This window comes from Microbacterium sp. NPDC090003, assembly GCF_044748385.1.
In the GTDB taxonomy this organism is placed as follows: domain Bacteria; phylum Actinomycetota; class Actinomycetes; order Actinomycetales; family Microbacteriaceae; genus Microbacterium.
In genome coordinates, this window is record NZ_JBIVFW010000001.1 from 1,866,818 (window position 1) to 1,920,449 (window position 53,632).

59 protein-coding genes (2 of these 59 cut by a window edge) are annotated in these 53,632 nt (G+C 68.7%); 35 read left to right on the top strand and 24 right to left on the bottom strand.

What is annotated here, in order from left to right:
- Positions 1-1,078, top strand: the 3' portion of a protein-coding gene (locus tag ACIPVN_RS08945; RefSeq protein WP_400442179.1) for a glycosyltransferase family 2 protein. It extends 494 nt beyond the left edge of the window; the window shows 1,078 of its 1,572 coding nt (coding positions 495-1,572); its start codon lies beyond the left edge, outside the window; the stop codon is at positions 1,076-1,078.
- A gap of 204 nt (positions 1,079-1,282) precedes the next feature.
- Here ACIPVN_RS08945 and map read toward each other — a convergent pair whose 3' ends face one another.
- Positions 1,283-2,056 carry a type I methionyl aminopeptidase gene (map, locus tag ACIPVN_RS08950; protein WP_400442181.1) on the bottom strand — a complete coding sequence of 258 codons (774 nt, stop codon included), beginning with the start codon at positions 2,054-2,056 and terminating at the stop codon, positions 1,283-1,285.
- Positions 2,057-2,125: 69 nt separating this feature from the next.
- On the opposite strand from map, the gene ACIPVN_RS08955 reads away from it, so the two are divergent.
- Positions 2,126-2,398, top strand: coding sequence for a helix-turn-helix domain-containing protein (locus tag ACIPVN_RS08955; protein ID WP_400443343.1), 273 nt, complete (start codon positions 2,126-2,128; stop codon positions 2,396-2,398).
- A complete protein-coding gene (locus tag ACIPVN_RS08960) occupies positions 2,395-2,622 on the top strand; it encodes a hypothetical protein (RefSeq protein ID WP_400442182.1) in 228 nt (75 codons plus the stop codon). Before ACIPVN_RS08955 ends, ACIPVN_RS08960 begins: the two co-directional genes overlap by 4 nt.
- A gap of 136 nt (positions 2,623-2,758) precedes the next feature.
- On the opposite strand, the gene ACIPVN_RS08965 is transcribed toward ACIPVN_RS08960, so the two are convergent.
- Entirely contained in the window at positions 2,759-3,196 is a 438-nt protein-coding gene (locus tag ACIPVN_RS08965) for a hypothetical protein (protein ID WP_400442184.1), read from the bottom strand.
- A 44-nt stretch (positions 3,197-3,240) separates the two neighbouring features.
- Positions 3,241-3,546, bottom strand: coding sequence for a helix-turn-helix transcriptional regulator (locus ACIPVN_RS08970; RefSeq protein WP_247957421.1), 306 nt, complete (start codon positions 3,544-3,546; stop codon positions 3,241-3,243).
- A gap of 82 nt (positions 3,547-3,628) precedes the next feature.
- On the opposite strand from ACIPVN_RS08970, the gene ACIPVN_RS08975 reads away from it, so the two are divergent.
- The 3 genes from ACIPVN_RS08975 to ACIPVN_RS08985 all read left to right on the top strand — a co-directional run bounded on the left by ACIPVN_RS08975 (position 3,629) and on the right by ACIPVN_RS08985 (position 5,742).
- Positions 3,629-4,879, top strand: coding sequence for an MFS transporter (locus ACIPVN_RS08975; protein ID WP_400442186.1), 1,251 nt, complete (start codon positions 3,629-3,631; stop codon positions 4,877-4,879).
- 165 nt (positions 4,880-5,044) lie between these two features.
- Entirely contained in the window at positions 5,045-5,533 is a 489-nt protein-coding gene (locus ACIPVN_RS08980) for a DUF2975 domain-containing protein (RefSeq protein WP_400442188.1), read from the top strand.
- On the top strand, positions 5,533-5,742 hold the full coding sequence (locus ACIPVN_RS08985) for a helix-turn-helix domain-containing protein (RefSeq protein WP_400442190.1): 210 nt from the start codon (positions 5,533-5,535) through the stop codon (positions 5,740-5,742). Before ACIPVN_RS08980 ends, ACIPVN_RS08985 begins: the two co-directional genes overlap by 1 nt.
- Positions 5,743-5,810: 68 nt before the next feature.
- Here ACIPVN_RS08985 and ACIPVN_RS08990 read toward each other — a convergent pair whose 3' ends face one another.
- Genes ACIPVN_RS08990 through ACIPVN_RS09000 form a run of 3 tightly spaced genes read right to left on the bottom strand, consistent with a single transcriptional unit; the run spans position 5,811 to position 6,944 of the window.
- On the bottom strand, positions 5,811-6,047 hold the full coding sequence (locus ACIPVN_RS08990; protein WP_400442191.1) for a hypothetical protein: 237 nt from the start codon (positions 6,045-6,047) through the stop codon (positions 5,811-5,813).
- Positions 6,040-6,609, bottom strand: a complete 570-nt coding sequence (locus tag ACIPVN_RS08995; protein WP_400442193.1) for a hypothetical protein — start codon at positions 6,607-6,609, stop codon at positions 6,040-6,042. The genes ACIPVN_RS08990 and ACIPVN_RS08995 overlap by 8 nt, the downstream gene beginning before the upstream one ends.
- 11 nt (positions 6,610-6,620) lie before the next feature.
- Positions 6,621-6,944 carry a hypothetical protein gene (locus ACIPVN_RS09000; protein ID WP_400442195.1) on the bottom strand — a complete coding sequence of 108 codons (324 nt, stop codon included), beginning with the start codon at positions 6,942-6,944 and terminating at the stop codon, positions 6,621-6,623.
- Positions 6,945-7,179: 235 nt separating this feature from the next.
- On the opposite strand from ACIPVN_RS09000, the gene ACIPVN_RS09005 reads away from it, so the two are divergent.
- The 9 genes from ACIPVN_RS09005 to ACIPVN_RS09045 all read left to right on the top strand — a co-directional run bounded on the left by ACIPVN_RS09005 (position 7,180) and on the right by ACIPVN_RS09045 (position 16,971).
- Positions 7,180-8,253 (top strand): extracellular solute-binding protein, encoded by a 1,074-nt coding sequence (locus tag ACIPVN_RS09005; protein WP_400442196.1) that lies wholly within the window; start codon positions 7,180-7,182, stop codon positions 8,251-8,253.
- A gap of 39 nt (positions 8,254-8,292) precedes the next feature.
- The gene (locus ACIPVN_RS09010) at positions 8,293-9,309 is read left to right on the top strand and encodes an ABC transporter ATP-binding protein (RefSeq protein ID WP_400442197.1); all 1,017 of its coding nucleotides are present in this window, start codon (positions 8,293-8,295) and stop codon (positions 9,307-9,309) included.
- 1 nt (position 9,310) lies between these two features.
- Positions 9,311-11,170: an ABC transporter permease gene (locus tag ACIPVN_RS09015; protein ID WP_400442199.1), complete on the top strand. Its 1,860-nt coding sequence runs from the start codon at positions 9,311-9,313 to the stop codon at positions 11,168-11,170.
- Entirely contained in the window at positions 11,167-12,312 is a 1,146-nt protein-coding gene (locus ACIPVN_RS09020; RefSeq protein WP_400442201.1) for a LacI family DNA-binding transcriptional regulator, read from the top strand. The genes ACIPVN_RS09015 and ACIPVN_RS09020 overlap by 4 nt, the downstream gene beginning before the upstream one ends.
- 52 nt (positions 12,313-12,364) lie before the next feature.
- On the top strand, positions 12,365-13,282 hold the full coding sequence (locus ACIPVN_RS09025) for a metallophosphoesterase (protein WP_400442202.1): 918 nt from the start codon (positions 12,365-12,367) through the stop codon (positions 13,280-13,282).
- Positions 13,283-13,510: 228 nt separating this feature from the next.
- The gene (locus ACIPVN_RS09030; protein WP_400442204.1) at positions 13,511-14,638 is read left to right on the top strand and encodes a hypothetical protein; all 1,128 of its coding nucleotides are present in this window, start codon (positions 13,511-13,513) and stop codon (positions 14,636-14,638) included.
- Between the two features lie 110 nt (positions 14,639-14,748).
- Positions 14,749-15,696 (top strand): ADP-ribosylglycohydrolase family protein, encoded by a 948-nt coding sequence (locus tag ACIPVN_RS09035; RefSeq protein WP_400442205.1) that lies wholly within the window; start codon positions 14,749-14,751, stop codon positions 15,694-15,696.
- Positions 15,697-15,772: 76 nt separating this feature from the next.
- Positions 15,773-16,741 carry a hypothetical protein gene (locus ACIPVN_RS09040; RefSeq protein ID WP_400442206.1) on the top strand — a complete coding sequence of 323 codons (969 nt, stop codon included), beginning with the start codon at positions 15,773-15,775 and terminating at the stop codon, positions 16,739-16,741.
- Positions 16,738-16,971, top strand: coding sequence for a hypothetical protein (locus ACIPVN_RS09045; RefSeq protein WP_400442208.1), 234 nt, complete (start codon positions 16,738-16,740; stop codon positions 16,969-16,971). Before ACIPVN_RS09040 ends, ACIPVN_RS09045 begins: the two co-directional genes overlap by 4 nt.
- 51 nt (positions 16,972-17,022) lie before the next feature.
- Here the strand turns inward: ACIPVN_RS09045 and ACIPVN_RS09050 are convergent, their stop codons facing one another.
- A complete protein-coding gene (locus ACIPVN_RS09050; protein ID WP_400443344.1) occupies positions 17,023-18,108 on the bottom strand; it encodes a type I restriction endonuclease in 1,086 nt (361 codons plus the stop codon).
- A 947-nt stretch (positions 18,109-19,055) separates the two neighbouring features.
- Between ACIPVN_RS09050 and ACIPVN_RS09055 the strand changes: the two genes are divergently transcribed.
- From ACIPVN_RS09055 to ACIPVN_RS09070, 4 genes are all read left to right on the top strand, one after another.
- On the top strand, positions 19,056-19,394 hold the full coding sequence (locus ACIPVN_RS09055) for a nucleotide pyrophosphohydrolase (protein ID WP_400442210.1): 339 nt from the start codon (positions 19,056-19,058) through the stop codon (positions 19,392-19,394).
- Complete coding sequence (locus tag ACIPVN_RS09060) at positions 19,391-21,133, top strand: DNA/RNA helicase domain-containing protein (protein ID WP_400442211.1); 1,743 nt, start codon at positions 19,391-19,393, stop codon at positions 21,131-21,133. Before ACIPVN_RS09055 ends, ACIPVN_RS09060 begins: the two co-directional genes overlap by 4 nt.
- A 15-nt stretch (positions 21,134-21,148) precedes the next feature.
- Positions 21,149-21,583, top strand: coding sequence for a polynucleotide kinase (locus tag ACIPVN_RS09065; protein ID WP_400442213.1), 435 nt, complete (start codon positions 21,149-21,151; stop codon positions 21,581-21,583).
- Positions 21,584-21,662: 79 nt separating this feature from the next.
- Positions 21,663-22,637, top strand: coding sequence for a hypothetical protein (locus tag ACIPVN_RS09070; RefSeq protein WP_400442215.1), 975 nt, complete (start codon positions 21,663-21,665; stop codon positions 22,635-22,637).
- A 26-nt stretch (positions 22,638-22,663) separates the two neighbouring features.
- Here ACIPVN_RS09070 and ACIPVN_RS09075 read toward each other — a convergent pair whose 3' ends face one another.
- From ACIPVN_RS09075 to ACIPVN_RS09085, 3 genes are all read right to left on the bottom strand, one after another.
- Entirely contained in the window at positions 22,664-22,972 is a 309-nt protein-coding gene (locus ACIPVN_RS09075) for a winged helix-turn-helix transcriptional regulator (RefSeq protein ID WP_400442217.1), read from the bottom strand.
- Positions 22,969-23,373 (bottom strand): VOC family protein, encoded by a 405-nt coding sequence (locus ACIPVN_RS09080; protein ID WP_400442219.1) that lies wholly within the window; start codon positions 23,371-23,373, stop codon positions 22,969-22,971. Before ACIPVN_RS09080 ends, ACIPVN_RS09075 begins: the two co-directional genes overlap by 4 nt.
- A gap of 232 nt (positions 23,374-23,605) precedes the next feature.
- The gene (locus ACIPVN_RS09085) at positions 23,606-24,178 is read right to left on the bottom strand and encodes a TetR/AcrR family transcriptional regulator (protein WP_400442221.1); all 573 of its coding nucleotides are present in this window, start codon (positions 24,176-24,178) and stop codon (positions 23,606-23,608) included.
- 84 nt (positions 24,179-24,262) lie between these two features.
- On the opposite strand from ACIPVN_RS09085, the gene ACIPVN_RS09090 reads away from it, so the two are divergent.
- Positions 24,263-25,255 carry an SDR family NAD(P)-dependent oxidoreductase gene (locus ACIPVN_RS09090; protein WP_400442222.1) on the top strand — a complete coding sequence of 331 codons (993 nt, stop codon included), beginning with the start codon at positions 24,263-24,265 and terminating at the stop codon, positions 25,253-25,255.
- 95 nt (positions 25,256-25,350) lie between these two features.
- On the opposite strand, the gene ACIPVN_RS09095 is transcribed toward ACIPVN_RS09090, so the two are convergent.
- From ACIPVN_RS09095 to ACIPVN_RS09105, 3 genes are all read right to left on the bottom strand, one after another.
- Positions 25,351-25,797 (bottom strand): NUDIX domain-containing protein, encoded by a 447-nt coding sequence (locus ACIPVN_RS09095; protein ID WP_400442224.1) that lies wholly within the window; start codon positions 25,795-25,797, stop codon positions 25,351-25,353.
- Positions 25,794-25,949, bottom strand: a complete 156-nt coding sequence (locus ACIPVN_RS09100; protein WP_400442226.1) for a hypothetical protein — start codon at positions 25,947-25,949, stop codon at positions 25,794-25,796. The genes ACIPVN_RS09095 and ACIPVN_RS09100 overlap by 4 nt, the downstream gene beginning before the upstream one ends.
- A 213-nt stretch (positions 25,950-26,162) precedes the next feature.
- The gene (locus tag ACIPVN_RS09105) at positions 26,163-26,405 is read right to left on the bottom strand and encodes a hypothetical protein (protein ID WP_400442228.1); all 243 of its coding nucleotides are present in this window, start codon (positions 26,403-26,405) and stop codon (positions 26,163-26,165) included.
- Positions 26,406-26,659: 254 nt separating this feature from the next.
- On the opposite strand from ACIPVN_RS09105, the gene ACIPVN_RS09110 reads away from it, so the two are divergent.
- Positions 26,660-29,098: a M1 family aminopeptidase gene (locus ACIPVN_RS09110; protein WP_400442230.1), complete on the top strand. Its 2,439-nt coding sequence runs from the start codon at positions 26,660-26,662 to the stop codon at positions 29,096-29,098.
- A 305-nt stretch (positions 29,099-29,403) separates the two neighbouring features.
- Here the strand turns inward: ACIPVN_RS09110 and ACIPVN_RS09115 are convergent, their stop codons facing one another.
- A complete protein-coding gene (locus tag ACIPVN_RS09115) occupies positions 29,404-30,021 on the bottom strand; it encodes a TetR family transcriptional regulator (RefSeq protein ID WP_400442232.1) in 618 nt (205 codons plus the stop codon).
- 54 nt (positions 30,022-30,075) lie between these two features.
- Between ACIPVN_RS09115 and ACIPVN_RS09120 the strand changes: the two genes are divergently transcribed.
- A complete protein-coding gene (locus tag ACIPVN_RS09120) occupies positions 30,076-30,666 on the top strand; it encodes a biotin transporter BioY (RefSeq protein ID WP_400442234.1) in 591 nt (196 codons plus the stop codon).
- 93 nt (positions 30,667-30,759) lie between these two features.
- Positions 30,760-31,062: a hypothetical protein gene (locus ACIPVN_RS09125; protein ID WP_400442235.1), complete on the top strand. Its 303-nt coding sequence runs from the start codon at positions 30,760-30,762 to the stop codon at positions 31,060-31,062.
- Positions 31,063-31,309: 247 nt separating this feature from the next.
- On the opposite strand, the gene ACIPVN_RS09130 is transcribed toward ACIPVN_RS09125, so the two are convergent.
- The gene (locus ACIPVN_RS09130; RefSeq protein WP_400442237.1) at positions 31,310-31,747 is read right to left on the bottom strand and encodes a VOC family protein; all 438 of its coding nucleotides are present in this window, start codon (positions 31,745-31,747) and stop codon (positions 31,310-31,312) included.
- 99 nt (positions 31,748-31,846) lie between these two features.
- Here ACIPVN_RS09130 and ACIPVN_RS09135 point away from each other — a divergent pair, with 99 nt between their 5' ends.
- The 3 genes from ACIPVN_RS09135 (at position 31,847) to ACIPVN_RS09145 (ending at position 35,594) form a co-directional block, all read left to right on the top strand.
- Positions 31,847-32,803: a helix-turn-helix transcriptional regulator gene (locus ACIPVN_RS09135; RefSeq protein WP_400442239.1), complete on the top strand. Its 957-nt coding sequence runs from the start codon at positions 31,847-31,849 to the stop codon at positions 32,801-32,803.
- A 269-nt stretch (positions 32,804-33,072) separates the two neighbouring features.
- Positions 33,073-35,400 (top strand): phosphoribosylformylglycinamidine synthase subunit PurL, encoded by a 2,328-nt coding sequence (purL, locus tag ACIPVN_RS09140; RefSeq protein ID WP_400442240.1) that lies wholly within the window; start codon positions 33,073-33,075, stop codon positions 35,398-35,400.
- On the top strand, positions 35,400-35,594 hold the full coding sequence (locus tag ACIPVN_RS09145; protein WP_400442242.1) for a hypothetical protein: 195 nt from the start codon (positions 35,400-35,402) through the stop codon (positions 35,592-35,594). The genes purL and ACIPVN_RS09145 overlap by 1 nt, the downstream gene beginning before the upstream one ends.
- Positions 35,595-35,641: 47 nt before the next feature.
- Here the strand turns inward: ACIPVN_RS09145 and ACIPVN_RS09150 are convergent, their stop codons facing one another.
- Positions 35,642-36,211, bottom strand: a complete 570-nt coding sequence (locus tag ACIPVN_RS09150) for a TetR/AcrR family transcriptional regulator (RefSeq protein ID WP_400442244.1) — start codon at positions 36,209-36,211, stop codon at positions 35,642-35,644.
- Between the two features lie 72 nt (positions 36,212-36,283).
- Here ACIPVN_RS09150 and ACIPVN_RS09155 point away from each other — a divergent pair, with 72 nt between their 5' ends.
- The 3 genes from ACIPVN_RS09155 (at position 36,284) to ACIPVN_RS09165 (ending at position 39,788) form a co-directional block, all read left to right on the top strand.
- Positions 36,284-38,845 (top strand): MMPL family transporter, encoded by a 2,562-nt coding sequence (locus ACIPVN_RS09155; RefSeq protein WP_400442245.1) that lies wholly within the window; start codon positions 36,284-36,286, stop codon positions 38,843-38,845.
- A 113-nt stretch (positions 38,846-38,958) separates the two neighbouring features.
- Positions 38,959-39,318: a TraR/DksA family transcriptional regulator gene (locus ACIPVN_RS09160; RefSeq protein ID WP_400442247.1), complete on the top strand. Its 360-nt coding sequence runs from the start codon at positions 38,959-38,961 to the stop codon at positions 39,316-39,318.
- Between the two features lie 32 nt (positions 39,319-39,350).
- Positions 39,351-39,788: a VOC family protein gene (locus ACIPVN_RS09165; RefSeq protein ID WP_400442248.1), complete on the top strand. Its 438-nt coding sequence runs from the start codon at positions 39,351-39,353 to the stop codon at positions 39,786-39,788.
- 171 nt (positions 39,789-39,959) lie between these two features.
- On the opposite strand, the gene ACIPVN_RS09170 is transcribed toward ACIPVN_RS09165, so the two are convergent.
- Complete coding sequence (locus tag ACIPVN_RS09170) at positions 39,960-40,544, bottom strand: TetR family transcriptional regulator (RefSeq protein ID WP_400442249.1); 585 nt, start codon at positions 40,542-40,544, stop codon at positions 39,960-39,962.
- Positions 40,545-40,620: 76 nt separating this feature from the next.
- Positions 40,621-41,454, bottom strand: a complete 834-nt coding sequence (locus ACIPVN_RS09175) for a Gfo/Idh/MocA family oxidoreductase (protein ID WP_400442251.1) — start codon at positions 41,452-41,454, stop codon at positions 40,621-40,623.
- 63 nt (positions 41,455-41,517) lie between these two features.
- Here ACIPVN_RS09175 and ACIPVN_RS09180 point away from each other — a divergent pair, with 63 nt between their 5' ends.
- Positions 41,518-42,345, top strand: a complete 828-nt coding sequence (locus ACIPVN_RS09180; RefSeq protein WP_400442253.1) for a hypothetical protein — start codon at positions 41,518-41,520, stop codon at positions 42,343-42,345.
- Positions 42,342-43,187, top strand: coding sequence for an SMP-30/gluconolactonase/LRE family protein (locus ACIPVN_RS09185; protein WP_400442255.1), 846 nt, complete (start codon positions 42,342-42,344; stop codon positions 43,185-43,187). The genes ACIPVN_RS09180 and ACIPVN_RS09185 overlap by 4 nt, the downstream gene beginning before the upstream one ends.
- A 214-nt stretch (positions 43,188-43,401) precedes the next feature.
- On the opposite strand, the gene ACIPVN_RS09190 is transcribed toward ACIPVN_RS09185, so the two are convergent.
- Both ACIPVN_RS09190 and ACIPVN_RS09195 read right to left on the bottom strand, forming a co-directional pair.
- A complete protein-coding gene (locus ACIPVN_RS09190; protein WP_400442257.1) occupies positions 43,402-44,370 on the bottom strand; it encodes a C-terminal binding protein in 969 nt (322 codons plus the stop codon).
- 78 nt (positions 44,371-44,448) lie between these two features.
- On the bottom strand, positions 44,449-45,333 hold the full coding sequence (locus ACIPVN_RS09195; protein ID WP_400442259.1) for a LysR family transcriptional regulator: 885 nt from the start codon (positions 45,331-45,333) through the stop codon (positions 44,449-44,451).
- A 164-nt stretch (positions 45,334-45,497) separates the two neighbouring features.
- Here ACIPVN_RS09195 and ACIPVN_RS09200 point away from each other — a divergent pair, with 164 nt between their 5' ends.
- From ACIPVN_RS09200 to ACIPVN_RS09215, 4 genes are all read left to right on the top strand, one after another.
- A complete protein-coding gene (locus ACIPVN_RS09200) occupies positions 45,498-46,772 on the top strand; it encodes an MFS transporter (protein WP_400442261.1) in 1,275 nt (424 codons plus the stop codon).
- A 43-nt stretch (positions 46,773-46,815) separates the two neighbouring features.
- Positions 46,816-48,447, top strand: coding sequence for an amidohydrolase (locus tag ACIPVN_RS09205; RefSeq protein ID WP_400442263.1), 1,632 nt, complete (start codon positions 46,816-46,818; stop codon positions 48,445-48,447).
- Between the two features lie 119 nt (positions 48,448-48,566).
- On the top strand, positions 48,567-49,316 hold the full coding sequence (locus ACIPVN_RS09210; protein WP_400442265.1) for an SDR family NAD(P)-dependent oxidoreductase: 750 nt from the start codon (positions 48,567-48,569) through the stop codon (positions 49,314-49,316).
- Positions 49,309-49,665: a nuclear transport factor 2 family protein gene (locus tag ACIPVN_RS09215; RefSeq protein WP_400442267.1), complete on the top strand. Its 357-nt coding sequence runs from the start codon at positions 49,309-49,311 to the stop codon at positions 49,663-49,665. The genes ACIPVN_RS09210 and ACIPVN_RS09215 overlap by 8 nt, the downstream gene beginning before the upstream one ends.
- An 84-nt stretch (positions 49,666-49,749) precedes the next feature.
- Here the strand turns inward: ACIPVN_RS09215 and ACIPVN_RS09220 are convergent, their stop codons facing one another.
- The 4 genes in view from ACIPVN_RS09220 to ACIPVN_RS09235 are tightly spaced (each overlapping or abutting the next) and all read right to left on the bottom strand, a layout consistent with a single transcriptional unit that may run on beyond the window.
- The gene (locus ACIPVN_RS09220) at positions 49,750-50,535 is read right to left on the bottom strand and encodes an SDR family NAD(P)-dependent oxidoreductase (RefSeq protein ID WP_400442268.1); all 786 of its coding nucleotides are present in this window, start codon (positions 50,533-50,535) and stop codon (positions 49,750-49,752) included.
- Positions 50,532-51,617: an enolase C-terminal domain-like protein gene (locus ACIPVN_RS09225; protein WP_400442270.1), complete on the bottom strand. Its 1,086-nt coding sequence runs from the start codon at positions 51,615-51,617 to the stop codon at positions 50,532-50,534. Before ACIPVN_RS09225 ends, ACIPVN_RS09220 begins: the two co-directional genes overlap by 4 nt.
- A complete protein-coding gene (locus ACIPVN_RS09230; protein WP_400442272.1) occupies positions 51,614-52,363 on the bottom strand; it encodes an SDR family NAD(P)-dependent oxidoreductase in 750 nt (249 codons plus the stop codon). Before ACIPVN_RS09230 ends, ACIPVN_RS09225 begins: the two co-directional genes overlap by 4 nt.
- Positions 52,360-53,632, bottom strand: the 3' portion of a protein-coding gene (locus tag ACIPVN_RS09235) for a hypothetical protein (RefSeq protein ID WP_400442273.1). Its footprint extends 179 nt past the window's final position; 1,273 of the gene's 1,452 nt are visible here — the last part of the coding sequence; its start codon lies off the right edge, out of view; its stop codon occupies positions 52,360-52,362. The genes ACIPVN_RS09230 and ACIPVN_RS09235 overlap by 4 nt, the downstream gene beginning before the upstream one ends.

The following is a 53,632-nucleotide window of genomic DNA, read 5'->3' on the forward strand; positions in this document are numbered from 1 at the left end:
GCTCTTCCGCACGGAGTTCTTGCGTGACAACGGCATCCGCTTCCCGGACGGCCGCGTGCGCCTCGAGGACCACCTGTACGTGATGCAGGCCTACTTCGCGGCATCGACCATCTCGATCCTGGCGAGCACTCCCTGTTACGCGTGGGTCAAGCATCCGGGCAGCGCGAGCTCGTCGCGCATCGATCCCGAGACGTACTTCCCGCACCTCGAGAACGTGCTCGACGTCGTCGAAGCCCACACCGAGCCGGGCACCCTGCGCGACCAGCTGCTGCGGCACTGGTTCCGCGGCAAGATCCTCAAGCGCCTGAGCGGCAAGCAGATGCTGCGCTACCCCGCCGAATACCGCAACCGCCTGATCGACGTGGTCACCCCGATCGTCGAGAGGCGGTTCGGCCCCGGCGTCGATGCCGGGCTCGCGTTCCCCCACCGCATCCGCGCGGCCCTGCTACGTGCCGGACTGCGCGACGATCTCGTGCGCTTCGCGGAGTTCGAGACGGAGCTGTCGTGCGAAGCCACCGTCACCTCGGCGAACTGGTCGCGCGGCGGCGGGCTGCACCTGTCGATCGACGTGGGCATCCTGCGTGATGGCCGCGAGGCGCTCGTGTTCGACACCGAGACCGACCGTCTGTCGTCGCTGCCGCTGGAGTCGCTCACCGACCTGCCGCCCGAGGCGCTCGTCGCCGGGCGCGAGCGCACCAACGACCGCATCGAGCTGTTCCTCGTGGGCGACGAGCCGGGTGACGAACGCCGCATCGCCAGCGAGCGGCCCCGCGCCAGGAACGGGATCACCGTCGCGATCGACCCGCTGAAGGTCTTCGCCGACCACGGCCCCTCCTCGACCCTGCGGCTGATGGCGAAGGTACGCCGGGCCGGGTGGACATTCGACGTGCCCGTCACATCGGATGCAGGTTCTCTCATGCGCGCGGGCTCGTCACCGCTGCTGGCCGGCAGCGCCGTGCAGATCACCACGGGATCGAGCGGCGGCGTCGAACTGCAGCGCGAGGGGTCGGGCACCGGGCTGCGCGACCTCGCCGGCCGAACGGCGCGACGCGCGCGGCAGCTGGTTCGGCGCACGTAGGGGGCTCCGCCCCGCGGCATCTCGCAACGGAGGAGATCTCTCGCAACCCAGGAGCGGATGCCGAGAACAGTCCTCCGTATCGCGAGAACTCCTCCGATACAGGTGTCCCGCCTCGCGGAACAGGGTCCTTGAGCCCGTCGCAGGGTCCCGCCCCGCGGAACTGGGTCCCTGAGCCTGTCGAAGGGCCCCGCCCCGCGGCATCCCTTACCGCGTCGGCAGCGTCAGGATCTCCGCGCCATCCTCGGTGATCGCGACCGTGTGCTCGGTGTGGGCGGTGCGGGCACCTGTCGCACTGCGGAGGGTCCAGCCGTCGGCATCCGTCACCAGCTGATCGGTGTCGGCCATGATCCACGGCTCGAGTGCGAGCAGCAGGCCCGGGCGCAGAACGTAGCCGCGGCCGGGGCGACCGTTGTTGGCGACGTGCGGGTCCTGATGCATCGTCGAGCCGATGCCGTGGCCCCCGAACTCCATGTTGATGGGGTACCCCTCGGACTTGAGCACCGTGCCGATCGCGCGCGAGATGTCGCCGATACGCGCCCCGGGGCGGGCGGCGGCGATGCCTGCTGCGAGCGCGCGCCGGGTCGTCTCGATCAGGCGCTCGTCCTCGGGGTCGCGGGCGGTGCCGACGATGAAGCTGATCGCCGCGTCGGCCGCGACCCCGCGCAGCGAGACGGCGAGGTCGAGGGTGAGCAGGTCGCCGTCGACGAGCGTGTAGTCGCGGGGCTTGCCGTGCAGCACGGCGTCGTTCACGGCGGTGCAGATGTAGTGGCCGAAGGGGCCGTCACCGAAGGACGGCGCGTAGTCGACGTAGCAGGATTCGGCGCCGGCATCCTCGATCATCTGCTTCGCCCAGCGGTCGATGTCGAGCAGGTTCGTGCCCACGGATGCCTTCGCCTCGAGCGCGTGCAGGATGTCGCCGACGAGCGCGCCGGTGGCGCGGGCCCGGTCGACCTGGTCGGGCGTGAGGATTTCGATCATGGGGTGCCTTCCGGTGGCGACCAATAACTATCCCGGCAATCCTATCCCGGGATTAGTATTGGCATCATGATGGTCCGGATGCCCCTCACCCCCGCCGAGGTCGAACGAGGTGAGCGCCTCGGCGCCCTCCTGCGCGCCGCGCGGGGCGAGCGATCCATGCTGGGCGTGGCGCTCGACGCCGGAGTGTCGCCCGAGACGCTGCGCAAGATCGAGTCCGGGCGGGTCGCAACGCCCGCCTTCTCGACGATCGCCGCGATCGCCGGAGTGCTGGGCCTGTCGCTCGACGCCGTGTGGGCCGAGATCGGGACGGATGCCGCGGCCACCCGGCCGGTCGCGTCATGACCGATCAGCCCGAGGAACCGCGCGAGCCGTCCGCCCCGCGCCGGGCGACGCCGATGGGCACCACCCTGGGTGGACTGCTCGGCGCAGCCCTGGGCGCACTGCCCGGTGGGCTGCTGTTCGACGACAACGCGTGGCTGGGACTCGGCATCGGAGGGGCGATCGGCGCGTGCATCGGCGCGACGATCATGGGCCCATTCCTCAGCGGGAAACTCGGCGACGACTAGCACGAGCGCGGGCCGCGGCATCCGCTCTTCGCCTGAGGGCGCGCACAACTCCGGAGATCCGTCGCGATCCTCCCCGAAACTGCGCACCCACCCACCCTCGACTGCCGATTCTCCGGAGTGATGAACCGCGCGCCACTCAGCCCGGCAGCTCGACCCCGCGCTCCGCGGCGAGTGTCTGCAGCTTCTCGGCGGCATCCGTCTCGATGCACACCGTCGCTTGCAGACCGAAGCCGTTGTCGCGCAGCAGGTAGTAGCTGGTGATATCGCTGAGCGCGTCGCCATCGGCGTCGACGAAGTCGAAGCGCACGTGAACGAGGGCGAGCTTCTCGGAGACGGCGGTACTGTCGCACACCTCGTGACGCACCGAGGCGAGTCCGAGCTTCTTGTAGAGCGGGAACGACATCGACAGGCCCTGCACCATGGCCTCGCGCGACTCCGCCACCATCGACGCCCGATCGTCGACGATCACCCCCGGTTCTCCCCACAGCTTCGCCCACGCGCCGGCGTCGAGGTTCGTGAGGGTCGCGGCGTAGCGGGTGAAGTAGTCGTCGATCCGATTCGCGCTGATGGCCATGGTTCGAGCCTCGCCGAGGTCGCCGTCGGATGCAATGGGCGGGACTAGGTCGCGAGCACCGAGTCGAGCAGCCCCGGGAACAGCGCATCGAGGTCGTCGCGTCGCAGGGTGAGGCGTCGACGCCGGCCGTCGGGCTCGTTGCGGATGACGCCGGCCTCGCGCAGCACCTTCATGAAGTGCGACTTGGTCGACTTCGGCAGGTTCGGGTCGGTGGCGTGGCAGGCGGCCATGTCGAGCGGGCCGTCGGCGAGTTGGCGCGTGATGGCGAGACGCTCGGGGTCGCTGAGCGCGAAGAGCACGTCGGTCAGCTGGATCTCGGAGCGCTCCGGGTGCGGAAGATCGCCAGGCATGGTTCGAGAATAGTTGAACAATCGGCGGATGGCGAGTACGGTCGGATGGTTCGACAAATCTCGAACGATTGAGGAGAAGCGGATGACCAGCACCGAGTCGATCACCGTGCCGCGGGGTGGGGCCCTTCGACGGACTCAGGGACCCAGCGCGGATCAGGGCGCCGTCGGCATCCGCTCCCGCCTCGGTTTCGCGCTCGCGGTCGTCGCGCAGATCCTGATGATGGCGGGCGCGAGCGCGCCGTCGCCGTTCTACCCGGTGCTCGCGCAGCAGATCGGTTTCGACGCGATCGTGATCAGCGCGGTGTTCGCCGTGTACGCGGTGGCGCTGCTGCTCACGCTTCTCACGGCCGGCTCGCTCTCCGACCACGTCGGTCGGCGGCCGGTGGCGATCGGCGGATTCCTACTGCTCGCCGCCAGCATGGTGCTGTTCTGGCACGCGGATGCCGTCGCCACCCTGTTCCTCGCCCGCATCCTGCAGGGTGCGGCGAGCGGTCTGCTCATCTCCGCACTCTCGGCCACGGTGCTCGACTTCGCCCCCGCCGGGCGCCCGAAGGCCGCGGCCCTCTGGAACTCCCTCAGCCCCGGTATCGGTCTCGCCACCGGCGCCCTCGTCTCGGGGGTGCTGCTCGACGTCACCGGGCAGGCGCTGCTCGACGTGTTCGCCCCGCTCACGGCGGCGTACGTGGTGCTCGCGGCGCTGTTCCTCGCCATCCCCGAGACCGCTCCTCGTCGACCCGGGGTCTGGGCGTCGCTGAGCTTCCGGTTGTCGGTGCCCACCGGCATCCGTTCGGATCTCTGGCGCGGCGCACCCGCGATCATCGCGGGCTGGGCGACCGGTGGCCTGTTCCTGTCGCTCGGCGCGAACATCGTGCGCGGCGAGCTCGGCGGCGAGGCGCACGTCTGGCAGGGGCTCGGGGTCGTGCTGCTGGCGGGGGTCGGGGCCGTGACGGCCTTCGCCCTGCGACGGATGCCGGCGCGCACCACCGTCCTGTTCGGCACGGCGGCCCTGTCCGTCGGCACCGCGCTGTCGCTCGCGGCGCTGTCGGTGGAGTCGTTGGCGTTCTATCTCGTCGCCGCGGGCGTGACGGGCATGGGCTTCGGCACGGCGTTCTCAGGGGTGGTCGCGTCGCTGGCACCGAAGATCCCCGCGACCGAGCGCGCCGACACGTTCGCCGTGATCTACGTGCTGGCGTATCTCGCGTTCGGGGTGCCGGCCGTGGCGGCGGGGCTGCTCGTGGGCGTCGTCGGGCTCGAGGCGGTGTGCTTCGGATACGGGGTCGTGGTGATCGCGCTCGCGGCGGTGGCGTTCGGGTTGCGGGTGCGGCGGAGGTAGGTGGGGGCCCAGGTGCACTGATCGGTGGAAAATGCCGGCTCTGAGGCGTCATAACCGGCATTTCGCATCGATCAGTGCGCGCGAAGGCGGCCAACGCTGGCACCCACTTCCACAATCGAACGATTAACGATAGATTTCTCTTGACATTCGACAAGAGGAGCCGCCGTGAATCGAGCATCCATCCTGACCTTGCAGATCGTGATCGCGGTCGCGCTCGTCGGATCGGTAGTCGTGCAGACGGTCGTCGTGCCGTTGGTGTGGAACGACCTCGAGGGCGCCGAGTCCTGGGGGCGCATCGCGTTGGTCGTGATCGCCGTTCTCGGCGTCGCGACGCTGCAGGTATTCGGGGTGTGCGTGTGGATGCTGCTGACGAAGGTGCGCCAAGGGCTGATCTTCTCGGAGTCATCGTTCCGCTACGTCGACGTGATCATCGGGGCGATCGTCGCCGCAGCCGCGCTTGCCTGGATTCTCGCTGCATTGCTGGCTCCGGGCGAGGTGGCGCCCGGCGTCGTCGCGCTGATCGGAGGGGCGGGGCTCGTCCTGGCCGGCGTGGCTTTGCTCGTCGTCGTGATGAAGGCGCTGCTGCGGCAGGCGATCGCGCGGGATGCCGAGGCGCAGGCGCTGCGTTCGGAACTCGATGACGAGGTGATCTGATGCCCATCGTCGTCGATATCGACGTGATGATGGCCCGTCGCAAGATGGGGGTCGGCGAACTCGCCGAGCGCATCGGGATCACCCCCACGAACCTCGCCGTGCTCAAGAACGGGCGGGCGAAGGCGGTGCGGTTCACCACTCTCGACGCGCTCTGCGAGGTGCTCGAATGCCAGCCGGGTGATCTGCTGCGTTGGGTGCCGGACGAGTGACCGCCGGGCGTGCGCGGATCGGTGCGAAACGCCGGTTCTGAGGCACCATTACCGACATTCGGCACCGATCAGTGCACGCGGCGGCGCTTCTCGCCCTGCGGCACCCATTTCCACCGCAGCGCGGGACCGTCGATCTGCGTGACCGTGAAGCGGCGCGCGCAGGTCGTGCACTCGACGCGGTAGGTCATCGACCAGCCGGGGTCGGACGTCTCGACGATCCGCACCCGCCCCGCGCGCTGCTCGTCGTTCGGGTCGGTGCGCTCGTCGTCGCGGTACGGATCGCAGCACGGATGCCGGTCAGCCATCGGCATCCTCCGGCCAGGTCCAGTCGAGGTCGGCGGCATCCATCTGCTTCGCCATCGTGCGGCGCCTCGAGGCAGCCCGCTTCGTCTCGGAATTGGTCGGCACGGCGAAGCGCCACGCGGCGGGGAAGACGTGCAGGGCGAGGGTCGAGGCATCCGCTGCCTGCGGATCGACCTCGCGCACGATCGTGACGGCGTAGTCGCGCACGCGCCAGACGTAGCGCGGGAACGAGACCAAGTTCTGACGGCCGAGCCGCCGCCCGTACCCGTCGTCGGGGTCGAGCGGCGACTCGGCGTGGAAGTCGTCGCCGCCGAAGAAGTGCACGAAGTCACGCAGCAGGCTCTGCGCGAGCGCGCCCAACTGCGCGTCGGCGTCAGCCGACCCATCGGACCGCGCGAGCGGCACGATCGTGACGTGCTGCTTCTCGATCGCCCACGGCGTCAGCTCGCGCCAGTGCACCTCGACGTCGATGCGGCCGTTCGATCCGCGACGCTCACCCCGCTGGATGCGCTCGACCTCCTGCATGATCGCGAGGCCGTCGGCGACCTGCACGAAGGAGGGCACAGCGGATGCCGTCAGCCGAGGTTCGCCTGGATCTGACCGGCGAGCTTCTCGACGGCCTTCTTGTTCTTCATGCCGTCCATCGCCGCCGGCGGACGGTTGTGGTGCACGTTGAGCCACAGGTGCACGTCGGATCCGGATGCCGCGGGCGTCACCGTCGCGCGGCCGATGAGCTCCCAGTTGAGTAGCGTCTTGCGAGTCTGGAAGTCGATCTGCGTGCCGTCGGGGCTCTGCCCGAGCACCTTCGCCTTGGTGTCGGCGAGGGTCTTCTGCACGGCTGCCGCGGTGATCGCGGCGTCGGCGTTCGAGTGGAACGTGGTGGTGGCTTCGGATGACATTGCTGGTCCCCTCCGGTCGGGATCGTTGGTGTCGGTGGGGCCAGGTTAGCGAAGCACCCGGGGTCGGGCGCAACCGCACCGACCGTTCACGCTCACGGCCCCGTCTGTTCACGAAGTCCACCTATCTTGAGTGCGGACGCGCGACCGCGCTCACGAAAATCCACAATCTTTGTGCGATCACCACAAGAACCAGTAATGTCGAGTCGACACACTCGACGGCGAGAAAGGGACGAACATGGTCGACAGGCAGAAGAGGCGCTGGGCTCTCATCGGAATCACCGCGGCGGCGGCGATCGCCCTCACCGGATGCACGGCCGGGGGAGACGGTTCGTCCGACGGCGGAGAGGGTGGCGGCTCGGGCGACACGCTCATCGTCTACACCAACTCGAACAGCGACGGCCGTGGCGAGTGGATCACCGAGAAGGCCGCCGACGCGGGCATCGACATCGAGATCGTCGGCCTCGGCGGCGCCGACCTCACCAACCGCATCATCGCCGAGAAGAACAACCCCGTCGGCGACGTCGTGTTCGGTCTCAACAACATGTTCTTCGAGCAGCTCAAGGCCGAGGAGGCCATCACGGCCTACGAGCCCTCCTGGGCGGGCGAGGTGCCGGCCGACGCGGGCGACCCCGCCGACGGCGCCTTCTGGCCGCTCGTCGAGCAGGCCATCGTCACCGTGTACGACGAGAATCGCATCTCGGATGCCCCCGCCGACGAAGAGGACCTCTGGAGCGAGGAGTACGCCGGCCGCTACGAGGTCAACCCCGCGCTCGGCCAGGCGACGCCGCAGCTCGTGCTCGCCGGCATCCTGAGCCGCTACCTCGACGAGGACGGCGACCTCGGCGTGAGCGACGAGGGTTGGGAGAAGGTCGAGGCCTACTACGCCAACGGCTCGCCCGCCGTCGAGGGCACCGACCTCTACGCCCGCATCTCGCGCGACGAGATCGACTACGGCGTCATCCCGTCGAGTGGCATCGCCGCGCGCGACGAGGAGTACGGCACGGCCACCGGCATGATCGTGCCCGAGTACGGCGTGCCCTACGTGACCGAGCAGATCGCGCAGATCACCGGGACCGGCAACGAGGAGAAGGCGCAGGAGTTCATCGACTGGTTCGGCAGCGCCGAGGTGCAGGGCGAGTTCGCGGCCGAGTTCAACTCGATGCCCGTGAACGAGGGCGCCGTCGACAAGGCCAACCCCGAGGTGGTCGACCTGATGGACACCCTGCCGCGTCAGGACATCGACTTCGGCTTCGTGAGCGAGAACCTCGGCGCCTGGGTCGAGAAGGTCACGCTCGAGTACATCGGCTGATCCGGCCCGCCCACCGCCGTCCGGCAGAGAGAGAAGACGATGATCCGTTTCGAAGACGTCGAGGTCGCGTTCGGCGACCACCGTGCGGTCTCGCACCTCGATCTGGAGATCCAGGAGGGTGAGTTCTTCACCCTCCTGGGTCCGTCCGGCTGCGGCAAGACCACCGCACTGCGCACCCTCGCCGGGTTCGTCGAGCCGACCGGCGGGCGCATCCACATCGCCGGCCGCGACGTGACGCGCGTTCCCAGCGAGAAGCGCGGGGTGGGCATGGTCTTCCAGAACTACGCCCTCTTCCCCAGCATGAACGTCCGCGAGAACATCGCGTTCGGCCTGTCGGTGCAGAAGGTCTCGAAGGCCGAGCAGAAGCGCCGGGTCGACGAGGTCGCCGATCGCACCGGTCTCGCCTCGTCGCAGCTCGACCGCAACGTGTCGGAGCTCTCTGGCGGCCAGCAGCAGCGCGTGGCGATCGCCCGCGCCCTCGCGCTGACCCCGAGCATCCTGCTGCTCGACGAGCCGCTGTCGAACCTCGACGCCAAGCTGCGCGTGCAGCTGCGCGAACAGCTCAAAGAGCTGCAGCACGAGGTCGGCGTCACGACCGTCTACGTCACGCACGACCAGGAGGAGGCGCTCACCCTCAGCGACCGCATCGCCGTGCTCGACGCGGGCACGCTGCAGCAGGTGGGCACGCCCGAGGAGATCTACGACCGCAGCGCGACGCCGTTCGTGTGCCGGTTCATCGGCGAGAACAACCGGCTCACGCCCGCACAGATCACCGGTCTCGGCGCGGGGCTGGACGCCACGGCAGAGAGCTACGTGCGACCCGAGAAGCTGCACCTCGCGGCGGCGTCGGATGCGGCATCCGCTCCGGCCTCGCTCGACGGCACGGTCGTCGACCGCACGTATCACGGCAGCCACAGCGTCTACACGGTCACCGTGGCGGATGCCGCGCTGCGGGTGAGCGTGCCGGCCGCGGCGAGCGCCCACCGCTGGAACCCCGGAGACGCGGTCCGCGTCGACGCGGACCCGCGCTGGATCCTGCAGTACCCGGCGGCGTGACATGTCGGATCCGCAGAACACCTCCCAGCCGGTGCCGCCGCCGTCCGCGGCGATGACCGGCGAGGCGGGCGCGCTCACCGCGACCGCGACCGCCGAGAACGACGAGCGACGACCGCGACGGAGGGGCCGGCCCGGCAGCATCCGTGCGATGCTGCGCTCGCCTCTCGCGTGGATCACCGGCCTCGTCGTCGTCTGGTTCGCCGCCGCCTTCCTCGTCATGCCGAACGCGGCCCTGCTGGGCATCACGTTCTTCCCCGACGGCCAGTTCAGCTTCCGCGCCGTCGAGAAGCTGCTCGGCAGCGAGCGCGCGCTGAAGACACTCGGCAACAGCTTCCTGCTGGCGATCACGCTCTCGATCACCGTCAACGTGGTGGGCGTGTTCATCGTGCTCGTCACGAAGTACTTCCAGGTGCGCGGCGCGAAGCTGCTGTGGCTCGGGTACGCGACGACACTGATCTACGGCGGCATCGTGCTCGCCGCCGGGTACAACTTCATCTACGGCCGCTTCGGATTCTTCACGAACATGGCGGTCAACATCTGGCCCGACATGGACCGCGACTGGTTCTCGGGGTACTTCGCCGTGGTGTTCGTGATGACGTTCGCGACCACGACGAACCACATGCTGTTCCTGTCGTCGTCGCTCGGCAAGGTCGACTACGCGTCGATCGAGGCCGCCAAGCTCATGGGAGCGTCGACCTGGACGATCCTGCGCCGCATCGTGCTGCCGGTCATGAAGCCAATGCTGTTCGCCGTCACGGTGCTCACCTTCCTCATCGGGCTCGGCGCGCTGACGGCACCGCTCGTGCTCGGCGGGCCCGACTTCCAGACCGTCGCGCCGCTCATCATCGACCTGTCGCGCAGCCCCATCACGCGCGACATCGCGGCGCTGCTGGCGATCGTGCTCGGCATCGCCACGATCATCCTGCTCGCGATCATGAACCGCTTCGAGAAGTCGGGCGTCTACTTCTCGGTCGCGAAGGTCGCGACCCCGATCCAGAAGCAGCGCATCCGCAACCCGTTCGCGAACGCCGCGGTGCACGTCGTCGCGTATCTGCTCTGGGTGATCTACCTGATCCCGGTCGTGCTCATCGTCGTCTTCTCGTTCGTCGACGCCCGCAGCATCCTGGCCGGATCCATCACCCTCGACAGCTTCACGCTCGACAACTACGTCACCGTGTTCTCGAGCGCCGCCGCCATCCGTCCGTTCATCGTGAGCGTGGTCTACAGCGCGCTCGCCTCGGTGATCGTGGTCGGCGGCCTGCTGTTCGTCGCACGGATGCTGCAGAAGCACCGCAACCTGCTCACCACGGCCATCGAGTACGTGCTGCACATTCCCTGGATCCTGCCGATCGTGCTGATCGCGCTCGCCCTGGTGATGGCCTTCGACAAGCCGCATGCGATCGTCGGCGGCATCGTGCTGACCGGTACGCCCATCCTGCTGCTGATCGCCTACATCAGCGTGAAGATCCCGTTCACGCTGCGCCTGCTGAAGGCCGGGTTCGCCTCGGTGCCCGACTCGCTCGAAGACGCCTCGCGCATCCTCGGCGCCAAGTCGCTCACCACGTTCCGCCGGGTGCTCATCCCGCTGGTGCTGCCGACCGCCGCGGCCATCACGGCGCTCAACTTCAACAGCCTGCTCGATGACTACGACGCGGCGATCTTCCTCTACCACCCGCTGTACAAGCCGTTGGGTGTGGCAATCCAGGAGAGCACGCGCGGCGAGAACAACCTCGACGCGATGCCCATCACGTTCGTCTACACCGTGCTGCTCATGATCATCATGGGTGTCACCATGTATCTCGTGTACGGACGAGGATCGCGGGCCGGAGCGCCCCGCACGCGGAAGAAGCAGCGGGCATGACGGGGGCGGAGACAAGCGGGACGGATGCCGAGGAGAAGGGTCCTCGGCGGACGGACGCGGTGCAGGAGGGTGCACATCGCGTCGAGGCCGGTCGCACGGAGGATGCCGCGGGGGCCACGGGTTCGTCCCGTGACGCGTCGACTCCGGCGCTGCGCGTCACGATCAGTGACGTCGCAGCCGCGGCCGGCGTCTCCCGCGCCACCGCCACTCGGGCGCTGAAGGGCGAGGGTCGCTTCGCGCCCGAGACGCAGGAGCGGATCCTGCAGACGGCCGAGCAGTTGGGCTACGTGCGCAACACGATGGCCGCCGAGCTCGCCGCCGGACGCACCGAAACCGTGGGGTTGATGCTGCGCGATGCCAGCAACCCCGCATACGGCCTGCTCTTCTCCCGGTTGCAGGACGAGGCACACCGCCGCGGGCTCGACCTCGTGACCGTCACCATCGGCGCCGACGAGCAGGGAGCCAAGCAGGTGAACGCTCTGCACCGGCTGCTGGGCATGCGCGTCGCCGGGCTCATCGTCGCGACCGGCGGCATCACGGCCGCGCAGCTCGAACCCTTCGCCGACCAGGTGCCGATCCTGCGCGCCGGACGCGTCGAGTCGGTCGGGCGCATCCACACCGCGCACTACGACGACCCCGCGCACGGGCGGATGCTGGCCTCGCACGTCGTCGCGCTGGGACACCGGTCGGTCGTCGTGCTCGCCGGTAGCGCGGAGGCGTCGTACCCCGAGCATCTGCGCGCGCTCGCGATGCGGTCGACGCTGGTCGACGCCGGGGTCGCGGTGACGATGATCTCGACCGGAGCGCGCCCCGAGGAAGGCGTCGACGAGGCGATCCGGGCCGTGCACGCCGGGGCGACGGCGGTCATGTGCGCCTCGGACTATCGGCAGCTGGCCGTGATGCGCGCCCTGTCGGCCGTCGGCCTCTCCGTCCCGGAGGACGTGAGCGTGACGGGGTGCGACGGCATCCTCCCCGGTGCCGACCTGCTGGGCCTCACGACCGTGCGCATCCCCGTGGAGTCGGTCGCCGCGGCGGCCGTCGAGACCATGCAGGGCCTGATCCTCGGCGGCGATGCGGATGCCGTCGTGCGCCGATCCTTCGCGGGATCGCTCGTCGTGGGGAAGACCGCCGCCGCCGTGTGACCTCGCTCGTATTCGTTTGACCGTTGTGCCCGTTCGCCGATCTGGAAGTGACATGATCCTCACCGAACACCCCCGCCCGTCGCACACCTTCGTGCACATCTCCGACACGCATCTGCCCGGTGAACGCTCGCCGCTGTACGGCAGCGGGACGGATGCGGATGCCAACCTGGCTCTCATGCTGTCGCGGTTGGTGTCGTCGGGGCTGCGTCCCGACGCCCTGTTGATGACGGGAGACATGGCCGATCGCGGCGACGCATCGGCGTATCGGCGGTTGCGCGCGCTGGTGGCGCCGGCGGCGGAGGCTCTGGGGTGCGAGGTCGTGTGGGCGGCGGGCAACCACGATTCGCGGGCCGAGATGCGGGCCGAGCTGGGGCTGGGGCCGGCGGTTTCGGGTACCGCCGGTGAGACGGTGGCGGAGGACGCCGCGGATGCTCCGATCACCGAGGTGCGGTGGTTCGGAGGGCTACGAGTCATCGTGGTCGATTCGAACGTTCCGGGGGCGCACTGGGGCGAGGTGTCGTCCGCGCAGCTCGCGTGGCTGCAGGCGGAGCTGGAGGTGGCGGCGCCCGCGGGGACGCTGTTGCTGATGCACCACCCGCCGCTGCCGACCGTGCTCGACCTGGCGGTGACGGTCGAGCTGCGTTCGCAGGCTGATCTCGCTGCGGTTCTGCGCGGGACGGACGTGCGGTCGATTCTGTCGGGGCACGTGCACCACCCGTCGTTCGGCACGTTCGCGGGGATTCCTGTGGCGGTCGCGTCGTCGAGCGCCTACGGGCAGGATCTGGCGCAGCCGCTCGGGGCGACGCGGGGCCAGGATGCCGCGCAGGGGTACAACCTCGTGCACGTGTACGCGGATTCGGTCGTGCACTCGGTGGTGTCGCTCGAGCGCGGGTCGGATGTCGGGGAGCCGGTGGGGGCGGCGGATGCCGCAGAGCGGATCGCCGGGCGCGGGATCGGGTGGCGGGAGTAGGAGTGAGGGTGGGGTCGCTGAACCTGCTGGTCCCTGAGCTTGTCGAAGGGCCCACCACACACTTGGGTCCCTGAGCCTGTCGAAGGGTTCGGCCACGCACCTGGGGCACTGAGCCTGTCGAAGGGCCACTACTCGGCTCCGGAGCTCGATCGAAGCGGGGGCGCTCAGAAGGCGCTTATGGTGACTTCGTGGCGGGCGATGTCGGTGCCCGCGACTACGCATAGGGCCATGACATCATCTTCGACGCGACACGAGTCCACGCGCCCTACGAACCAACTCGGTCGGCGGACCGCTGCCTGGCTTTTTCTCGCTGGCGTCGGCAACCTCATCGTCCTCGCCGTCCCGTTCACCCTCACGCTCTCGCCGATCGGCGTCCGATGGGACGACTTCGTCTCAGCAGTCAGTCCGTTCGTTCTCCCCGTCTACTCGCCTGCCCTACTCTTCTTCGGTCTCATACTCACCATCCTTGAACGAACCGAGCGCTCGGATTCTGCTGATCCAGGCGAGGAGGCGGAGGCCAGGTACCTAATCGGCAACAGCATCCGGATCTCTCTGGTCGTCGCGCTCAGCTTTGGTTCGCTGATGGTTCTGCTCGAGCCGACTGCGGTTGCGTTGGTGCTTTCGGCCGCGCTGGTGAGCTTTATCGCGATCGTGCGAGCAGAGCTCATCGCCCCGCCCCGAACTCGGACCCGCGAAGAGATCTACCGCCGCGCCCTGGCAACGCAGCACACCGCCGAGCGTTCGGCTGCGCTTGCCCTCGGTAATGAATGGGCGCAGCAACCAGTGGCTGCGCGACCCCGGCTGAGCGTTGTACTGCTGTTCGCGATTCCCATCGTGCTTCCGACCGCGGTGATCGTCGTCGCCGCCGCGATCGTGTGGGATCCAGCGCTCGCCCTCACAGCCAAGTTCATTGTCATGAGTGTCGTGCTGATGTTCGGCCCAGCCATGCTCGTGCTCGCTTGGCTGTCAGCCGCTGACAAGAGCGATTCGCGTCGTGGTCGCGCCTGGCGGGTGGGATTCCTCGTGGCTATGAGTATTGCCGCAACGCTCTCGCTCTCGAGCGCTTTCCTCGCCTCGGGTCCCGATTGGGCATGGGTCGGGGTCGTCGTGCTGACGAGCGCACTGATGACGGCACTCGCCCTCTGGTCACCGCGCCCGTCATGGATGCGCGAGCGGCGTCGGCGACTGGAGCGAAAGTGGACATCGGCGCGCATCGCGCGGCTCACAAAATGGACCACGACCGCTAAGACCGAGTGGGACAAGGAACGAGTGCCGCTACCCCTGGGCGTCAGAATTCTCGCACGAACTATTCGTCCGTTCCGCCAGGCGTATCGGCTGTCTGGGCAGGAAGGATAAAGGCGCTCCGGCGGACTCCAGATCATCTGTCGGAGACACGGCGTGGCCGCAATCCGACCTTGCGGCTACCCTCTCATCATCGCTTCGTCGACCGGAAGGCCCTACCTCCTATGCCCCTCACCGCCCCTCAGCTCGACCGCGCGATCGGCGCCGTGCTCGCCTCGGCCGCGGGCGATGCGCTCGGGTCGCAGTACGAGTTTGGTCCGGCGCTCGACGACGCGGTGACGCCCGAGTTCGGCGTCGGGCAGTTCGGGCACGGGGTCGGTGAGTGGACCGATGACACGAGCATGGCCGTGCCGATCCTCGACGTGCTCGCGCGTGGAGATCGCCTGGAAGATGCCTCGTCGCGCGAGGAGATCGTCGGACGCTGGATCGGATGGGCGCAGAGCGCGAAGGACGTCGGAGCGCAGACCCGCGCCGTGCTCGCGCGCATCCCGCAGCCGTTCACCGAGGCCGATGTGCTCGCGGCATCCCGCGCCGAGCACGAACGCGCTGGACGCAGCGGAGGAAACGGGGCGCTCATGCGCACGGGTCCGCTCGCGCTCGGGTATCTCGACCGACCAGCCACGGAACTCGCGTCCGCCGCCGAGGCCATCTCGAAGCTGACGCACTGGGAGCAGGACAGCGCCTCGGCCTGCATACTCTGGTCGGCGGCGATCCGGCACGCGATCCTCACCGGCGAGCTCGACGTGCGGGGTCAGTTGTCATCGCTACCGGCGGCGGATGCTGCGCGCTGGGGTGCGTTGATCGACGAGGCGCTGGTGCCCGGGGCGCATCCGCGGGACTTCATGGCGCAGAACGGGTGGGTCGTGCGGGCGTTCCAGGGGGCGTTGGCGGCTGTTGCTGGGGCGTCGACGCTTGTCGATGCGTTGGAGCGGGCCGTGAGGGGTGGGGCGGATACGGATACCGTTGCCGCGATCGCCGGGGCGTTGGGTGGGGCGGTGTGGGGCGCGGGCGCGTTGCCAGCGGAGTGGGTCGCGGTGCTGCACGGGTGGCCGGGGTATTCGGCGGGGGATTTGCGGGGGCAGGTGGAGCGGGCAGTGGCGATGTACGGGTAAGCCCGTACAGACATCAACTTTCGAGGTACGTATCGTCGCCGGTGCCCAATCCAATCCCTTAGCGAAAGGACTAAGCATGAAGATTCGACCTCACACCCCGCTGGTCGCAAGCGCAGTACTCCTCGGCCTTATGGCGAGCGGAACCGCGCCGGCGTATGCGTCGCTTGACACCGACCCTGACCAGGTCGCTCAGACAGTGGCGGCTGTAGCGCCCACCGAGCTCAGCGCGGTCGACATTCACGAGAACGAGGATCACCTCAGCGCCCCGCTCACTCAAGGGGGTGAAGCGGTCATAAGCCGCGCTGCAAGCGACGGCCTCACCTTCTCATCCGATCCCGGAGAGCAGGGCACCACGATATCTCTACCGGGAGCATCCGCTCTCAGCGATGCTGCGGTGAGCGCCGATGGATCCGTGACTTACGCCGGGAACCAGCAAGTCCCGGCCGTGAATGTCGTGGCTTCCGAGGACGCAGTGAGAATCAGCACCGTGATCACTTCGCCGTCACAGCCACAGGAGTTCGCCTACGACTTCGGCGCGGGAAACTCCGTTGAGATTCAGGAGGACGGGAGCGTCGTCGTCGTGAGCGACCAGCCTGCCGCTGGATCCCCGGAGACCGAAGTGATCGTTGCCAGCATTGATGCACCCTGGGCGACTGACGCCTCGGGAGTGCCTGTCGCCACGCACTACGTGGCCGAAGGATCGGTCCTGACCCAGGTCGTGGAGCACCGGAGCGGTGACACGACATATCCCGTCGTGGCCGACCCGACCGTCGATCAACCGAATATCTTCCAGTACCGCGTCAGATTCGACCGCGCTGAGACCGCTGCGATCGCCTCAGGTGGCTGGGGCGGCGTCGTCGGGTCGTTCAGCTGCGGCGTCATGGCTCCGGTGTGCGCACTTGCGACGGGTTCGCTCGCTTACAACGCCGGCGTCGCGCAGAACTCGAGCCCGAAGAAGTGCGTGCAGGTCACCGCCACCCAGCCCATGGTGGTTCCTGGCATGGTGTGGTGGGTGGACACCTATGCAGGAGGGCCGTGCACATGAGAGATCCGTGGCTTGAGACCATCACTCGTCCTGCGAGTCATCTCGTCGCGACGTGCGCCGTCTTCACCGTCCTCATCGCCTGCGTGGTGTTGTCGGTTCTGACCCCCTCGTGGATGGGGTTGTTCGGCATCGTGGGCGCCGCCCCTGTCGTGGGCTGGTACATCTTCATGATGAAGGTCTACAAGGAGAATCGCGCGCGCTGGTCAGCCCAGCGAGACTCTCGCGAGTGACGGCCGCGGTGGGTGGATGCCATTTCGGCGTCCACCCACTGCAGATACCGTTCAGTCCTTGTACCGCTGGACCGCTTCGCGGATGCCGTCGGCAAACGAGTAGATCTCGTCAAGGTCCTCAATGGGGTGCCGCGTCTCTGCCTTGTCTGCGTCGAGAAGCCCGAGATACTTCTGCTTACCGTTGAAGTGCAGGCGTGCGATCGGCTTGCGGTTGTTGTCATCGAGGAGCACGGCGAAGTAGCTCTTGGCGTCACGGTGCGTCACCCGCTGCGGTTTGACCTCGCCACAAGCGATCGCCTTGACGATCTGGTACCCCTCGAGCTCCTCCAACGTCGTCTCGATCTCGGTGTCGCGATCGAGGTCGGCCTCCACCACCGGGGCGCTTGTAGCGGGCGGCGTGTCCGCGGTGGGCGTGATTCCACTCACTCCGAGTGCCGTCTTAAGGCGATCGTTGACGCGTTCGTTCAAGAACTGTTGCGCGGCTTTGCCGACAAGCGTGGTGAACTGCTGGCGAACCTTCTGCGTGTACGAGCCCTCATAGACGCGAGTGGCGAAGAACTTGATCCACTCGTCCGTCGGATCGCGGAACTGACCTGCGATCTCGCGCTTCAGCGCCCCGATGTACTTCAGCTCCTCCGCGGCGCTGATGATCGAGTCGAGGTCGAAGCTCTCTTTGCTCAGCTTCTGGATCTCGGGGATGAGCGTCTCGTCGATGTCGAGCAGGTCAAGCACCAGGAACGGCTTGGCATCCATGCGGTTCGGAGCATCGAGGTCGGTGTAGAAGTGCCAGACGACGCCGTTGGTGAGCACGGCGATACGCGCGTTCGTGACCGCGAAGTAGCGGAAGAGTTGAGACGCGTGCTCGATCTTGAGCGATCCCATGGACGGCTTGCACTCGATAAGGATCTGCACTTCACCCTCACGCATGATGGCGTAGTCGATCTTCTCGCCCTTCTTGGTGCCCACGTCGGCGGTGAACTCCGGGACGACCTCAAGCGGATCGAAAACGTCGTAGCCGAGAATTGTCGAGATAAACGGCATGACGAAGGCGTTCTTCGTCGCCTCCTCGGTTCCGATCGCCGTCGCCTGGTTCCTCACCTTGGTCGCCAGCGAATCAAGACGCTCTGAAAACTCCACCGCTACTCCGATCGACGTTGAACACGCATTCATCCAGACGATAGCGGAAGTATGCAGGTGGATGGTTACACACTGTCGCGGCAAGGGTGTAATGAGACTGTGACTGGGGTACATCGGGTGCCGTACTTGCATCACTGCCGGACCAGGATGATTTCCGGGCCACCCGGCGACATCGCTCCCCTCACCTCCGAGCTGGCGCGACGAAGCCTTTTGGTTGCACCAGCTGGAGGCTAAATGTCAACGGTGGTCGATGTCGTCGCGTCCGTGATCGTTCGGAACGGTCACGTTCTAGCAGCCAAGCGCGGCCCTCAGATGTCCCTGGCCTCGCTTGGGGAGTTCCCCGGAGGCAAGCCCGAGTCGAGCGATACCCTCAAGCGGCTCTGCGGCGAGAGATTTATGGAGAACTCGGCTGCGTAATCCGCGTCGGAAGGCACATACACACGACGCGTCACCACTACGATTTCGGGACCGTTGTTCTTTCGGCTTTCTACGCGGAGATCGAGTCCGGGGAGCCAAAGCCGTTGGAGCACTCTGAGCTGATGTGTGCACTCCCGGAGTGCTGTCGACATTGGATTGGGCCCCAGCTGATGTCCCCGTAGCCGAGGCGGTGGCCACTTCACTCCCCGCTATGGGACCGCAGCTCCAGCAAAGGAGAACCGACCTCCCTCCTTGAAGGCCAGACCTAGAGCCGCCGAAGCAACGTAGTCGCGCAGGTCGGCGCTAGGCTGCGACGGCAAGAGCAATGAACATTCGAGACTGTCCACGTCGAGATGGCGCCGATAGTCGTATAGCTGCCCCACCGCCATCCTCAGACTTGCCCGACCCGCGTTCGCCTTCGCTTCGTAGAGCACCCGATCAGTCTGGTCGTAGAGACTTTAGTGCGCTCACCGCGAGATATCTCTGTCCCAGTGACGGGCTCCATATCGATCCACTGCTAACGTCGCAACATGCTGTCCGAGACAACACTTGGCGCCCTCCGCGTCTTCGTAGCTGAGCGCGACTGGGACCAGTTTCACTCCCCCGAGAACCTTGCGAAGAGCATCTCGATCGAGGCTGGCGAGCTTCTCGAATGCTTCCAATGGTCGCCCGATTTCGATCAGGAACAGGTCGAGGCCGAACTCGCCGATGTCGTTACCTATTGCATCCACCTCGCGAACAAGATCGGTGTCGATCTCGATGAGATTGTGCTCCGCAAGCTCGAATCGACGAAGGCGAAGTACCCCGTCGACCTGGCGAAGGGGCGCATGACGAAGTACACCAAGCTCGAGGAGGAGCAGGGGGAGTGACCGGGTTCAGCATCCAGCGTCTTCCGTTTCACCGCCAGGCCGTCGATTCCTGGGCTCACGATGACACCCGCCATACGAACTGGCCTGTCGTCTACGTGATCGACGGCGCCACGGGCCGCAAAGTTCCCGGCCTCTACGTCGGCGAGACGGTGAGCACGGCGACGCGTATGCGACAGCATCTCGCCGGGTCGAAGAAAAATGAGGGCCTCGAATCGATCCGCGTGGTCATCGATCACACCTTCAACAAGTCAGTCTGTCTCGATCTCGAATCACACCTGATCCGATGGTTTCACGGAGATGGGCAGTACGAGGTTCTCAACGGCAACGACGGCCTCACCGACGCCCAGTATTACGACCGCGAGCTCTACCGTGAATCGTTCCGAGACGTGTTCGAGGCTCTGCGCGATCAAGGGTTGTTCTCACGAACCATCCCTCAGATCGAGAACTCCGACCTCTTCAAGCTCTCGCCATTTAAAGCGCTCACTGACGACCAGGCGATCGCAATCATGGACATCGTCGAAGGCCTGCTCGAAGACCTCAAGCGTCCCGAAGCGCGCTCGAGTCTTGTGGTCCAGGGCAATCCCGGTACCGGCAAGACGATCATCGCGATCTTCTTGATGAAGCTGCTCGCTGATATCCGCGACTACCAAGATCATGACGACATCGAGCCAGATTCAATGTTCTCGGAGTTCTTCGTGCCAGAGAATCGTGAGTTGTTGAAGACGCTGCGTATGGCACTCGTCATCCCTCAGCAGTCATTGCGCGAATCGGTCAAGAAGGTCTTCAAGAAGACGCCGAAACTGGAAGCGGGCATGGTGATGTCGCCCTTCCAGCTCGGTGAATCGGATGCCGAGTTTGACCTCGTACTCATCGATGAGACCCATCGATTGGGCCAACGTGCCAACCAGGCGTCAGGAATTCAGAACAAGAAGTTCCGCGACATCAACGCCGCGCTCTTCGGCGCAGATGACCCGAACTACACCCAACTCGACTGGATCAAGTCGCAAAGCAAACACCAGCTCCTCCTCGTCGATGGCGAACAGAGCGTCCGCCCCCACGATCTATCGCCTGCCGCGCTTGGCGACGAAGTGAAGGCCGCAAAGGAGGCTCATCGATTCTTCCGCCTTACGACTCAGATGCGCGTGCAGGCTGGCGCTGACTACGTGGAGTTCGTCCGTGCGATATTGCGGGGCGAAAACCCCAATCTGCCGGACTTCGGCGAGTACGATCTGCGCTTCTTCGATGATCTCGGCGACATGCGAGCAGCGATTCGTCAGAGGGATGCAGAGGTTGGACTATCTCGTCTCGTTGCTGGGTACGCGTGGGATTGGGTATCGAAGCGGAACCCTGACGCCGTTGACATCGAGCTCGATGGTGAACGGATGCGCTGGAACGGTACCGATAAAGACTGGATCAACTCACCCGGATCGCTCGAAGAGGTGGGGTCGATCCACACCGTGCAGGGATACGACCTCAACTATGCCGGCGTGATTATCGGGCCAGATCTGCGTCTCGACCCCGAGACCGGCTTGATCGTTGCTGACCGCGAAAGCTACCGGGACAAGAAGGGGAAAGAGAACACCGGTCACCTGAAGGACGCGTTCTCTAATGACGATCTGCTGGTGTTCATCAGGAACATCTATGGGGTGCTGCTCACTCGCGGGATGCGCGGGACCTACGTCTACGTGTGCGACCCAGCGCTGCGAGCCGCATTCCGTCGGGCACTCATGACCCGCTGACCTAGTGGCGACCGCATGATCAATGCTCCGCAGCGCGCCCGCACCTGGGTCTTCGACGTCGACGGCACCCTCGCCCTCATCGGCGACCGCTCTCCGTACGACATGCGGAGCGTCTCGATCGACACCCCGCACCGCCCGGTTGTGATGGCGGCGCAGGCGCTCGCGGCGCACCCGGATGTCGATGCGCTGCTCGTCGTGTCGGGCCGGGATGAGACTGCGCGCCGGGCGACTGAGGCGTGGCTGACGTTCAACGGCATCCCGTTCGATCGTCTGCTGCTGCGCCGCACCGGCGACCAGCGCGCCGACAACATCGTGAAGGGTGAGATCTACGACTCGTACATCGCGCCGCACTACGAGGTGATCGGCGTCGTCGATGATCGACGCAGCGTCGTAGAGATGTGGCGGTCGCGCGGGTTGGTGTGCTTTCAAGTCGCCGAGGGTGACTTCTGAACCTGGAGCACCCCACCCGCTACCGTGGAGCCACAGGTTCGCGCGGGGGAAGCTGCGCGTCCGACCGACCGGAGCCCTCATGCCCTCACCACGCCGACACCTCGCCGCCGCGCTCGCTTTCGCCGCAGCATCCGTCCTCGCCCTCGCCGGCTGCACCGCCAACGCTGACGTCGACTCCCCGGGAGAGGTCGCGGCGAGCACCGCGGTGATCGAGGAGTTCTTCGCCCACCTCGAAGCGGGCGAGACGACCGAGGCCGCGGCGATGACCGAGATCGACTTCCCCCGGGAGTCGCTCGACGAGGATTTCTACACGGCATCCGGTGTCACTCCGTCCGACCTGAAGGTCGTCGAGACCACCGGCGACGACAGCTACGCCGTCACCGCCACCGTCGAGTTCGTGCTCGACGACCCCGACCGCCCGGCGACCGCGAAGCTCAAGGTCACCAACACCGACGGCGAGCGCACGATCGGCTGGGAGTACTCCACGTACTCGGTGATCATGCCCGGCTCGCCCGGACGCATCGTGGTCAATGACGAGCTCGAGTTCGCGCAGAGCGACGATGCGCAGGAGCTCATCCTGCTCCCGGGCCTGTACGACTTCGAGTACGTCGACCGCACCGGCACCACCCATCTCGACCCCGATGGCACGAACGAGTTCCGCCTCGCCTTCCCGGTGCCCGGCCCGATCCTCGACCTTCCCTACGACGTGAACGTGACCGCGGCGAGCCTGTCGAGCACAAGTTCTCTGCCGTCGGGGACGAGCAAGGCCGTCGAAGCCGAGATCGACCTTCTCACCGAAGCCTGTGTGGCCGAATCGATGGCCGGTCCGTCGTGCCCGCCCGAGGTGCTCGCGTACGACGGGTCCCTCGTCGCCACATCCACCATCCATTGGTTCCCGGGCATCGGGCAGCTCGACATCAGCGACGGCGTCGTCGAATACACGCTCCCGTTCACCGTGCAAGCAGACGGCGAAGGCTTCCCCCTCACCGCCGCGTACGCGGGCACCGTCACCGCGGATGCCGACGGGAACGTCGTCTTCACGCGGACGAAGTGACCTGCCGCGGGGTTGCGGAGCCCGAACTAGTGGGGTGCTGAGCCTGTCGAAGCATCCCGCCCCGCCGCACCCCACTCGCCCAGCGCGTCGATCGCGCCGCGCAGCGCCTCCCCGCGCTCGGTCAGCGCGTACGCGCGAGTGTTGTGCTTCAGCGGCAACCGCCTCAGCACCCCCGCGGCCTCGAGCTCGCGCAGCCGGGTCGCGAGAATGTTCGTCGGCACCCCGAGCTCGCGCTGCAGGTCGCCGTACCGTTGCGGGCCGGCGAGCAGCTGCCCCACGATGAGCAGCGCCCAGCGCGCTCCGACGATGTCGAGGGCGGCGGAGAGGTCGCTCACGTGGTCTGGTCGGCGTCCGGCTTCATCCAGAACGGCGAGTAGTGGTAGCCGTCGGGATCATCGAACTGGCGCTGGTACATGAAGGGGTAGTCGTCGGTGTCGCCGACGCGTCCGCCCGCGGCTTCGGCGCGCGCGACGAGGTCGTCCACGGCTTCGCGGCTGTCGAGGTCGAACGAGACCGTGACCTTTGACGGGGTGTCGGGGCCGCCGATCAGGTCGTCGGTGCCGCCGACGCTCGCGTACATCTCGCGACTGCCGAGCATCACGTACTGCTCGCGCGCGATCTGGAAGCACGACACGTTGTGGTCTGACATCTCGGCGTTGAGGGTCCACCCGAGGGCGGTGTAGAAGGCGGTCGCGCGCTCGACGTCCGCCACGGGACAGGTGAGGAAGAGGCTCATGCGGACATACTTGCAAAATGCAAGTGCGGGGTCAAGGGGTGCTCGGCATCCGCTCATCTGCAGGGACGAATCGCACGTGCAGGAAGAAATGCACGGATGCTCCCTGCAGGTGTGCACGGGGCGGGCCCTTCGACAGGCTCAGGGACCCAGCTTCGCGGAGCGGGCCCTTCGACAGGCTCAGGGACCCAGTGCCTGGGTTGCTGAGCCTGTCGAAGCACCCACCGCGAGAAACTCAGACCGCCGCGATCCCCCGCAACAAGACCCGCACCGTCGCCTCGACCCGCTCATCCCCGAGCGGCCGACCCAACAACGCGGCGTAGCTCGACATCGCGACGAACTGATCCGCGATGACCTCGGCATCGGCATCCGATCGCACCTCGCCGTCGGCGACCGCGAGCGCCAACCGCTCCCGCACCCACGACCGGATCGGCGCGGCCAGCCTCTCGTTCAACGACAACCCCAGAGCCGGGTCCGATGCCGTCACCACGATCAGCGCCCGCGCGAGCGCGACACCTTCGGAGTCCCCCAACGCCAGGCTCATCGCCGAGAACCAGGCGCGCAGATCCGCCCCCAGGTCGGAAGTGAACGGCACCGAGACATCAGCCCCGGGCACCGCCCCCTCGAGCAGCGCCTCGCCGAGGATCGCGGCCTTCGACGGCCACCAGCGGTAGATGGTCTGCTTCGACACCTCTGCAGCCTCGGCGAGCCCCTCGATCGTCACCGACTCGTAGGCGCCCGACGACACCGCGGCGCGCATCGCATCCAGAACGGACCGGCGGGCTTTCTCACTGCGAGGACGAGGCACCATCCGAGGCTACTCGGGCGTACACTGATCCATAAGTAGACGCACCGTTGCGAAACTCGCAGGAACCCGAACAAGGAGCACGACATGGCCCTCACCGCCCACTCCACCATCGGCGAATGGCTCGACGACCCGACCGGCGGCCCGCTCATCCGCGGACTCTTCGAGCAGACCGGCGCCGACCCGTCGCTCCTCACCCCCGTGCTGGGCCTGCCGCTGCAGCAGCTGGTCGCGATGAGCCAGGGAGCCATGCCGCAGTCGGTCGTCGACGACCTCGTGCGCGCGGCCAACGGCGGCGTCGTGCCGGTCGAAGAGGCCGAGCCGGTCGTCGAGGCCGGCTCCCGGTTCGCCGGCAAGACGGTGATCGTCACGGGCGCGGCATCCGGCATCGGGCGCGCGACCGCCGAGCGCATCGCCCGCGAAGGCGGCCGCGTGATCGCCAGCGACATCGCCGCCGAGAAGCTCGACGCCCTCAAGGCCGACAACCCGGATGCCGACATCGTCACCGTCGCCGGCGACCTCACGAAGCAGGACGCGATCGACGCCGTCATCGCCGCCGCGGGCGACACGATCGACGGACTCGCGAACATCGCCGGCATCAACGACGACTTCTCGCCCGCAGGGGAAACAACGGATGCCGTGTGGGACCGCGTCATCGCGATCAACCTCACCGCCCCCTTCAAGCTCATGCGCGCGGTGCTGCCGATCATGGAGAAGGCCGGACGCGGGTCGATCCTCAACGTCTCGAGCGAGGCGAGTCTGCGCGGCAACGCCTCGGGCAACGCCTACACCGCCAGCAAGCACGGCATCATCGGCGTCACGAAGTCGGCGGCGTTCATGTACGGCCCGAAGGGCATCCGCGTGAACTCGGTCGCGCCCGGCGGGGTGGCCACCGGCATCCCGATGCCCCCGCACATGTCGGAGTACGGCTCGGCTCGCCTCGCCCCCTTCCAGCAGGCGATCCCGACCGTCGCGACCGCCGAGCAGCTCGCGGCCTCGATCACGTTCCTGCTGTCGGACGACGGCGTGAACATCAACGGCGCGATCCTCGCCTCGGACGGCGGATGGTCGGTGCAGTAGGTCACGTCGGGATGCACTGATCGGTCGGAAATGTCGGTTCTCAGCGCCGGGAGCCGACATTTCTGACCGATCGGTGCAGGTGTCGACGAGCGACGTCAGCCCACGGCATCCGCCAGCACCCGGTCGATCCACGGCTCGCGATCGAGGTCCGGGATCTCGGAAGCCGTGAACCATCCGATCTCGACGATCTCCTCGCCGTCGGGCACGATCGGGTCGAGGAGTTCGCACGTGTAGGCCGTCGTGACATACGCCACGCGATCGCCGTTCGGATACTCGACCATCAGCGGCTCACCCCCGTAGACACCTACGATGCCGACGATGCGGATGCCGGCGCCGAGCTCTTCGCGCACCTCCCGGGCAACGGCATCCGCGGGTTCCTCACCGGGTTCGACTCCGCCGCCGATCAGGCTCCATACATCCGATCCGGCGCTGCGCGCGAGCAGGAAGCGCTCGCCGTCACGGATCACGGCGGTGACGCCCGGGAGCATCAGCAGGTCGTGCCCGATGCGGTCGCGCATCGCACGGACGTAGTCGGAGATCACGAGCGCCCGAGTCGCTCCTCCGCAAGCGCCTGACGGTGCGAGGTCAGCGCCGCGCGCACGGCCGTGTAGATCACGAACCACAGCACGAGCAACCCGATCAGCACGATCGCGACGTAGATGAGCAGGCCGATGAAGAAGGTCGGAGCGAACATGCCCCCACGCTAGGGCCGCGGGCCAGAGTGGGGCGGTGTGCCGCACCCGATCGGTGCGAAATGCTGACTATCGACGCTCAGCACCGTCATTTCCGACCGGTCGGTGGCCACTGCGACGCCGAGGCCCCACCCCGCACACACGAGAGCGCACCGCCCAGGGGTGGTGACGGTGCGCTCTCGATCCCTCACCGGCCCGCTGCTGCGGCCCGGAAGTCAGTCCTGCATCGACACCCCGACGCGATCGCGCGGATGCCGCGCGTACGGGTCGAACTCGTCTGCGGGAGGCTCGTCCTCGTGGATGAGGTGCTCGACCTGGCGGGCGGCGGCGGATCCGCGGCCTGCGACGATGGCATCCGCTTCGGTGAGGTACCCCGACCCGATCACCCCCGCTTCTCCTTCGATGCGGTTGAACCAGATCCCGTTGCGGTGGAACGTCACTATGTCGCCGGCGGCCATGCGTATCTCTCCTTCGAACTGCCTCCTTTCTACGTGGCGCGGCGAGCCCGCAGAACCCCCTTGCCGGATCCGTCGACGGCAGGTAACGGGACAGGAAAAATTCCTGCAATGCGACCGACATAATGTCGATATATTGCCGACATAGGACTTCCCTAGGTTGCGATCAACCCGCATTCGCGACCCGGCCACAAGCCACCCTTGCACCACGACGACGTGATCGGTCGCCTTTCGCTCCTGCCTACCCGAAAGCACTCATGACCCGACTGACTTCCCCCCGACGTCGGCGACTGCTCGCGACCACCATGGTCACGGCGCTGTTCGCCGGCTCCCTCCTCGCCACCGCCGTTCCGGCATCCGCCGCCGATGACCCGATCGACGGAGCCCGCACCTCGGGTGACGCCATGTTCCCGAACGTAGGCAACGGCGGGTACGACGCCCTCGACTACGACATCGACATCGCCTGGTCGCCGACCGGTGTCGCGAACAACGTCGTCACCGGCCAGTTCGACTCGGCATCCACGACCATGACGGCCCGCGCCCTCGCGCCGCTGCGCTCGTTCTCGCTCGACTTCGAGGGCCTGACCGTCGACAGCGTGCTCGTGAACGGCCAGCCCGCCACCTGGACCCGCGACATCGACGCGGATGCCATCAAGTACAAGCTCATCGTCACGCCGGCGACCCCCGTCACCGGCGAGTTCACCGTCACCGTGAACTACAGCGGAGTTCCGGTGTTCCACACCGACGCCGACGACAGCCAGGAGGGCTGGAGCGGCACGAACGACGGCGCGATGCTGCTGGGCCAGCCCATCGGCATGATGACCGGCTTCCCGCACAACAACACCCCCAGCGACAAGGCCACCTACACGATCACCGTGGATGCCCCGTCGACCCTGACCAGCACCACCGGCGTGAGCGCCCCCGGCGCTGTCGCGAGCAACGGCGAGCTGCAGTCGAAGGTCGTCAGCCAGTCGGGCGAGCGCACCACGTGGACCTGGCGCCAGCAGAAGCAGATGGCGTCGGAACTCGTCGTCATCGGAATCGGCCGCTACGAGGTCGTCGAGGGCACCATCACCCTGCTCGACGGCCGCACGATCCCGTCGTGGTCGTTCATCGACTTCGGTCTCAGCGACGCGAACAAGACCACGGTGCGCAACCGCATCACGCAGCTGCAGACCATCACCCAGAACCTCGAGCGCATCTACGGCCCCTACCCGGGCAACAGCACCGGCGTGATCGTCAAGACCGTTCCGAGCGCGATCAACTACGCGCTCGAGACGCAGGACCGATCGTTCTTCCCGAGTGCGGGCTCCGTGGGCGGCAACACGCTCATCCACGAGCTCGTGCACCAGTGGTACGGCAACAACGTCGCCCCGTCGACGTGGACCGACATCTGGATGGGCGAGGGCATGGCGACCTGGGGTCCGACGTACTACAACTCCTCGGAGGGACCGGCCGCTGGAACGACCCTCTCGGAGCAGACGTACTTCACCTCCTGGAACAACACCGCCTCGACCAGCGCCAACTGGAACATCGCCCCGGGCGCCCAGACCGACTCCGCGAACCTCTACGGCTACCAGACGTACACGCGCAGCGCGCAGTTCTGGGCGGCGCTGCGGGTCGCGATCGGTGACGAGCCGTACTTCACCCTCATCAAGCAGTGGCAGGTCGACAACGCGGGCAAGAGCCTCGCGGGCGCCGACCTCAAGGCCCTCGCCGAGGAGCTCTCGGGCTTCGACCTCTCCGCCTTCTGGACCGACTGGATCCTCGAGCCCGGCAAGCCCGCCTGGCCCGACAAGTACTCGGTCGCCGTCAGCGGCGGCAGCCCCGAGGTCGCGCTGTACCCGGGCGAGACCGTGTCGTACACCGTCACGGCCCTCAACACCGGCCGCGTGCCGCTGGCCTCGTCGGTCGTCTCGGTCGACGTGAGCGCCCTGCTCGCGCACGCCGACCTGGTCGTGCCCGAGGGCGCGACGCTCGACGGCACCACGCTCAGCTGGCCGATCCCGGCCGGCACGGCGGTGGGCGCGAGCGCGTCGCTCACCATCGACGCGACGATCAGCGAGGAATCCGCCGGTGGCTCGTTCGCCCTGGCTGCGAAGCCCCTCACCCTCGGCGGAAGCTGCACCGAGGCCTGCGCGGTCGACACGTCGGTCGCCGAGATCGTCACGCCGACCGAGCTGCCCACCATCACGGGCGAGGCCGCCGTCGGCGAGACGCTGACAGCGACCTCCGAGGGATGGCCCGAGGGCACGGAGCTCACCTACGAGTGGGCGATCGACGGTGTTCCGGCCGAGGTGCCCGCGGATGACGAAGAGGAGCCGACCCTGTTCGCCGCTCGCGCGGCCGACGCCGGACCGACCTTCGTGATCCCGGCATCCGCCGTGGGCGCCCGCATCACCGTCACGGTCACCGGAACCCTCGAGGGCTTCCGCAGCGGATCGGTCACGTCGGAGGCGACAGCCGCGGTCGCCGCGGCCGAGGTTCCCGGCGGAGGCGAAGACCCCGACAACGGCGGAGGCACCGGTGGTGGCACCGGCGGTGGCGGAGCCGTCACCCCCGGCGACCCCGACGGCTCGGGTGAGCTCAGCCAGACCGGGGGAGAACTGCCCACGGCACTCGGCCTGCTGGCCCTCGTGCTGCTCGTCGGCGGAGGCATGTTCGTCGCCGCTCGACGCCGCAAGCTCGAGGTCTGATCGAGGTCTGATCGGCTGACACGCGAGCGCCCGTCCCCGGGATTCCGGGGGCGGGCGCTCTCGCGTGCGGGCCCTTCGACAGGCTCAGGGACCCAGCCGCGGGTGCCGAGAGACTTGGTCGCTGAGCCGAGAGACTGGGTCGCTGAGCCGAGAGACCGGGTCGCTGCGCCGAGAGACCGGGTCGCTGAGCCGAGAAGCTGGGTCGCTGAGCCTGTCGAAGCGTCCTGTCGCACACGCGAGGGGTCAAGACACGCCGCAGACGGATGCCGCAGCACGGCGTGTTCCGACCCCTCAGCGCCTCGGGTTCAGGCGCCGGCGCCGGCGGCCGAGCGGATGCCGGAGACGATGAGCGCGAGGCCCGCGGCGAAGTCGTCGGCCTCGCCGCCGACAGGGGCGGCGAGGCGCGCGGGCGAGAGGTCGACTGTCGGGTCGGCGGCTCCGACGACCGCGGCGTGCACCCGCTGCTGTTCGTGGAACGTGAATCCGATGACGTAGTGCACGAGGGTGTCGGCGGCGACCCCGGCCGCGGCATCCACGAGCCCTGCGGCGAGCGCCGACTCGACGAGACGCCGTCGAGCGGGGAGGTCGAGCAGCCCGAGCGCGAGCGAGCTCGACACGACCTCGGCGCCGTCTTGGTGGGCGAGCAGGCGGTCGCGCAGCGCGGTGGCGATGCCGGCGAGGTCGGCGGCATCCGGTTCGGCATCCGGCTCGCCCGAGACGATGCGCGCGCTGACCGCGGCGAGCAGCGCCTGCTTGTTCGGGAAGTGCCAGTACAGCGCACTCACCTGCACGTCGAGCTCGTCGGCGATGCGGCGCATCGAGAGCCCGGCGATCCCGTTCTCGGCGAGCACGCTCATGGCCGCGTCGACGACGTCGGGCTTGCTGCGCCTCGGGGCGGGCTGATCTGCGGATGCCGCGTTCATGCTGCTACTGTACCGAACAGTGTTCAGGTGAACAGCGTTCAGGAGGAACTTCCCATGTCAGCATCCGCCGTCTCCCCCCGCTCCGCTCTGGTGCTCGCCGACCTCGTGCCCGGTGCACGGGTTCGGGATATCGCCCTCACGCTCGCCGGCACCGCGTTCATCACGGTCGCCGGATACATCGCCATCCCCCTCCCGTTCACGCCCGTGCCGCTCTCGCTCGCGACCTTCGCCGTGCTGTTGACGGGCGCCTCGCTCGGACCCCTGCGCGGCAGCGCGAGCGCCCTTCTCTACCTGGCCCTCGGCGCGATCGGCGTGCCCCTGTTCGCCGGTGGCAACGCGGGCTGGGCGTTCTCGTCGTTCGGGTACATCCTCGGCTACGTGGTCGCCGCTCTTCTGGTCGGCACCCTGGCACGCCGCCGAGCCGACCGTTCCGTGCTGTCGACGCTCGCGCTCGCCGGCCTCGGCTCGCTGGCGATCTACGCGTGCGGTGTGCCGTGGCTCGCGGCCTTCGCCGGGGTCGACATCCCCACCGCGATCGGTCTCGGCGTCGTGCCGTTCCTCATCGGTGACGCGATCAAGATCGTGGCGATGGCCGGACTCCTCCCCGCCACCTGGCGCCTGATCGATCGCACCCGCCGCGACTGACTCGCCCTGCGCCGATCGGTGACGTCGGTTCTGCGGCCGTATAACCGACAAATCGCACCGATCGGTGCAGTCGGGACTCCTAGACTCGGCGGCATGACGAACTCCCCCGCCTCGCCGTCACCCCACGTGCGTCCGAACCGGATCTCCCTGCCCGCACTCGCCCCGACGCTCTTCGTCGTCGCCGCGCTGTTCCTGCCGATCGGTGCGTTCCTCGGCACGATCAACGCGGATCGCGACTTCGACTGGGCGATCTTCCAGACGCAGCTCGGCACCGTCATCTTCTGGTTCGGAGCGGTGTCGCTGTTCATCGGGCTGTTGCTCGTCGGCATCCGCTCGATCGCACAGCAGCACCTCGACTTCGCCCTGCGCGCGCAGCGCCTGCAGCGGCCCGAATGACGCGCGCCGGCCGTTCATAACTCCGGAAGAACGTGCACGAAGGGCCCCGAATCCACCGATTCGGGGCCCTTCGGCGCCGGAAGTCCGGAGTTACGCACGCCGACTCGCCCGCACCCCGTACCCACGCACGCCGACTCGCCCGCACCCCGTACCCAACTCAGGAAAAGTCGGCCGAAGCGGCCCACGAACCCCCATTCCGGCCCGATTCGGCCAGTTCTTCCTGAGTTGGGTACAGCGCCGACCGGCCTCACGCCACGTCGAGCACCCAGGTCACTCCGAACCGGTCGGTGAGCATGCCGAATCCGGCCGACCAGGCCGAGGCGGCGAGGGGTTCGACGACGGTCGCGCCCACGGCGAGCGCATCCCAATACCCGGTGAGCTCGTCGAGCGACGAGGCCCGCAGCGACTGGAAGAACGGACGGTCGGTGATCGTGACCCCGTTCTCGCGGCGGGTGACACCGGCCGGGGCTTCCGTCGCTCCGGGGATGTCGTAGGCCATCAGCGTGATCGCTCCCGCCATGATCTGCCCGAACACGACCTTGTCGGCACCGGGCACGTCGGCCGGCATGCCGAAGTCCCCGTAGGTCGCGGCCCTGACGCTGCCTCCGAAGACCTCGGCGTAGAACTCGAGCGCCTCGCGTGCGGTGCCGGCGAAGTTGAGGTGGGTCGTGGTGGTGACGGTCATGATTCCTCCTGTGAGAGATGAGTCGAGCGGATGCCCGCACGACCACGATCGCAACAGAAGAGGTCAGTTTCGGTCCGCTTCTCGCGGCACAATGAAGACATGGCCGGAAGCTCGTCACGGATGCTCGCACTGCTCTCGCTCCTGCAGACGCAGCGCGATTGGCCCGGTGCCGTGCTCGCCGAGCGTCTCGAGGTGAGCCCGCGCACGGTGCGCCGCGACGTCGACCGGCTCCGCGAGCTCGGCTATCGGATCGGCGCGATCAAGGGCCCCGACGGTGGGTATCGGCTCGCCGCGGGGTCGGAGCTCCCTCCCCTCCTCTTCGACGACGAGCAGGCGGTGGCCGTGGCGGTCGCCCTGCAGAGCATCCCGGCGAGCGGGATCGACATCGAGGAGGGCGCCGAGCGCGCCCTCGCAACGGTGCGCCAGGTCATGCCGTCGCGATTGCGGCATCGGATCGACGGCATCCGCTTCCAGGGATCGACGGCCGCCGAGCGCGTCGATCCGGCGGTGCTCGAAGCCGTGAGTGCGGCCGTGCGCGACCGGCATGTGCTGCGGTTCGACTACGACACGACCGGATCGGATGCCGGGCGCCGCCGCGTCGAACCCCATGACGTCGTCTCGCGCCAGGGGCGCTGGTACCTGATCGCGTGGGACCTCGAACGTGAGGACTGGCGGATCTTCCGCCTCGACCGGATGTATCCGCGCGTTCCGCTCGGTCCGACGTTCACGCCGCGCGCGCTGCCGGGTGGCGCCGACGTGCGCACCTTCCTCGCGGCGCGATCGAAGGGATCGGATGCCGTCGACCGCTGGCCCTGCACCGGCACTGTCGTGATCGACCTGCCCGCCCGTGAGATAGCGCCCTACCTCGAAGATGCGACCCTCGAGGAGCTCGACGTCGGGCGCTGCCGCCTCACCATCGGCTCGTGGTCGTGGACCGGCATCCTCGCCTTCGTCGCCCGCTTCGACGCCCCCTTCACGATCGAGGGCCCCGCAGCCCTGGCCGAAGCATCCGCCGCCCTCTCGGCCCGCCTCGCCGCCGCCCCGCCGTCCCCCTAGCCCCAGCCCCGGCCCCTCCCCGTCCCGCCCCGCCCCCGCCCCGGCCTTGCGGGATCAATATGTCACGCCAAGAGCCCCGGGAACGTGACATATCGACCCCGCAGCCCCCGGCAGGGCCCCGGCTGCGCCCCCGGCAGCCCCCCAGCAGCGGCCGGGGGGCGGCGGGGCGGGCGAGAAGGCGCCACGGGGGCCGACGGCCGCGGGTTCCGGGCCGACCGCGCCCCGGTAGACTGAGACCGCCCCGCCGGCCCCTTCCTCTTGGAGTGTGCGTGACCACCGCCCCTGCACCTGCCCGCAAGCACGTCCCCGACTCCGTCTCGAACGCGATCGCGACGCCCGAGAAGGAGCAGCCCTACGCGGCGCTCGGGCTCAAGGACGACGAGTACGCGAAGATCCGCGAGATCCTCGGACGCCGCCCCACCTCGGGCGAACTCGCGATGTACTCGGTCATGTGGTCGGAGCACTGCTCGTACAAGAGCAGCAAGAACTACCTGCGCCGCTTCGGCCAGAAGGTCTCCGACGAGATGAAGGAACGCCTCATGGTGGGCATGGGCCAGAACGCGGGCGTCATCGACGTCGGCGAGGGCTGGGCCGTCACCTTCAAGGCCGAGTCGCACAACCACCCGAGCTTCATCGAGCCCTTCCAGGGTGCGGCGACCGGCGTCGGCGGCATCGTGCGCGACATCATCTCGATGGGCGCCCGCCCCGTCGCGGTCATGGACGCCCTGCGCTTCGGTGCGATCGACCACCCCGACACCGCCCGCGTCGTGCACGGCGTGACCAGCGGCATCAGCTTCTACGGCAACTGCCTCGGCCTGCCGAACATCGGCGGCGAGACGGTCTTCGACTCGGTTTACCAGGCCAACCCGCTCGTCAACGCGCTCGCGGTGGGCGTGCTCCGCCACGAGGACCTCAAGCTCGCGAACGCGACCGGCGTCGGCAACAAGGTCGTGCTGTTCGGTGCCCGCACGGGTGGCGACGGCATCGGCGGGGCGAGCATCCTCGCCTCCGACACCTTCGCCGACGGCGGCCCGACCAAGCGCCCCGCGGTGCAGGTCGGCGACCCCTTCGCCGAGAAGGTGCTCATCGAGTGCTGCCTCGAGCTGTACCGTGACGAACTCGTCGAGGCGATTCAAGACCTGGGCGCCGCGGGCATCTCGTGCGCGACCAGCGAGCTCGCCGCCAACGGCAACAGCGGCATGAAGGTGTCGCTCGACAACGTGCTGCTGCGCGACCCCTCGCTGACCGCCGAAGAGATCCTCATGTCGGAGTCGCAGGAGCGCATGATGGCGATCGTCGCGCCCGAGAAGCTCGACGCCTTCATGGCCGTGGTCGACAAGTGGGAGGTCGAGACCTCGGTGCTCGGCGAGGTCACCGGCGACGGGCGCCTCATCATCGACTGGCAGGGCGAGCGCATCGTCGACGTCGACCCCTCGACGGTCGCGGTCGACGGCCCGGTCTACGACCGCCCGGTCGCCTACCCGACGTGGATCGACGCACTGCAGGCGGATGCCGCCGAGCTGCTGCCCCGCGCGAACGACGCCGACACCCTGCGCGAGCAGTTCCTCGCACTGGTCGGCTCGCCGAACCTGGCCGACACGAGCTGGATCACCAACCAGTACGACTACTACGTGCTCGGCAACACGGCCCTGAGCTTCCCCGACGACGCCGGCATGATCCGCGTCGACGAGGAGTCGGGCCTCGGCTTCTCGATCTCGACCGATGCGAACGGCCGCTACTGCCAGCTCGACCCCTACGCGGGTGCGCAGCTCGCGCTGGCCGAGGCGTACCGCAACGTCGCCGTGACCGGCGCCGTGCCGACCGCGATCACCGATTGCCTCAACTTCGGCTCTCCCGAGAACCCCGAGGTCATGTGGCAGTTCGGGCAGACGGTCGACGGCCTCGCCGACGGATGCTTCGAACTGGGCACCCCGGTCACCGGCGGCAACGTCTCGTTCTACAACCAGACCGGCGACGTGCCGATCCACCCCACCCCGCTCGTGGGCGTGCTCGGCATCATCGACGACGTGTCGCGCCGCATCCCCTCGGGATGGCAGGACGAGGGTCAGAACATCTACCTGCTCGGCACCACCTCGACCGAGCTCTCGGGTTCGGCGTGGGCCGAGGTCGTGCACCAGCACCTCGGCGGTCTGCCCCCGAAGGTCGACCTCGCGGGCGAGAAGCGCCTCGCGGGCCTGCTCGCCGCCGCGCGCGACGAGTGGCTGATCTCGTCGGCGCACGACGTCTCCGAGGGTGGCCTCGGCCAGGCCCTCGCCGAGGGTGTCATGCGCTTCGGCGTCGGCGCCCGCGTGTGGCTCACCGAGATCATCGACCGCGACGGTGTGGATGCGGCATCCGCCCTGTTCTCCGAGTCGACCGGTCGGGTCATCGTGACCGTGCCGCGCGAGGACGACGTGAAGTTCCGCGGACTCTGCGAGGGCCGCGGCTACCCCGTCATGCGCATCGGCGTGACCGACAGCGAGCCGCAGCTCGAGGTGCAGGACGTCTTCACGATCCCCGTCGCCGAGCTGCGCGAGCGCTCGGCCGCCACGCTGCCGTCGTACTTCGGCCCGACCGTCACCGAAACGGCGTCGTGATGAGCGACCTCAGCCGGCGCGAGCCGAACGAGCCGGCCCGGCGCGAGAGCGTCCGGCCCGAGCTCAGCGAGGACTACGGCGACCTCGGCGAGCGCCGCAACCGGCGCATCCGGGTGATCTCGTGGGTGGTCATCATCGCGCTGATCCTCGGCGGCGGTGGCGCGACGCTGTTCACCCTGCTCCCCGGCTTCTGAGGCATCCGCCTGCGACGCGTCGACAGGCGCAGCGGGACGAACGGTCCTCAGCGCGAGAACAGGAACCGCGCCAACCGCACGACGCCCTCGGAATCGCGCTTCTCGCGGCCGAGCGACTCGACGATGATGGCACCGAGGATCGCCCGGCCGATCTGCGCGACCGGGGCGTCCTCGGCCAATTGACCGTCGCGGATGCCGGCGCGCAGCCGCGAGCCGAGGTGCTCCTCGACGCCCAGACTCTCGCCGAGGTGCTGGCCGACACCGGCATCCTCGGTCGCCGCCGCGACCAGCGACCGCAGCAGCGCGCCGCCCTGCGGTTCGTTGAGGATCGCGAGCACGCTGCGCAGCCACGCTTCGACGTCGGCGGAGAGGTCTCCCGTGTACGGCACGACGAAGTCGACGGGCACGAGCCGGCCCTCGGCGAGACACTCACCGATCAGGGCTCCGCGCGACGGCCACCACCGATAGATGGTCTGCTTGCCGACCCCGGCTTCTTTCGCGATGCCCTCGATCGTGAGCCGGTCGTAGCCCTGGTTGTGGAACAGCCGGGCGGTGGCGTCGAGGATCGCTTCGCGCGCCGCCGTGCTGCGCACGGGTCCGCTTCGATGCTCGTTCACCACCCATTCAGGATAGCCACAGATCTCTAGACGAGACGTGCCGTATGCTCAACGGGTCTGAAGGAGATCGTCTTGGCATCACTGCTTTTCCGTCTGGGTTCTTTTGCTGCGCGCAAGGCGTGGACGGTGGTCGTCTCCTGGGTCGTGATCCTCGGCCTGGGGGTCGGCGCGTTCCTCACACTCGGCGGCACGCTGAGCAACAGCTTCGACATCCCCGGCACCGCCTCGGGCGAGGTCATCGACGAGCTCGCCGACAAGCTGCCCGACACCGCCGGCGGCACGGGCACCGTGGTCTACCGGACCGAGAACGGCGAGCCCTTCACCGATGAGCAGAAGAAGCAGATCTCCGAGCTCGCGGCGAGCGCCGAAGACCTCGACGGTGTCGCCCGGGTCATCGACCCCTTCGACGCCCAGCAGCAGCAGGCCGATCAGGAACAGGAGCTCGCCGACGGCCAGGCGCAGATCGCCGACGGTCGCACCCAGCTGGATGCCGGTCAGACCCAGCTCGACAGCGGACGCACGCAGCTCGAAGACGGCATCGCGCAGATCGATGCGGGCATCGCGCAGGCCCAGGCGGCCGGTGCGCCCGCGCAGCAGATCACCGTTCTCGAGGGGCAGAAGGCCGCGCTCACCTCGCAGCTCGCCGCCCTCGACGCCCAGCAGCAGACGCTCGACCAGAACCGCGACGAGCTCGAGGCCAACGCCGAGCAGGCCGATCTCGGCTCGACGCTCCTCGACCTCGCGAACGGCATCGGCGTCGTGTCGGACGACGGCTCGACCGCCATCGTCAACGTGTCGTTCACCGACCCGCGCCTCGAACTCTCCGAGGAGGTCAAGCAGGGCACGATCGCGCACTTCGACGACACCGCCGTCGAGGGAACCATGGTCGACTTCGGCACCGACATCGCCCAGGGCGTTCCCGAGATCTTCGGAGTCGGTGAGGCGATCGGACTCGCCTTCGCGGCGGTCGTGCTCATCGTCATGCTCGGCTCGCTGATCGGCGCGGCGCTCCCCATCATCACCGCGGTCGTGGGCGTGGGCGTGGGCGTGACCTCGTCGCTGGCCTTCTCGGGCGTCGTCGACATGGCATCCGTCACACCCGTGCTCGGCGTGATGCTGGGTCTCGCGGTCGGTATCGACTACTCGCTCTTCATCGTCAACCGCCACCGCAAGCAGTTGCTCGCCGGCTCCCCGGTGCGCGAGTCGATCGGGCTCGCGACCGGAACCTCGGGCACCGCGGTCGTCTTCGCCGGTGCGACCGTGATCGTCGCGCTGCTCGCCCTCAACGTCACGGGCGTGCCGTTCCTCGGCCTCATGGGCACCGTCGGCGCGGTGTGCGTCGCGGTCGCGGTTCTCGTCGCAATCACCCTCGCCCCCGCGATCCTCGGCCTCGTCGGTGACCGACTGCTCGGCAAGAAGGCCCGCGCGACCGTCGGTCAGCCCCATGCCGCCGGCAAGCCCGTGAAGCGGATGTCGACCCTGCGCGCCGTCGTCACCGTGCTCGTCAGCATCGTGGGTCTGCTCATCATCGCGATCCCCTCGATGTCGATGCGCCTCGGCCTGCCCGACGGCGGCAGCGAGCCCAGCGACTCCACCAGCTACCGCGCCTTCCACACTGTGAACGAGCAGTTCGGCGAGGGCGCCAACGGTCCGTTGCTCGTCACGGCCACCCTCGACGACGCGGTCAGCGATGACGACCTGCTCGCCACGCAGGTCGAGGTCGCGCAGAAGCTCGCCGACCAGGACGACGTGGTCGCCGTCGCGCCCGTCGCGACCTCCGACGACAACACGCTCCTCGCCTTCCAGGTGCTGCCGGCCGAAGGCCCCAACAGCTCGTCGACCGAACAGCTCGTGCAGAGCATCCGTTCGCTGCCCGAACTCGACGGCGGCATCACGCTGGGCGTCGCGGGTCAGGCGGCCGTCAACATCGACATCTCCGAGGCCCTCGCCGGAGTCCTGCCGCTGTATCTCGTGGTCGTCGTCGGACTGTCGCTGCTGATCATGATCGTCGTGTTCCGCTCGCTGCTCGTGCCGGTCATCGCCACCGGAGGCTTCGTGCTGTCACTCTTCGCGACGTACGGTCTGATCGTGGCGGTGTTCCAGTTCGGCTGGGGCGCCGAGATCATCGGGCTGCACAGCACCGGACCGATCCTCAGCTTCCTGCCGGTGATCCTCGTCGGCATCCTGTTCGGACTCGCGATGGACTATCAACTCTTCCTCGCTTCCGGCATGCGAGAGGCGTACGTGCACGGGGCGTCGGCCCGGGATGCCGTGGCCCAGGGCTTCCGCGCCGGCCGCTCGGTCGTGATCGCCGCTGCCCTCATCATGGTGTCGGTGTTCGGCGGGTTCGTCTTCTCGGAGTCGACGATCATCCGCTCGATCGGCTTCGGCCTCGCGTTCGGGGTGCTGCTCGACGCCTTCGTCGTGCGGATGCTGCTCATGCCCGCGCTCATGCACCTGCTCGGCCGCTCGGCCTGGTGGCTGCCGCGCTGGCTCGACCGCCTGCTGCCGAACGTCGACATGGAGGGTGCGGCGCTCGAGCGCGACCACCCCGCCGTGCACACCGACAGCATCCCGACGGTCGAGACGCCCGCGCCGAAGACGCGCGCCGAGCGCAAGCGCCAGCGGGGCTGAGCCCTTCCCCCTTCCCGCGAGGGGTCAAGACACGCCGCACGCAGGCACAGGGCTAGGGCGTGTCTTGACCCCTCACCCCCCACCCCATCCGCGTACGCCAGTAGGGTGGCCGCATGGAGGAGGACGACGGTCGGCTGCGCGCACTGCTCACGGCCATGCGCGCACAGGCGGATGCCCGTGTCCGGGCGACCGCAGCGATCCTCTCCGAGCTCACCCACGACCGCGAAGGGTCGAACGATGACGACGAGCACGACCCCGAGGGCGTCACGCTCTCGTCGGAGTGGTCGCGTCTGACCGGGCTCGCGGAGGCCGCGGCATCCGAACTCCAGCAGGTCGACGATGCCCTCGCCCGCATGGATGCCGGCACCTACGGGGTGTGCCTGAACTGCGGCCGACCGATCCCGGCCGCCCGACTCAAGGTGCGTCCGTTCGCCGAGTACTGCGTCGCGTGCGCCGAGAAGCTCGGGCGTTGACTTCCGGCGCACCCGGGAGGAGCATGCGAAACATGCCCATCAGACTCGAGAACGTCGGCATCGCCGTGCGCGACATCGACGCCACCATCGCCTTCTTCACCGACCTCGGCCTGGAGGTCACGGGGCGCGACACCATCAGCGGCGACTGGGCCGATACCGCGGTCGGACTCGACGGCAATCACGCGCGCATCGCGGTGCTGCAGACTCCCGACGGCCGCGGGCAGCTGGAGCTCTTCGAGTACATCCACCCCGACGCGATCGAGACCGAGCCGACCCTGCCGAACGAGATCGGGATGCACCGCGTCGCCTTCTCGGTCGACGACATCGACGCGTCGCTCGAGATCGCCGCACGCCACGGCTGCCACCCTCTGCGCGGCGTCGCGAACTACCAGGACGTCTACCGGCTCGCCTACGTGCGCGGCCCCAGCGGCATCATCGTGATGCTCGCGCAGGACCTCACGCGGGGCTGACGGCATCCGTCTTTCCGCCGATCCCGGCACAACTTCGGAGATCCGCCATGACACGCCGACGTACGGATGCCACAGCACGGCGTGTCTCGCCAGAACTCCGAAGTTGTGCGGGGTGGGGGTGTTCGGCGGACTCGGGCACCGGCGCGGGGACCCGGTTGAGGGCCGGTCGGGTCAGTCGCGGCGGGATGCCAGACGGATGCCGTCCCACAGCCGCGAGAGCCGCTCGACCATATCGACCTCGGGGTCGAGGAGCCACTGCAGTTGGAGTCCGTCGGCGGCGGCGAGCACGAGGTCGACGGCGATCTTCGGACGCAGCGTGGGTCCCAACTCGCCCGACTTCTGGGCCCGCTCGATCACACCGGTGAGTACGCCCCGCGCCCAGGCGTAGCGCTCGATGAAATACTCGTGCGCGGGATGGCCGACCATCGTCGCCTCCGCCGAGAACTCGACGAAGAGCCGCACGAGTCCGGGCACCGACATGTTGTGGGCGATGATCGCGAGGAATCCCTGGAAGGTCGGGTCGGGGTCCATGAACTCCCCGAGATCGCGGTTGTCGCGGGCGCGCAGCACTTCCATGTACAGCTCTTCGCGCGAGCCGAAGTAGTGCATGAGCCCCGGCTGCGTGAGTCCGACGCGCTCGGCGATCTCACGATTCGATGCCTTGCGGTAGCCCACCTCCGCCACCACATCGAGCGCGACCTGCAGGATCTCCTCCCGCTTCGCCACACCCTTCGCGTATCGCCCCCGCGCCACCATGCGCATATTCTAGGTTCGATCGCGGCCGAGAAACCGATTTCCTGCGTATCCGGTCATCGAATTCGACACATCGCGGCTATCCGGCGCCGATCACGCTGAGGATTGCGATCGCGGCGCGCATCTGCGTCGGCGGAACCGGGAGCACGCGGGTCTCGAGCATCCGCACGAACGCCTCCACCCCCGGACGCACGTAGTCGGCGCCGAGCACGATGTCGCGGCTCTCGGTCGCACGGGTTCCCACGGCGGTGACATGGAACGGCACCGACACCTCGCCCACCGGCCGGACGAAGTCGAGAGTCACCGCGACTCCGCCGACGACGTAGCGGGCGCGGACCCCCTCCGACGAGCGCTCGACATCGATCTCGGTCGGCATGCCCGGCACCAGTCGCTGGGCGACGTCGACGAGGTGGATGCCGTAGAAGAAGAGTCCCCCGTACGGGCCCTCGGGGTCGGCCGGACCGGTGAGGGTGAGGCTCTGCAACTCGCCGATGCTCGCGAGCGCGGCGGCTGCGGCATCCGTGTCGGGCAGCCAGCGCAACGTCGACGACGAGGTGACGGGCGTCGACCCGGCGGCGGCGAGGATCGCCTCGGCGTCGGCGACCGACAGCGCGAGCGGCTTGTCGACCCACACCGGTACGCCCTCCTCGAGGAAGGGCACGGCGAGCGCGCGATGCGTCGCCCCGTCGCGGGTCGTCACGATGAGGGCGTCGACCTCGCCGATCAGCTCGGTGGATTCCGACGCGACCCGTTCGATCCCGCCGAGCTCGGCGAGCGCAGCCGTGCGGTCGGGATCGCCGGCGACGAGGGCCGTCACCCGGGCATCGCCGACCCCGTCGACGTTGAGCGCGCGCACGATGCCGTCGGCGTGGGTGTTCTCGATGCCGACGATCCCGATGCGGTGCGCTGCCATGCCCCCATCCTCTCGAAGACGGGACTCTCGGGTGTCGGCACGCGCCAGTAGGCTGGGCACATCATGCAACCGTTGCTGGACTTCGCGGGCGACTTCTGGTGGCTCATCTTCCCGATCATGGGCATGGCCGGAGGCGCGGCGAAAGCGTGGGAACGGTCGGCCAAGAACCGCCACGAGCGTCGGATCGAGACGCTCCGCATGAAGGCGCAGCTCAAGACCGCGCAGATCGAGGCGCGGGCGCTGACCCACCCGACGAAGAACCGCGGTGCGACGATCGTCGACACCACGGCATCCCCGGTTCCGAACGACCTGCTCGCGCGGCTGCTCGCCGAGCACGACGAGATCACCGCGCGCTGGCTCGACTACGAACTCGACGTCGCGAAGCTCATCGCGTTCCCCGCCATGAGCGATGGCCGCCAGCCGCTCACGGCCGCGTTCCTGCGCGCGAAGCGCACCGCCGACGCGCTGCGCCCGGCATCGGCCGACGCCAAGGTCACCGAGCAGCAGGTGTCGGAGTACCTCGACGCGGTGGGCGCATACGCCGTCGCGTTCGAGATCGCCGAGAAGGACGCCCGGCGCCTGCGCGACTCGACGTTCACCGACGCAGAGCGCAAGCGCCTCGACCGCGCGCAGCAGCTGCTCAAGGTCGCCGTCGACGAGTCGGCCACGCAGGCCGAGCGCAACGTGGCTTACAAGCGCGTGCGCGAAGAGCTCGACGGCCTCATCCTGCTCTCCGACGACGCCGTGCAGGTGCTCGAGAAGCAGGTGGCGCGCGAGATCGCGGCGCCCACGACGTCTGGATCGGCCCCGGTGGCGACTCCGGCGCCCGACGCCGCATCCACGTCCGAACCCGAGCGGATGCCGCTGCGCCGCCCCGAGGAGCAGTCATGAGGGCCGAGAACCTCACCGGCCCGATCTGCGTGCACGCCGAGGCCCCGGTCTGGTCATCGTCGTGGGGCGGCATCCGCTGGGTCGACGGCGACGCCGCCGACCTCGTGACGCTGCGCGACGACGGCATCCATCGCCTGCATCTCGACGACACCTACGCCGCCTTCGCACGGCCGCGCACGAAGGGCGGTTTCGTCGCCCTCGGTGCGCGCTCGCTGCACCTGTCGGATTCGGCCGACGGACCGGCGCGCATCGCGGCGACGTTCGACCTGGGCGAGGCTCGGTTCAACGACGGGACGGTCGACCCGCACGGACGCTTGCTCGCCGGGTCGATGGCCCTGGGCGATGCCGGAGCCGTCGGGCGGATGCTGCGGATCGGCGGCGACCTCGCCGCCACCACGGTGCTGTCGAGCGTGACCATCTCGAACGGCGTGGCCTTCGCCCCCGGCGGCTCGCGCGCCTACTACGTCGACACGGTCACACAGCGCGTCGACGTGTTCGACGTGGTGGAGGGCGAGCTGCGTGGACGCCGCGGATTCGCGACCGTCCTCGAGGGTCACGGTGCGCCCGACGGGTTGACCGTCGCAGCCGATGGATCGGTATGGGTCGCGCTCTGGGGCGGATCGGCGGTGCACGGGTATGCGCCCGACGGCTCGCTGATCGAGCGGATCGAGCTGCCCGTGCCCCAGGTCTCGGCGTGCACGTTCGGCGGCGACGACCTCGGCACCCTCTTCATCACGACCTCGGCGCAGGGGCTCGGGTCAGACCATGGCACCGAGGCCGGGTCGTTGTTCGCCGTGCAGCCCGGCGTACGCGGTATGCCGGTCGCCGCGTTCCCCGGTTGACGGGGTTCCCGCGGGGCGGGGCGCTTCGACAGGCTCAGCGACCCACTCAGAAGCTGGTCCCTGAGCCCGTCGAAGGGTCCCCCCACCAGACTCCGGGTCCCTGAGCCCGTCGAAGGGTCCCCCCACCAGACACTGGGCCCCTGAGCCCGTCGAAGGGTCCCCCCACCAGACTCCGGGTCCCTGAGCCCGTCGAAGAGTCCCGGCCCGAGACGGCTCAGCCGGCGTAGGTCGGATTGACGATCGGCACCGACTCTCCGGCGAGGAAGCGCATCACGTTCTCTGCCGCGTGCACGGGCAGGTCGGCGAGCGCCTCGGGCGAGAACCACGCCGCGTGCGGGCTGAGCAGAACCTGATCGAGATCGCGCAACGGAGAGTCCTCGGCCAGCGGTTCCCCGTCGAACACGTCGAGGGCAGCTGCTCCCAGGTGCGCCGAACGCAGCGCGTCGGCCAGCGCCCGCTCGTCGATGAGGGGACCGCGGCACGTGTTCACGACCACGGCGCCGGGCTTCATCGTCGCGATCGAACTCGCATCGATCAGGTGTCGGGTCGCCTCGGTGAGCGGTACGTGCAGCGTGAGGATGTCGGCCTGCGCCACGGCATCCGGGATCTCGACGGGCTCGCAGCCGGCCGAGCGGATGCCGTCGTCGGAGGCGTACGGATCGGCGACGAGCACCCGGAACCCGAGAGCACGGCATCCGCGAGCCACGATCGACCCGATGCGGCCGAAGCCGAGCACCGATACCGTCGTCGACGACGGACGCACGGCGAGGGGGCGCGCATCCACCGCCTTCCAGGTGCCGGCGCGCACGGCGCGGTCGTAGGCCGGCAGCCCCCGCGCCTGGGTCATGATCATCGCGATCGTGTGCGCGGTGACCTCCTCGATGCAGTAGCTCGGGGTGTTGGCGACCGCGATGCCGCGGGCCGTCGCCGCCTCGACGTCGATCATGTCGTAGCCGATGCCGACACGACTGATGATGCGCAGGTGCGGCATCCGATCGAGCACCTCGGCCGTGATCGGCGCCCACTGCACGACGAGACCGACGGCATCCGCCCCGACCCCGGCCAGGTCGTCGGGCGCCGGAGAGGGGGCACGGTCGGCGCGGAGGTCGGCTGCGCGGAGGGTGTCTTCGATGACGGTTCCGGGGAGGTCGCAGTCGCTGACGAGGATGAACGGCGTTGTCATGTAGGCGATGCTATAGCATCTAGCAGGTGGAGTGCGGGGGGTCTTCGACAGGCTCAGGGACCCAGTTCCGGCCGGCGCTCAGTCCACCGCGTCGTACAGCGACAGCACGTGGTCGGCAGCGAAGGCGGTGAGCTGCTCGGCCACACCGCGAATGTCGTCGCGGGCGTAGTGCGTGCGCTCCCAACTCGCGTACAGCGCGCACTGCATCGGGATGCCGCGGTGGTGCAGGGGCTTCGAGATCAGCCCGAATCGCGGCGGCTCGACGACCACGCAGGGGCCGTGACCGGCGGCCGAGCGGGCCTGGATGATCGGGGCATCCGCACCGAAGCTCGCCATCTCGACAGACCATGCTTCACTCTCGGCCGCCCGTTGGATCTGCGTCCACGCGGCAGACCCGGTGCCCGAGGTGAGGAAAGGGCCGGCCAGCAGGTCCTCCAGCTCGAGACGATCAGCCGCCGCGAGCGGATGCGACGCCGGCAACTGGCAGTAGAGGGGCAGGTTCATGATGCGGATGCTGCTGAGCCGCGAATCCGGCGGGCTCGTCGTCACGGCCAGATCGGCTCCGGAGCGCAGTCGGTCGTAGGTCTCGACCGGCGTCGCGACCACGACGTCGGAGATGGGTCCGCCACCCGCGATGAACGGCGCCAGCACGAGGACGCTCGTCATCTCGGGGGCCGCCGCGACGAACGAGCGCTCCTTGAGCACGATGCCGCTCATCACCTCGCGCGCGCGTCGTCCGCGGCGCACGAGGTCGCGCGCCATCGGCTCGAGGCGGTCGCCGGCGTATGTCGCGACCATGCCCTGCGGCATCCGCCGGAACAGGGATGCTCCCACCTGGCGCTCGAGAGAAGCGATCTGTCGCGATACCGTCGGTTGCGTCCTGATCAGGCGTTCTGCCGCAAGACTGACCGACCCGCAGTCCAGAACCGCGACGAATGCCTCCAGCTCCCGCTCCCCGTACATACGTTAAGCGTATATCGCGCCCCGCTTTCTTCATTGGACGAGCATGGGGTGATCACCGCAGGATGGGCAGCACCCGCACTTCCCGCCCTCCCCCCCGAGACAGAGAGCCCTTCGCGATGGCTGCTTCCCGCACTGATATCAGTTCTGCCCGGCAACGACGCTCGATGGTGGGTGCCTTCGTCGGCACCGCGATCGAGTGGTACGACTTCTACATCTTCGGCACCGCCGCCGCCCTCGTCTTCGGCCGCGTCTTCTACCCCGACGTCGCTCCCGGCGCCGCCCTGCTCGCCTCGTTCGCGACCTTCTGGGTCGGCTTCCTGATGCGCCCGGTCGGCGGGCTCGTCTTCGGGCACTTCGGCGACAAGTTCGGGCGCAAGAACGTGCTCGTGCTCACGCTCATCCTGATGGGCACCGCCACCACGCTGATCGGCCTTCTGCCGACCTACGCGCAGATCGGCATCCTCGCGCCGATCCTGCTCGTCGTGCTGCGCGGCCTGCAGGGCTTCGCGGTCGGCGGCGAGTGGGGCGGCGCCGTGCTGCTCTCGACCGAGAACGCCACGGCCAAGAAGAAGGGCCTCGCCGGGGCCTGGGTGCAGCAGGGCTCTCCTGCCGGATCCATCCTCGCGACCGTGATGTTCCTCATCGTGGGCCTGCTGCCCGATGAGCAGTTCATCACCTGGGGCTGGCGCATCCCGTTCCTCGTGTCGGCGATCCTCGTGATCGTGGGCCTCGTCATCCGCGTCAAGGTCGAGGAATCGCCCGACTTCGAGGCGGCGAAGCAGTCGAAGGAGGTCGTGAGCGCCCCGGTGCTCGTCGCGATCCGCACCGCGCCCCTGCTGATCGGCCTCGGCGTGCTCGCCTCGGTCATGGGCATCTCGAACGCCTACTTCTCGAACACCTTCCTGCTCGCTTGGACCACGGGATCCCTGGGCATCGAGCGCCAGCTCATGCTCAACATCCTGCTCGGCATGGCGATCCTGCAGTTCGTCTGGCAGCCCATCGCCGCCAAGATCGCCGAGCGCTTCGGCATCGCCCGGGTCATGCTCGCGGGCCTCATCCTCAGCGTGGTGCTGACGGTGCCGTACTTCCTCGCCATCCAGGCCGCCTCTCCCCTGTGGATCACGGTCACCCTCTACGCCACCATCATCGGCAGCACCGCGTACTACGCACTGCTCGCGACCCTGCTCGCCTCGGCGTTCCCGGCCCGCATCCGTTACTCGGGCGTCTCGCTCGCCTATCAGCTGTGCGCGACCGTGTTCGGCGGGTCGACCCCGCTGGTGGCGCAGTGGATCCTCAACTCGACCGGCGGCAGCGTGTGGGGCGTGGCCGTGTTCTACGCGGTGATGATCCTCATCACCATCGCCGGCGTCTGGGGACTCCAGCGACGCATCGCCCGCTCGGTCGAGGCCGAGGTCGCGACCGCGGCATCCGCCCGCTGACCGGCACCCACCGAGAACCGCCACAGGACCCCCGAGAGAGACCATGCGCGTCGACACCATCTTCACCCACGCCCGCATCCGCACGCTCGATGCCGACCGCCCGACGGCGCACAGCATCGGCGTGCTGGGCGGCCGCATCGTCGGCTTCGACGACGACCTGCACGGCGTCGAGGCGGAGCAGGTCGTCGACCTCGGCGGGCAGCCGGTGCTGCCCGGGTTCCACGACGCGCACCACCACCTCTCGTTGACGGGCTTCCGTCTGGCGTCGCTGAACCTGCGCCCCGGCGCGGTGAACTCGCTCGACGAGCTGTACGAGGCGGTGCGCGTGCACGCCGAGGGGCTGGCGCCGGATGCCTGGGTGCGGGGTTCCGGCTACGACCAGAACTTCCTCGAGGCGCATCCGACGGCCGAGGGACTCGACCGGGTCGCGGGCGGGCGGCCCGTGATCCTCGAGCACGTGTCGGGGCACATGATGGTCGCGAACACGAAGGCGTTCGAGCTCGCCGGTTACACGGGGCGCGAGGGCTTCCCGGAGATCGCGGGAGGCGGCATCCCCCGCGACGCCGCCGGCCGGCCCGAGGGCCTGCTGCAGGAGTCGGCGATGGCCCCGATCTTCGCGCTCGTGCGTCCGATGAGTCTCGACGAGGTGCAGCGCAACCTCGGGCTCGCGAGCGATCAGGCCCTGAGCTACGGGCTCACCTCGGTGACCGAGCCGGGCATCGGCGAGATCCGGATGGTGGGCAACAGCCCGCTCGACTACCACGCCTACCAGACGGCGGTCGAGCAGCGGCAGCTGCGGGTGCGCACCACCCTCATGCCGTACATCACGGTGCTGCACCCCTTCACCGACCTCCCCGATAAGGACGTGCTCGGTCTCGACCTCGGCATCCGCACCGGCCTCGGCGACGACATGCTGCGCGTCGGACCGGTGAAGATCGTCGCCGACGGATCGTTCATCGGGCGCTCGGCCGCCATGCACGCGTGCTTCCACGGCGAGGCCGACAACTTCGGCGTGCTGCTGCACGAGCCCGAGGCGCTGCGGGACTACATCGTGGGCGCGCACCGGGCCGGGTGGACGGTCGCGACCCACGCGATCGGCGACCGGGCGATCACGCACGTGCTCGACGCGATCGAGCACGCGCAGAGCATCGCGCCGCGCCCCGATGTGCGGCACCGCATCGAGCACTTCGCCCTCGCGAGCGACGACGACATCGCGCGCGCCGCGCGACTCGGGGTCATCCCCGTTCCGCAGGGCGTCTTCGTGTCGGACTTCGGCGACGGTATGGCCGCGGCGGTGGCCGCCGACCGGCGCGACGACATCTACCGGGTGAAGTCGCTGGCGGAAGCCGGGATCGTGCTGAACGGCTCGACCGACTCGCCCATCTCCGACGCGAACCCGCTCGTGTCGATCCGCGACATGGTGCTGCGGCGCACGAGCGGCGGCGAGGTGCTCGGCGATCGCGAGCGCATCTCGGTCGACGAGGCCGTGCGGGCGTACACCTTCGGGTCGGCGTACGCGGTGGGGCAGGAGCACGCCACCGGCACCCTGAAGGTCGGGATGCTGGCCGACTTCATCGCCCTCAGCGACGACCTGTCCGCGATCGAGCCCGAACGGATCGCCGACCAGCACGTGACGACGACGGTCGTCGGCGGCGAGGTCGTGTTCGAGCGCTGAGGTTTCGGCATCCGTCGGGCGCGCTCCCGTCGCAGTTTCCGTCGGAATGATCCCCTCAGACCGACAGAAAGTGCGACGGGAACGAGCGGGCATGGATGCTTTTGCTATAGCGTTTAGAGATGGACACTCGCCGCGCACTCATCACCGGGGCCAGCTCCGGTATCGGAACGGCCGCCGCCCTCGAACTCGCCCGCGAGGGTCTCGACGTCTGGCTCACCTACACCGGGCGTGAGGCCGAGGCCGCTCGCGTCGCCGAGGAGTGCCGGGCCGCCGGGGCATCCGATGTGCGGGTCTCGCGACTCGACCTGCGCGATCCCGCCTCGATCGACGCGCTCGTCGCCGAAGTGACGGATGCCTGGGGCGAGCTGCACGTGCTCGTGAACAACGGCGGTGTGTGCCCGTACACCCCGTACGACGAGATCGACATCGAGGAGTGGGACGGCGTGCTCGAGACGAACGTGCGCGGCACGTTCCTGCTGACGCGCGGGTCGCTTCCGCTGCTGCGCGCCGCCTCGGGGGACCGCAGCGTCATCAACCTCTCGTCGATCGCCGGACAGGTGGGCGCACTGCAGACCGGGCTGCATTACGCCGCGAGCAAGGGCGCGATCCTGGCGTTGACGCGCAGCTTCGCCCGCCACCTCGCGGCGGAGGGCATCCGCGTCAACGCCGTCACGCCCGGACCTGTCGCCAGCGCGATCACCGACCAGCTGCAGGGTGAGGGGCGCGCGAAGCTCGAGGCGTCCATCCCGCTCGGGGCCTTCGGCCAGCCCGCCGACGTCGCCTGGATCATCGCCTCGCTCGCCTCACCGCGGGCGGGATTCATCACCGGCGCCACGTACGACGTCAACGGAGGAGTTCGCATTGACTGACGGCATCCGCACCCCCGGCGCGCGATCCGCAGCGCAGACCGTGCAGGACCAGCTCGACGCGTTCAACGCGCACGACCTCGACGCCTTCGTCGCGACGTACGCAGCGGATGCCGTCATCACCGGCGTCGCTCCCGAGCCGATCGTCGGCGCCGCCGCGATCCGTGCCTTCTACGAGCCGCGGCTGCGCAACCCCGAGCTGTCGTGCGTCGTTGAGCAGACCGTGCTCTTCGGCGACCGCTGGGTGGTCGCGCAGGAGCAGGTCGTCAATGCCGGCGTCGCGACCGAGACCATCGCCACCTTCGACGTGGTCGACGGGCTGATCTCGCGCGCCTCGATGCTCAAGGCGTGACTCTCGCCCCGCGAGGGGTCAAGACACGCCGCATGAGAACCGTGGCCTGCGGCGTGTCTTGACCTCTCAGGGAGGGAGACGGTGTCAGCCGTCGAAGCGGGCGCGCAGGGCGGGGTCGACCGAGATCTCTCCGAAGGATGCCGTCCACGCGCCGTCGACCGCGATCGACTGCCCCGAGAGGTACGGCGCCTCGTCCGACAGCAGGAACGCCGTGACGGCGGCGACCTCCTCGGCGCGGGCGATGCGCCCCATCGGCGGGCCCTCGGCCAACGCTCGCTCGGCGGCGCCCGGATCATCGGATGCCGCGATCTGCGCCTCGAGATGCGGTGTGCGCACTCCGCCCGGCGCGACGGTGTTGGCGCGTATGCCGAGGCCGCCATACGTCACCGCGACACTGCGGCTGAGCGCATCGATCCCGCCCTTGGTGAACTCGTACGCCGCGTGATCGACGAACGACGACCGTCCGTGGATCGACCCGATGTTCACGATCGCGCCCGCGATGCCCTGATCGACGAACGCCGACACGGCGACCGAACATCCCCAGAGGTACCCGAACCCGTTGATGCCCATCACCTCGCGCACCACGGCTTCGTCGAGCTCGTGCAGGGACGTGCGCTTCGTGATTCCGGCGTTGTTGACCCATCCCGCGAGGGGCGCCAGGCTCCGGGCGACGGATGCCGCGCGCTCGTGCACCGCACGATCCGCCGCGTCACCGAGCACCACCTCGTCCACGACGCCCGCCTCGAGCGTCCCCGAGCCGGGCGACCGCTCGAGCCCGACCACGATCCAACCGTCGGCCGTCAGCCGCTCGGCGACCGCACGACCGATGCCCTTGCCGCTCCCGGTCACCACGACACTGCGCGTCGTCATGACCGCCCCTTCCCCGCGAACGTGAACACACCCGGGTCGAGCGTGAATCCCGACCCCGCGGCATCCGTCGGTCGCACCGCCCCGTCGAACACGGGTCCGCCGACGATGAACGACGGCGCCGGGTCGTAGGGGTTCGCGCCTCGCGCGAAGGTCTCGACACCGATGCCGAGATGCGCCGTGACCTCGGGATACACGTGACCCGACACCGGAACGCCACGATCCGACGCCCACGAGACGAGTTCGCGCGCCGGCGTCACTCCTCCGATCGCCACCACGTCGAGGCGCAGCACGTCGACCGCCCCCGCTTCGACCAGCGCCCGCAGCACCGCGGGGTCGGTCACCTCGTCACCGACGGCCAGGCGCAGCCCGCTCTCGCGGCGGATGCGCGCACACCCCCGGGCGTCCTCCGGCAGCAGCGGGTCCTCGAGCCAGGCGAGTCGCGGGTCTCCCCACTGCGCGATCTCGGCCAGCGCCTCGTCGGCATCGCGCCAGCCGAAGCCGACATCGACCACGAGACCGGTGGACGCCGGCAGCTCCGCGCCGAGCAGCGCGAGCAGTTCACGCATGTATGCCGGATCGGGCATGCGCGAGATCTTCACCTGCGACCACCCGTTCGCCTGGGCGAGCACCTCGTCGGCGACGTCACGCGGCGTACGCTCGGCCGACGGGTACGCGGCCACGAGCATCGCCTCCCGCGGAGCGTCGCCGGCGCCGAGCATCCGCCACAGCGGCACACCGGCCCGCCGCGCCGCGATGTCCCACAGCGCGATGTCGACCAGTCCGATCGCCCGTCGCACGAGGCCGACGCGACCGACGATCGCACTGCCGCGCAGCATCCGCTCCCAGGTCGCACTGGGGTCGTCGGCATCCGCTCCGAGCGCATGCCCCGCCACGAGCCGCTCGACGATCTCGGCCATCGGCGCCTCGCGCGACAGGCAATAGGCGACCCCCGAGATGCCGTCGGTGTCGGATGCCCGCACCGCGCTGTACTCGCGCCGGGTCACCGTCATCGCGCCGAGGTGCAGGGGCGCGGGCAGCGGCAGCACGGCCGTCGCCGTCTCGATGCGCTCGATCGTGCTCATGCGGGCTTCTTCGCGAGGGGCACGCCGTAGTCGACGAGGAACCCGCCGTCGACGTACAACGTCTGGCCGTTCATGTAGCGCGACTCGTCGGACACGAGAAAGCTCACGGCCGCCGCGATCTCGCTCGCCTCGGCCAACCGCTGGGCAGGGATGCGCGACAGGATCGTGTCGAGGCTGAGCGTGCCCGCCTCCACACCCTGCCGGAACACCCCGGTGTCGACGTAGCCGGGGGCGACCGCGTTGACCCGCACGCCCCGCGCGGCCCACTCGGCCCCGGCGGTCGCGGTGAGACCGATGACCGCCGCCTTCGTCGTGGCATAGGGCGCGCGTCCCGCCGACCCACGCGACGAGATCGACGAGATGTTGACGATCCGCCCGTCGCCGCGCTCGAGCATCCGTCGCCCGGCCGCCTGCAGCGCCGAGAAGACGCCGTGCAGGTTCACGTCGACCACGGCTTCCCACTCGCTCCACGTGAGGTCTTCGATTCCGCGATGCCTCTGGATCCCGGCGTTGTTGACGAGCACGTCGATGGGCCCGAGCTCGGCTTCGATCTCGCCGAACACGCGATCGACGCCGTCGTGATCGGTGACGTCGAGCTCGCGCCAGAGGATGCCGGCGGGATTGTCTCCCGCGGTCAGCCCGGGCACGCGGTCGACGGCGACGACGAGGTAGCCGTCGGCGGCGAGGCGTTGGCCGATCTCCCAGCCGATGCCGGCGGATCCTCCGGTGACGATGGCGACGTTCATTTCTCTCCTGGGGTGGGTGTGGGAAGCAGGGCGGCGATCAGGTCGGCCGCGTGGGACTCGAGAAGGTCGAGGGCGCCGGGCGCGAGCGGCGTCTGCCACGCCTGGTAGGCACCCCTGTCGTAGGCGTCGCGCGTCGGCAGGTAGACGAAGCCCGGGCCGTTCGTGAGGTTCATCACCACGATCGGGATGCCGGGGAACCGCGCGCGAAGTCTCGTCTGCAACGACGAGTACGCCTCGCCGGGATGCCCGACGATCACGGCATCACCCAGACGCCAGGCCCAGACCGGATGCTGCACGGTGGGTCCGTCGATGTACCCCTCGCGCAGATTGCGCGCCCGCCCGAGGCGTTCGTCGCGTGCCCGCAGGTCGATGTCGGCCCACTCGGCGGCCAGGTCGTCGAGCGTCGGCAGGTCGCGCAGGGGAAGCGTGACGGATGCCGTGACGCCGGCGGTGCTCCCGTCGCCTCGCTGCGCTCGCTCGGAAACCGAATCCCGGTCCCCGAGCGAGGAGCGCAGCGACGAGACGAAGGGCCGCCCCGCCCACACCGCCAACGGGGCGCCGGACTCGACGATCCCCGTGAGCGCGAGCTCCTCAGCGGGCACGGGCAGCCCGTCGAGCGCCGCGAGCACCGCGTGGCCCAACGAGCGGCCGTGCCGATCGGCCACGGTCACATCGCCGGTGTACTGCTCACGCGGAGCCAATTCACCCGACGCCCCCTGCACGAACAGGCAGGGGGCATCCGTGGCCGCCTCGACGATCTCGCGCATCGCCCCCACGTAGTCGGGCGAGACGTCGCGGTTCTGCCAGGCGAGGGTCGTCGGGTGGCACGCGTAGTTGACGAGTGTCGCGCGCACGCGGCCGGCGACGCTCACCCGGCCGATCACCACGGTATCGTCGGCGACGGCATCGGGGTTGAACCCCACGAGTGCGCGCCCGTCGAGGTCGAGCTCGCGATCGGCGGCGAGGGTGCAGCGACCGGTCGTCCACTCGATCAGACCGGATTCGACGGTGGTCAGCGCCTCGCGTGACGCCTCGACACCCGCTGCGGCGAGCGCTTTGAGGTACCCCGGGATCAACTCGCCCCCGGGCAGATGCGCGTCGGCGGCACAGAGCACCGCGCCCGCATGCGTGTGGGAGAGCGAGAGCATGAGCTGGTCGGGGTCGAGTCCCAGACCCTCGAGGATCGCCCCGCGCACGCCCTGCTCGTCGGCGACCCGACGCCACCAGGTGCCGTCGACCGCGAGCAGCACACGCGGCCGGTCGTCGTCG

What these genes read in the sequence shown, in the direction of transcription:
- map (WP_400442181.1), bottom strand. Translation starts at nt 2,056, where the DNA reads ATGATCGAAATCCTCACGCCCGACCAGGTCGACCGGGCCCGCGCCACC.
- ACIPVN_RS08955 (WP_400443343.1), top strand. Translation starts at nt 2,126, where the DNA reads ATGGTCCGGATGCCCCTCACCCCCGCCGAGGTCGAACGAGGTGAGCGC.
- ACIPVN_RS08960 (WP_400442182.1), top strand. Translation starts at nt 2,395, where the DNA reads ATGACCGATCAGCCCGAGGAACCGCGCGAGCCGTCCGCCCCGCGCCGG.
- ACIPVN_RS08965 (WP_400442184.1), bottom strand. Translation starts at nt 3,196, where the DNA reads ATGGCCATCAGCGCGAATCGGATCGACGACTACTTCACCCGCTACGCC.
- ACIPVN_RS08970 (WP_247957421.1), bottom strand. Translation starts at nt 3,546, where the DNA reads ATGCCTGGCGATCTTCCGCACCCGGAGCGCTCCGAGATCCAGCTGACC.
- ACIPVN_RS08975 (WP_400442186.1), top strand. Translation starts at nt 3,629, where the DNA reads ATGACCAGCACCGAGTCGATCACCGTGCCGCGGGGTGGGGCCCTTCGA.
- ACIPVN_RS08985 (WP_400442190.1), top strand. Translation starts at nt 5,533, where the DNA reads ATGCCCATCGTCGTCGATATCGACGTGATGATGGCCCGTCGCAAGATG.
- ACIPVN_RS08990 (WP_400442191.1), bottom strand. Translation starts at nt 6,047, where the DNA reads ATGGCTGACCGGCATCCGTGCTGCGATCCGTACCGCGACGACGAGCGC.
- ACIPVN_RS09000 (WP_400442195.1), bottom strand. Translation starts at nt 6,944, where the DNA reads ATGTCATCCGAAGCCACCACCACGTTCCACTCGAACGCCGACGCCGCG.
- ACIPVN_RS09005 (WP_400442196.1), top strand. Translation starts at nt 7,180, where the DNA reads ATGGTCGACAGGCAGAAGAGGCGCTGGGCTCTCATCGGAATCACCGCG.
- ACIPVN_RS09010 (WP_400442197.1), top strand. Translation starts at nt 8,293, where the DNA reads ATGATCCGTTTCGAAGACGTCGAGGTCGCGTTCGGCGACCACCGTGCG.
- ACIPVN_RS09015 (WP_400442199.1), top strand. Translation starts at nt 9,311, where the DNA reads ATGTCGGATCCGCAGAACACCTCCCAGCCGGTGCCGCCGCCGTCCGCG.
- ACIPVN_RS09020 (WP_400442201.1), top strand. Translation starts at nt 11,167, where the DNA reads ATGACGGGGGCGGAGACAAGCGGGACGGATGCCGAGGAGAAGGGTCCT.
- ACIPVN_RS09025 (WP_400442202.1), top strand. Translation starts at nt 12,365, where the DNA reads ATGATCCTCACCGAACACCCCCGCCCGTCGCACACCTTCGTGCACATC.
- ACIPVN_RS09030 (WP_400442204.1), top strand. Translation starts at nt 13,511, where the DNA reads ATGACATCATCTTCGACGCGACACGAGTCCACGCGCCCTACGAACCAA.
- ACIPVN_RS09035 (WP_400442205.1), top strand. Translation starts at nt 14,749, where the DNA reads ATGCCCCTCACCGCCCCTCAGCTCGACCGCGCGATCGGCGCCGTGCTC.
- ACIPVN_RS09040 (WP_400442206.1), top strand. Translation starts at nt 15,773, where the DNA reads ATGAAGATTCGACCTCACACCCCGCTGGTCGCAAGCGCAGTACTCCTC.
- ACIPVN_RS09045 (WP_400442208.1), top strand. Translation starts at nt 16,738, where the DNA reads ATGAGAGATCCGTGGCTTGAGACCATCACTCGTCCTGCGAGTCATCTC.
- ACIPVN_RS09055 (WP_400442210.1), top strand. Translation starts at nt 19,056, where the DNA reads ATGCTGTCCGAGACAACACTTGGCGCCCTCCGCGTCTTCGTAGCTGAG.
- ACIPVN_RS09065 (WP_400442213.1), top strand. Translation starts at nt 21,149, where the DNA reads ATGATCAATGCTCCGCAGCGCGCCCGCACCTGGGTCTTCGACGTCGAC.
- ACIPVN_RS09070 (WP_400442215.1), top strand. Translation starts at nt 21,663, where the DNA reads ATGCCCTCACCACGCCGACACCTCGCCGCCGCGCTCGCTTTCGCCGCA.
- ACIPVN_RS09080 (WP_400442219.1), bottom strand. Translation starts at nt 23,373, where the DNA reads ATGAGCCTCTTCCTCACCTGTCCCGTGGCGGACGTCGAGCGCGCGACC.
- ACIPVN_RS09090 (WP_400442222.1), top strand. Translation starts at nt 24,263, where the DNA reads ATGGCCCTCACCGCCCACTCCACCATCGGCGAATGGCTCGACGACCCG.
- ACIPVN_RS09100 (WP_400442226.1), bottom strand. Translation starts at nt 25,949, where the DNA reads ATGTTCGCTCCGACCTTCTTCATCGGCCTGCTCATCTACGTCGCGATC.
- ACIPVN_RS09105 (WP_400442228.1), bottom strand. Translation starts at nt 26,405, where the DNA reads ATGGCCGCCGGCGACATAGTGACGTTCCACCGCAACGGGATCTGGTTC.
- ACIPVN_RS09110 (WP_400442230.1), top strand. Translation starts at nt 26,660, where the DNA reads ATGACCCGACTGACTTCCCCCCGACGTCGGCGACTGCTCGCGACCACC.
- ACIPVN_RS09115 (WP_400442232.1), bottom strand. Translation starts at nt 30,021, where the DNA reads ATGAACGCGGCATCCGCAGATCAGCCCGCCCCGAGGCGCAGCAAGCCC.
- ACIPVN_RS09120 (WP_400442234.1), top strand. Translation starts at nt 30,076, where the DNA reads ATGTCAGCATCCGCCGTCTCCCCCCGCTCCGCTCTGGTGCTCGCCGAC.
- ACIPVN_RS09125 (WP_400442235.1), top strand. Translation starts at nt 30,760, where the DNA reads ATGACGAACTCCCCCGCCTCGCCGTCACCCCACGTGCGTCCGAACCGG.
- ACIPVN_RS09130 (WP_400442237.1), bottom strand. Translation starts at nt 31,747, where the DNA reads ATGACCGTCACCACCACGACCCACCTCAACTTCGCCGGCACCGCACGC.
- ACIPVN_RS09135 (WP_400442239.1), top strand. Translation starts at nt 31,847, where the DNA reads ATGGCCGGAAGCTCGTCACGGATGCTCGCACTGCTCTCGCTCCTGCAG.
- ACIPVN_RS09145 (WP_400442242.1), top strand. Translation starts at nt 35,400, where the DNA reads ATGAGCGACCTCAGCCGGCGCGAGCCGAACGAGCCGGCCCGGCGCGAG.
- ACIPVN_RS09160 (WP_400442247.1), top strand. Translation starts at nt 38,959, where the DNA reads ATGGAGGAGGACGACGGTCGGCTGCGCGCACTGCTCACGGCCATGCGC.
- ACIPVN_RS09165 (WP_400442248.1), top strand. Translation starts at nt 39,351, where the DNA reads ATGCCCATCAGACTCGAGAACGTCGGCATCGCCGTGCGCGACATCGAC.
- ACIPVN_RS09170 (WP_400442249.1), bottom strand. Translation starts at nt 40,544, where the DNA reads ATGGTGGCGCGGGGGCGATACGCGAAGGGTGTGGCGAAGCGGGAGGAG.
- ACIPVN_RS09175 (WP_400442251.1), bottom strand. Translation starts at nt 41,454, where the DNA reads ATGGCAGCGCACCGCATCGGGATCGTCGGCATCGAGAACACCCACGCC.
- ACIPVN_RS09180 (WP_400442253.1), top strand. Translation starts at nt 41,518, where the DNA reads ATGCAACCGTTGCTGGACTTCGCGGGCGACTTCTGGTGGCTCATCTTC.
- ACIPVN_RS09185 (WP_400442255.1), top strand. Translation starts at nt 42,342, where the DNA reads ATGAGGGCCGAGAACCTCACCGGCCCGATCTGCGTGCACGCCGAGGCC.
- ACIPVN_RS09190 (WP_400442257.1), bottom strand. Translation starts at nt 44,370, where the DNA reads ATGACAACGCCGTTCATCCTCGTCAGCGACTGCGACCTCCCCGGAACC.
- ACIPVN_RS09195 (WP_400442259.1), bottom strand. Translation starts at nt 45,333, where the DNA reads ATGTACGGGGAGCGGGAGCTGGAGGCATTCGTCGCGGTTCTGGACTGC.
- ACIPVN_RS09200 (WP_400442261.1), top strand. Translation starts at nt 45,498, where the DNA reads ATGGTGGGTGCCTTCGTCGGCACCGCGATCGAGTGGTACGACTTCTAC.
- ACIPVN_RS09205 (WP_400442263.1), top strand. Translation starts at nt 46,816, where the DNA reads ATGCGCGTCGACACCATCTTCACCCACGCCCGCATCCGCACGCTCGAT.
- ACIPVN_RS09210 (WP_400442265.1), top strand. Translation starts at nt 48,567, where the DNA reads ATGGACACTCGCCGCGCACTCATCACCGGGGCCAGCTCCGGTATCGGA.
- ACIPVN_RS09220 (WP_400442268.1), bottom strand. Translation starts at nt 50,535, where the DNA reads ATGACGACGCGCAGTGTCGTGGTGACCGGGAGCGGCAAGGGCATCGGT.
- ACIPVN_RS09225 (WP_400442270.1), bottom strand. Translation starts at nt 51,617, where the DNA reads ATGAGCACGATCGAGCGCATCGAGACGGCGACGGCCGTGCTGCCGCTG.
- ACIPVN_RS09230 (WP_400442272.1), bottom strand. Translation starts at nt 52,363, where the DNA reads ATGAACGTCGCCATCGTCACCGGAGGATCCGCCGGCATCGGCTGGGAG.